At 68.2% G+C, this 57,671-nt stretch carries 37 protein-coding genes and 1 tRNA gene (2 of these 38 only partly in view); 30 read left to right on the forward strand and 8 right to left on the reverse strand.

Annotated features, from left to right (window positions below; genetic code table 11):
- A protein-coding gene (locus AC4D14_RS11280; protein WP_490902401.1) for a dolichyl-phosphate-mannose--protein mannosyltransferase crosses the window boundary here: on the reverse strand, positions 1–1,432 show its 5' portion. The gene continues 71 nt to the left of window position 1, outside the view; only the first 1,432 of its 1,503 coding nucleotides appear in the window; the start codon lies at positions 1,430–1,432; its stop codon lies beyond the left edge, outside the window.
- A 196-nt stretch (positions 1,433–1,628) separates the two neighbouring features.
- Positions 1,629–2,546 carry a cation diffusion facilitator family transporter gene (locus tag AC4D14_RS11285; protein ID WP_490902307.1) on the reverse strand — a complete coding sequence of 306 codons (918 nt, stop codon included), beginning with the start codon at positions 2,544–2,546 and terminating at the stop codon, positions 1,629–1,631.
- Between the two features lie 147 nt (positions 2,547–2,693).
- Here AC4D14_RS11285 and AC4D14_RS11290 point away from each other — a divergent pair, with 147 nt between their 5' ends.
- The 3 genes from AC4D14_RS11290 to AC4D14_RS11300 all read left to right on the forward strand — a co-directional run bounded on the left by AC4D14_RS11290 (position 2,694) and on the right by AC4D14_RS11300 (position 6,158).
- Entirely contained in the window at positions 2,694–3,497 is an 804-nt protein-coding gene (locus tag AC4D14_RS11290; RefSeq protein ID WP_490902308.1) for a pullulanase X25 domain-containing protein, read from the forward strand.
- 199 nt (positions 3,498–3,696) lie between these two features.
- Entirely contained in the window at positions 3,697–4,518 is an 822-nt protein-coding gene (gene rsmI / locus AC4D14_RS11295; protein ID WP_490902403.1) for a 16S rRNA (cytidine(1402)-2'-O)-methyltransferase, read from the forward strand.
- Between the two features lie 158 nt (positions 4,519–4,676).
- The gene (locus tag AC4D14_RS11300) at positions 4,677–6,158 is read left to right on the forward strand and encodes an NAD-dependent succinate-semialdehyde dehydrogenase (protein ID WP_490902309.1); all 1,482 of its coding nucleotides are present in this window, start codon (positions 4,677–4,679) and stop codon (positions 6,156–6,158) included.
- Between the two features lie 59 nt (positions 6,159–6,217).
- On the opposite strand, the gene AC4D14_RS11305 is transcribed toward AC4D14_RS11300, so the two are convergent.
- The 3 genes from AC4D14_RS11305 to AC4D14_RS11315 are packed head-to-tail and all read right to left on the reverse strand — an operon-like array spanning position 6,218 to position 11,170.
- The gene (locus AC4D14_RS11305; RefSeq protein ID WP_490902310.1) at positions 6,218–8,686 is read right to left on the reverse strand and encodes a transglutaminase TgpA family protein; all 2,469 of its coding nucleotides are present in this window, start codon (positions 8,684–8,686) and stop codon (positions 6,218–6,220) included.
- Entirely contained in the window at positions 8,683–10,137 is a 1,455-nt protein-coding gene (locus tag AC4D14_RS11310) for a DUF58 domain-containing protein (protein ID WP_490902311.1), read from the reverse strand. The genes AC4D14_RS11305 and AC4D14_RS11310 overlap by 4 nt, the downstream gene beginning before the upstream one ends.
- A 10-nt stretch (positions 10,138–10,147) precedes the next feature.
- Positions 10,148–11,170: an AAA family ATPase gene (locus tag AC4D14_RS11315; protein ID WP_490902404.1), complete on the reverse strand. Its 1,023-nt coding sequence runs from the start codon at positions 11,168–11,170 to the stop codon at positions 10,148–10,150.
- 189 nt (positions 11,171–11,359) lie between these two features.
- Here AC4D14_RS11315 and AC4D14_RS11320 point away from each other — a divergent pair, with 189 nt between their 5' ends.
- The 10 genes from AC4D14_RS11320 to AC4D14_RS11365 all read left to right on the forward strand — a co-directional run bounded on the left by AC4D14_RS11320 (position 11,360) and on the right by AC4D14_RS11365 (position 27,643).
- Positions 11,360–12,361, forward strand: a complete 1,002-nt coding sequence (locus AC4D14_RS11320; RefSeq protein WP_490902313.1) for a TatD family hydrolase — start codon at positions 11,360–11,362, stop codon at positions 12,359–12,361.
- 310 nt (positions 12,362–12,671) lie between these two features.
- On the forward strand, positions 12,672–13,850 hold the full coding sequence (locus tag AC4D14_RS11325) for a resuscitation-promoting factor (protein ID WP_490902315.1): 1,179 nt from the start codon (positions 12,672–12,674) through the stop codon (positions 13,848–13,850).
- 111 nt (positions 13,851–13,961) lie between these two features.
- Positions 13,962–14,852, forward strand: a complete 891-nt coding sequence (rsmA, locus tag AC4D14_RS11330) for a 16S rRNA (adenine(1518)-N(6)/adenine(1519)-N(6))-dimethyltransferase RsmA (protein ID WP_490902316.1) — start codon at positions 13,962–13,964, stop codon at positions 14,850–14,852.
- 124 nt (positions 14,853–14,976) lie between these two features.
- Positions 14,977–15,927: a 4-(cytidine 5'-diphospho)-2-C-methyl-D-erythritol kinase gene (locus tag AC4D14_RS11335; protein ID WP_490902318.1), complete on the forward strand. Its 951-nt coding sequence runs from the start codon at positions 14,977–14,979 to the stop codon at positions 15,925–15,927.
- Positions 15,928–15,966: 39 nt separating this feature from the next.
- On the forward strand, positions 15,967–17,790 hold the full coding sequence (locus tag AC4D14_RS11340; protein ID WP_490902319.1) for an ABC-F family ATP-binding cassette domain-containing protein: 1,824 nt from the start codon (positions 15,967–15,969) through the stop codon (positions 17,788–17,790).
- 114 nt (positions 17,791–17,904) lie between these two features.
- Positions 17,905–19,908 (forward strand): Hsp70 family protein, encoded by a 2,004-nt coding sequence (locus AC4D14_RS11345; RefSeq protein WP_490902320.1) that lies wholly within the window; start codon positions 17,905–17,907, stop codon positions 19,906–19,908.
- 8 nt (positions 19,909–19,916) lie between these two features.
- The gene (locus AC4D14_RS11350; protein ID WP_490902322.1) at positions 19,917–22,508 is read left to right on the forward strand and encodes a LuxR C-terminal-related transcriptional regulator; all 2,592 of its coding nucleotides are present in this window, start codon (positions 19,917–19,919) and stop codon (positions 22,506–22,508) included.
- Positions 22,509–22,946: 438 nt separating this feature from the next.
- Positions 22,947–24,152 (forward strand): IniB N-terminal domain-containing protein, encoded by a 1,206-nt coding sequence (locus AC4D14_RS11355; protein ID WP_490902323.1) that lies wholly within the window; start codon positions 22,947–22,949, stop codon positions 24,150–24,152.
- A 108-nt stretch (positions 24,153–24,260) separates the two neighbouring features.
- Positions 24,261–26,090 (forward strand): dynamin family protein, encoded by a 1,830-nt coding sequence (locus AC4D14_RS11360; protein WP_490902324.1) that lies wholly within the window; start codon positions 24,261–24,263, stop codon positions 26,088–26,090.
- 8 nt (positions 26,091–26,098) lie between these two features.
- Positions 26,099–27,643 carry a dynamin family protein gene (locus tag AC4D14_RS11365; RefSeq protein ID WP_490902405.1) on the forward strand — a complete coding sequence of 515 codons (1,545 nt, stop codon included), beginning with the start codon at positions 26,099–26,101 and terminating at the stop codon, positions 27,641–27,643.
- Here the strand turns inward: AC4D14_RS11365 and AC4D14_RS11370 are convergent.
- Positions 27,557–28,204 carry a hypothetical protein gene (locus tag AC4D14_RS11370; RefSeq protein ID WP_490902326.1) on the reverse strand — a complete coding sequence of 216 codons (648 nt, stop codon included), beginning with the start codon at positions 28,202–28,204 and terminating at the stop codon, positions 27,557–27,559. The genes AC4D14_RS11365 and AC4D14_RS11370 overlap by 87 nt on opposite strands.
- Positions 28,205–28,324: 120 nt before the next feature.
- Here AC4D14_RS11370 and AC4D14_RS11375 point away from each other — a divergent pair, with 120 nt between their 5' ends.
- From AC4D14_RS11375 to sufU, 17 genes are all read left to right on the forward strand, one after another.
- On the forward strand, positions 28,325–28,462 hold the full coding sequence (locus tag AC4D14_RS11375) for a hypothetical protein (RefSeq protein ID WP_490902327.1): 138 nt from the start codon (positions 28,325–28,327) through the stop codon (positions 28,460–28,462).
- Positions 28,463–29,038: 576 nt separating this feature from the next.
- Positions 29,039–29,110 (forward strand) — tRNA-Gln (locus AC4D14_RS11380).
- A 78-nt stretch (positions 29,111–29,188) separates the two neighbouring features.
- Positions 29,189–30,703, forward strand: a complete 1,515-nt coding sequence (gene glmU / locus AC4D14_RS11385; protein ID WP_490902329.1) for a bifunctional UDP-N-acetylglucosamine diphosphorylase/glucosamine-1-phosphate N-acetyltransferase GlmU — start codon at positions 29,189–29,191, stop codon at positions 30,701–30,703.
- A complete protein-coding gene (locus AC4D14_RS11390) occupies positions 30,700–31,680 on the forward strand; it encodes a ribose-phosphate diphosphokinase (protein ID WP_490902331.1) in 981 nt (326 codons plus the stop codon). The genes glmU and AC4D14_RS11390 overlap by 4 nt, the downstream gene beginning before the upstream one ends.
- A 353-nt stretch (positions 31,681–32,033) precedes the next feature.
- The gene (locus AC4D14_RS11395; protein WP_490902332.1) at positions 32,034–34,688 is read left to right on the forward strand and encodes a LuxR C-terminal-related transcriptional regulator; all 2,655 of its coding nucleotides are present in this window, start codon (positions 32,034–32,036) and stop codon (positions 34,686–34,688) included.
- Complete coding sequence (locus AC4D14_RS11400; protein WP_490902333.1) at positions 34,685–37,360, forward strand: helix-turn-helix transcriptional regulator; 2,676 nt, start codon at positions 34,685–34,687, stop codon at positions 37,358–37,360. Before AC4D14_RS11395 ends, AC4D14_RS11400 begins: the two co-directional genes overlap by 4 nt.
- Positions 37,361–37,875: 515 nt before the next feature.
- Positions 37,876–38,487 (forward strand): 50S ribosomal protein L25/general stress protein Ctc, encoded by a 612-nt coding sequence (locus AC4D14_RS11405; protein WP_490902334.1) that lies wholly within the window; start codon positions 37,876–37,878, stop codon positions 38,485–38,487.
- 14 nt (positions 38,488–38,501) lie between these two features.
- A complete protein-coding gene (gene pth / locus AC4D14_RS11410) occupies positions 38,502–39,089 on the forward strand; it encodes an aminoacyl-tRNA hydrolase (RefSeq protein WP_490902336.1) in 588 nt (195 codons plus the stop codon).
- Positions 39,090–39,335: 246 nt separating this feature from the next.
- Positions 39,336–41,969: a helix-turn-helix transcriptional regulator gene (locus tag AC4D14_RS11415; RefSeq protein WP_490902338.1), complete on the forward strand. Its 2,634-nt coding sequence runs from the start codon at positions 39,336–39,338 to the stop codon at positions 41,967–41,969.
- Between the two features lie 9 nt (positions 41,970–41,978).
- The gene (locus AC4D14_RS11420; RefSeq protein WP_490902340.1) at positions 41,979–44,663 is read left to right on the forward strand and encodes a helix-turn-helix transcriptional regulator; all 2,685 of its coding nucleotides are present in this window, start codon (positions 41,979–41,981) and stop codon (positions 44,661–44,663) included.
- 318 nt (positions 44,664–44,981) lie between these two features.
- On the forward strand, positions 44,982–47,501 hold the full coding sequence (locus tag AC4D14_RS11425; protein ID WP_490902342.1) for a galactose oxidase early set domain-containing protein: 2,520 nt from the start codon (positions 44,982–44,984) through the stop codon (positions 47,499–47,501).
- The gene (locus AC4D14_RS11430) at positions 47,489–48,196 is read left to right on the forward strand and encodes a hypothetical protein (protein ID WP_490902344.1); all 708 of its coding nucleotides are present in this window, start codon (positions 47,489–47,491) and stop codon (positions 48,194–48,196) included. The genes AC4D14_RS11425 and AC4D14_RS11430 overlap by 13 nt, the downstream gene beginning before the upstream one ends.
- A gap of 58 nt (positions 48,197–48,254) precedes the next feature.
- Positions 48,255–49,541 (forward strand): glycosyltransferase, encoded by a 1,287-nt coding sequence (locus tag AC4D14_RS11435; protein ID WP_490902346.1) that lies wholly within the window; start codon positions 48,255–48,257, stop codon positions 49,539–49,541.
- Between the two features lie 45 nt (positions 49,542–49,586).
- Positions 49,587–51,200: an ArnT family glycosyltransferase gene (locus tag AC4D14_RS11440; protein ID WP_490902348.1), complete on the forward strand. Its 1,614-nt coding sequence runs from the start codon at positions 49,587–49,589 to the stop codon at positions 51,198–51,200.
- Positions 51,201–51,209: 9 nt separating this feature from the next.
- Complete coding sequence (locus tag AC4D14_RS11445) at positions 51,210–52,403, forward strand: glycosyltransferase (RefSeq protein WP_490902350.1); 1,194 nt, start codon at positions 51,210–51,212, stop codon at positions 52,401–52,403.
- 691 nt (positions 52,404–53,094) lie between these two features.
- Complete coding sequence (locus AC4D14_RS11450) at positions 53,095–54,411, forward strand: aminotransferase class V-fold PLP-dependent enzyme (RefSeq protein ID WP_490902352.1); 1,317 nt, start codon at positions 53,095–53,097, stop codon at positions 54,409–54,411.
- Complete coding sequence (sufU, locus tag AC4D14_RS11455) at positions 54,411–54,863, forward strand: Fe-S cluster assembly sulfur transfer protein SufU (protein ID WP_490902354.1); 453 nt, start codon at positions 54,411–54,413, stop codon at positions 54,861–54,863. The genes AC4D14_RS11450 and sufU overlap by 1 nt, the downstream gene beginning before the upstream one ends.
- Positions 54,864–54,876: 13 nt before the next feature.
- On the opposite strand, the gene AC4D14_RS11460 is transcribed toward sufU, so the two are convergent.
- Together AC4D14_RS11460 and nhaA are read right to left on the reverse strand one after the other, a co-directional pair.
- Complete coding sequence (locus AC4D14_RS11460) at positions 54,877–56,595, reverse strand: sensor histidine kinase (RefSeq protein WP_490902356.1); 1,719 nt, start codon at positions 56,593–56,595, stop codon at positions 54,877–54,879.
- Positions 56,596–56,603: 8 nt separating this feature from the next.
- A protein-coding gene (nhaA, locus tag AC4D14_RS11465) for a Na+/H+ antiporter NhaA (protein WP_490902358.1) crosses the window boundary here: on the reverse strand, positions 56,604–57,671 show its 3' portion. Its footprint extends 276 nt past the window's final position; the window shows 1,068 of its 1,344 coding nt (coding positions 277–1,344); its start codon lies off the right edge, out of view — the gene reads right to left on this strand; it ends in the stop codon at positions 56,604–56,606.

The raw sequence follows: 57,671 nt of genomic DNA on the forward strand, positions 1-57,671 counted from the left end.
GGAGGAAATAGGCGGAGACCAGGACGACGACGGCAAGGAAAAGCCCCACGAGCACAATACCGCGGCGTCTGCGCCGGTGCGGGTCGTCGGGACGGCCGAGGATGAGCCCAAGGCCGTAGACGAGGCCGAGCACGAGGAACGGTTCGAAGGCGACGGCGTAGAAGTAGAACATTGTGCGTTCGGGGTAGAGGAACCACGGCAGGTAGCCAGCGGCGACGCCGGCGAGGACTGCGCCGGCCCGCCAGTCCCTGCGGCCCGCCCAGGCGAAAAGCAGCACGCCAAGGGCGAGGGCAGCACTCCACCAGATCACCGGGTTGCCGAGCACCGTGACCGCCTGCGAACACGAATCGACAAGGCAGCCCTCGCCGGTGCCCGGCTTTTCATAGAAGAAGGAGGTCGGCCGTCCAAGGAGCAGCCAGGACCAGGCACCCGATTCGTAGGGGTGGTCCGATCCGAGCCCCTTGTGGAATTCGTAGGCGCTGCGGTGGTACTCGGCAAGGGAACGCAGGGCCGGGGGAACCCAGCCCCACTGCTCCGAGGGGTTGTCCGCCGCCCATTGGCGGTCGTACGCGTCCTTGGAGAGCAGCCAGCCGGACCAGGTCCCCAGGTAGGTGAGCGCGGCCACGGGAACGATCGAGACGAAGGCCTGGAACCCGTCCTTCAGCACCCCACCCGTCGCCCAGCGGCGCACTCCGGCAATTCGCCGGGCGCTCAGGTCCCAGGCCACGGTGAGCAGCCCGAACGCCGCGAGGTAGGGCAGGGCGGACCACTTCGTGCCCACCGCGAGCCCGAGGCAGATCCCGGCGACGAGGCGCCAGGGCCGGATGCCCAGCCAGGGGCCGAAGCGCAGCAGATACTGTGCCGGTACGCCGTTTTCCGCCGCGGCCGCGTGCCGGCCGAGCAGGAGCGCGAGCCTCCGGCGCGCCGCGTCCCTGTCGAGCAGCAGCGCGGTGAACGCCGCAAGGATCCAGAAGGAGAGGAAGATGTCGAGGAGCGAGGTCCGGGAGTGGACGAGGTGGTGGCCGTCGACGGCGAGGATCAGCCCTGCCGCTCCGCCAAGGATCGGCGAGCCGAAGAGCCGCCCCGCCGCGACGGCGATCAGCAGGATGGACAGGGTCCCGATCAGGGCTGCCGAGAACCGCCATCCGAAGGGGTTGTCCGAACCGAAGACCGCCATGCCGGCGGCGATCATCCACTTCCCGACGGGCGGGTGGACCACGTAGTCGGCCGTTGGAAGGATCGCCGACGGATCGCCGGCGTTGAAGGAGTCGTTGGCGTTCTCCGGCCATTCGCGTTCGTAGCCCGACTGGAGCAGGGAGTACGCGTCCTTGACGTAGTAGGTCTCGTCGAAGATCAGCGACCCCGGTTCGGCAAGCCGAACGAAGCGGAGCACCCCGCCAAGTACCGCCATGGCGACCGGCAGAATCCACATCAGGGGCCCGTGCGGCGCGGCCCCGAGGAGCCGCTGGAGCAGCGCCTGCCGGGTGAAGGCGGACGAGGGGGAAGCGAGCCAGGTTGCCCGGGGGCGGCCCGGGGCTTTTCCGGGGTCCAGGAGGGCTGTGTGGCTCACCCTGCAATGCTACCGGGAGCGCCGCCCGGTTCCCGTCCGAACGAGGTTGACGCCGGCGTCAGTGGGCCAGGCGGTCCTCGTGGAGGCGGTGGCTGGCGGGTTCGATCTGGAAGGTGCTGTGCTCGATGCTGAGGTCGAAATGCCTGACCACGCATTCCTGGAGCTGGTCGAGCACGGCGTGGGCGTTGTTGCTCGAATAGCAGTCGTCCTCGACCACAACGTGCGCGGTCAGGACGGGCAGGCCTGTCGCGATCTGGGTGATGTGAAGGTCGTGGACATCGGTCACGTGGGGAAGCCTCGCAATGTGGGAGCGCACCGCATCCGGGTCGATTCCCGCCGGCGTCGATTCGAGGAGGACGTTGACCGTCGCATGCAGCAGACGCACGGTGCGGGGAATGATGAGCGCGCCGATCAGCAGCGCCACGATCGCGTCGGCGCGCATCCAGCCCGTCAGCGTGATGACCACCGCCGCGACGATCACCGCCACCGACCCGAGGGCGTCGTTCACCACCTCGAGGAATGCCGCCCGCAGGTTGAAGTTGGCCGTGCGGTGCCGGGCGAGGACGCCGAGTGCGGCCAGGTTGCCCGCCAGGCCGATCACCCCGAAGACGACCATTTCCGGTGCGGCAACGTCCACTGGGGTGATCAGCCGCTGGACTCCCTCGACAAGCACGTAAAGCCCGACGACGAGCAGCACACCCGCCTGGGCCATCGCCGCAACAACCTCGGCCCTGCGGAACCCCCAGGTGCGCCGGGCCGTTGCGGGTCGCATTGCCAGGGTCGCGGCGGTCAGCGCCATCGCCAGCCCTGCGGCGTCGGTGAAGACGTGCGCCGAATCGAAGAGGAGGGCGAGGCTGCCGGTCCACGCGGCACCGATGACCTGGAGTACGAAGACGGCGACCGTGAGGGCCAAAGCCCCGGCGAGCGGACCGCGGTGCGTGTGGTCGGTGCCGTGTCCGTGGTGATGGTTCCCCATAGGCCTAGACTACCGTGGCGCGCGGAGGCAAGGTCGCCCGTGCGTCGGTGGGCGGTATTGAGGACTCAACGGAAATAACCTAGCGTGAACGTGGGCGGTGCCGTGCACCGCCCTGCGCACCGAGAGAAGCCACGTGGAAGGTCAATTGTGAAAACGAAGCCGCAGGACAAGACGAATGTCCGGTTGAAGGCAGTCTTGGACATCCTGGCAGGGCAGGCGCAGGCGGGCGAGCCCCGCGGCGCCAGCAGCGCGGTGCTCTCGGAGGCCATCACGCGCGTGCCGCTCGATGAACGGGAGAGCGAGCTGCTCAGCGGCGGGGTGCCCCGCGGCTTCAAGGCGCTCACCACCGCGACCTCGAAACTTGTGAAGGCCGGATGGCTGGTCAAGGGCAGGAGCGGATGGGCCGTCACCGAGGAGGGACTGCGGGCAGCAGCCGCTTTTCCCGACGTCGAGTCATTCACCGCCGCAATGACCTCGGGGACGCCGATCCCCTCGGGAACACCGGTGCCGGCCGAGCCGCTCGTGCCGGCGGGTACGACGATGCCCTCCGGCACTCCGGTGCCGGCCGGAACGCCGGTTCCCAGCGACGCCGCTGAGGCGGGTTCCGCGTCCGGCTCCGGACCGGCAGCGCAGGAGGCCGCCCCAGGCGAAGGCCAGCCGGCCGCCGTTGCGATCGCCGGAAACTTCGCCTCCCACCTGGGGGCGTCGGAGAACTGGGCGCCGCACGTCGACGAGGCGCAGATGGTGTTCGACCCCGCCGAGCAGAAGTGGAAGATCACCGTCGACCTGCCGCCGGGCGCCTACGCATACAAGGTGGCCATCGACAGGTCCTGGGTAGAGAACTACGGCGCCTTCGGCGTTCCGGGCGGTCCCGACCACGAACTCCACCACCCCGGCGGGAAGGTCACTTTCGAGTACGACCATTCCACGAAGGACGTGACGACCGACTAAGCGCGCCCTGGCCGGCGCCCGGTGCGGGGCCGGCCGGGCTGCGAAGGGCTAGGCTTGTCGGGTGGATGAGCCAGCAGCAGAAAGCACCGAGCCCGGCGTCGGAACGGGCGAAACCGGGCGCGCTCCGGACGGGTCCGCCCCGGCACCCGGCTTCACCGCCTACCGGGGAACCGCGGGCGACGGCAGCTCCCGCGGCAGGGTGGTGCTCGCCGCGACGCCGATCGGGAACGTGGGGGACGCGACGGAGCGCCTGATCGGGCTCCTGCAGAGCGCCGACGTTGTGGCGGCTGAAGACACCCGCAGGCTGAACCGCCTCGTTTCCGCGCTGGGCGTGGCCGTCGGCGGCCGGATCGTCAGCTACCACGAACACAACGAGGCAATCCGGACCGCGGAGCTGCTCGAGCAGGTCCGCTCGGGTGCCACGGTCCTCATGGTGACCGATGCGGGAATGCCCTCAGTCTCCGATCCGGGATACCGGCTCGTCGAAGCCGCCGCCGCCGAAGGCATCGATGTCACCGCGGCGCCCGGCCCGTCGGCGGTCCTCACCGCGCTCGCGCTCTCGGGGCTGCCCACCGACCGGTTCTGCTTCGAGGGTTTCCTGCCGCGTAAGGCGGGGGAGCGTTCGACCCGGCTGACCGAACTTGCCGCGGAACGCCGCACCATGGTCTTTTTCGAGGCGCCCCACCGGCTCGAAGCGATGCTTCGATCGCTGCGGCAGGCCTTTGGATCCGAGCGACCTGCCGCTGTTGCCCGCGAGCTGACCAAGATGCACGAGCAGGTGCTGCGCGGGTCGCTTCTCGAACTGCTCGAGTGGGCGCAGGACGGCGAGGTGCGCGGAGAGATCGCCGTGGTCGTCGGCGGCGCACCGGAGGCACCCCCGAGCCGCCCCGAGGATCATGTGGCCGCGGTGCAGGAGCTGGTGAGCAACGGCGCCCGGCTCAAGGATGCCGTTGGCGCCGTTGCCGAAGACGCGAAGGTCAGCAAACGGGAACTCTACGCGGCGGTCATCGCCTCCCGGTGACCCGCGCTCCGGTTTTTGTGCAGGTGCCCAACGTTTCGCCGTGTCTGCGGTGCAGGAACGCCTAGACACTCCTGCGGCGGCGGGGTTAGCGTGAGCTGCGAGCTCCGTGGCACCGCTGTGCCACCGCGACCGTTCCCCTTCTTCTGTAGGAGTTGTAAATGACTGTAACTGTCGAGCGCGAACAGGACCTCCTGGCGCAGGTTCCCACGGGTCTGCTGATCAACGGTTCCTGGCGGGACTCCTCAACCGGCGCGGTTTTCCCGATCGAGGATCCGGCCACCGGCCGGACGCTGCTCTCGATCGCCGATGCGAGCCCCGAAGACGGGGCGGCCGCCCTCGATGCCGCCGTCGCCGCGCAGGAGGACTGGGCCAAGACCGCACCACGGGAGCGCGGGGAGATCCTCCGCCGGGCTTTCGAGCTGGTCACCGCGCGGGCCGACGATTTCGCGCTGCTGATGACCCTGGAGATGGGCAAGCCCCTCGCCGAGGCGCGCGGCGAGGTGGCGTACGGCGCTGAATTCCTCAGGTGGTTCTCCGAGGAGGCGGTGCGCACTTCAGGACGCTACACCGTGGCGCCCGACGGGAAGTCGCGGCTGCTCGTGACGAAGAAACCCGTCGGTCCCTGCCTGCTGATCACCCCGTGGAACTTCCCGCTTGCAATGGCGACGCGCAAGGTGGCCCCCGCGGTGGCCGCCGGCTGCACGATGGTGCTCAAGCCTGCGAACCTCACGCCGTTGACGTCGTCGCTGTTCGCCCAGGTGATGGAGGAGGCCGGGCTGCCCGCCGGGGTGCTCAACGTGATCCATACAAGGGATGCCCAGGGCGTGACCGGTCCGCTCGTCGAAGACCCGCGCCTGCGCAAGCTCTCCTTCACCGGGTCCACACCCGTTGGCCGCAGCCTCCTCGCGGCGGCTTCGAAGAACGTGCTGCGCACCTCGATGGAACTCGGCGGCAACGCACCGTTCCTTGTCTTCGAGGACGCGGACCTGGACGCCGCGGTCACCGGAGCGCTGGCGGCAAAGCTGCGCAACATGGGCGAGGCCTGCACGGCAGCAAACCGCTTCATCGTCCACGAATCCATCGCTGACGAGTTTGCGTCACGGCTTGGCAGCCGCATGGCGGACATGAAGACAGCGCGCGGCACCGAGGACGATTCCAAGCTCGGCCCGCTGATCGATTCCAAGAGCCGCGACAAGGTGCACGGCCTTGTCACGGACGCGCTCGCCGACGGCGCCCAGGCAGTGACCGGCGGCTCTCCGGTCGAGGGCCCCGGCTACTTCTACGCGCCAACGGTCCTCAAGGACGTTCGCCGCTCGTCGCGGATCCTGAAGGAGGAAATCTTCGGTCCGGTCGCGCCGATCGTAACGTTCTCAACGGAGGACCAGGCGGTTGAGCTGGCCAACGACACCGAATACGGGCTCGTAGCCTATGTCTTCACGCGCGACCTCAACCGCGGGCTGCGCATGGGGGAGCGTCTCGACACCGGGATGATGGGGCTGAACGCCGGCGTCATCTCCAACGCGGCGGCCCCGTTCGGCGGCGTCAAGCAGTCCGGGCTCGGCCGGGAGGGCGGCTCAGAGGGAATCGAGGAGTACCTCTACACGCAGTACATCGGCATCGCGGATCCCACCGCGTCCTAGCGGTCAGCGTCCCCGGGCCGTCTGCGGGCCCGGGGACGGGATGTTCCGTTCCTCCCCGGTCAGGACCGTCCCGGGCGCCGGGGCCCGCCACCGCGCAGGAGGCCGCCGGCCAGCGAGCGGGGCAGGAAACGGGCGATGAGCCGGCCTCTGGGAGTGCTGCCGCGCCGGAGGGAAGCGGTCACGGCCTCAACGTCGCTCCACGCGCCGGTCCCCGTGGTCCGGTCCGGGATTTGAGTCCGGGTTCGATGGTCGGGGGTTTGCTGATCTGGGGTTCGATCAGGCGCGAGCACCGTTGAACCTCCGCCAACCGGTGCCGCAGGCCGTGGGCGCGGGTTCGGGCGCGGTGAAGCGTACTCCTCACGCTCGTAGGCCCGCTGCAGCCGCTCCAGGGAACCGGCGGCAGCCCCGTCGAAACCGGCCTCGCTGGCGAGGCGCCCGGAGAAGGTCCGCGGCGTGTCGGTGGGCAGCATCGGATGCCCGTAGTCGCTGGCCACGTCCGCGGTCTGCGCCCAGGCCGCCGTCGCCGCTCCGGCTTCGGGCCCCTCGAGGACGCGACGGCGGCGGGAAGTGGTGCGCGCGGTGCGCAGCAGCAGCGGCAGCAGGGCGAGGGCCGCCGCCGCGAGGACGGCAACGCCGGCCGCCCCCGCCGATTCCTCGGCAGACCCAGCGCCTCCGCGTGAGCCCTGCGGAGACTCGGCGCCCGGACTTGCCGCGGCGCCAGGGACCCCCGGAACGCGTCCCGGGTTCAGGTTCTCATCGTCGATCGGGGCGCCGGCCGGAGAAACCGCCGCGCGGGCGTATTCGGGCACGACCCCGCGCGAAGGGGTCGGCTCGAACCGGACCCAGCCGATACCTCTGAAGTAGAGCTCCGGCCACGCGTGGGCGTTCCGGGAGTCGACCTCGAATTCGCGCAGCTCGGTGTCGTCGGGGCCGTCGTAGACCTCGCCGGTGGCGAGCCCCGGCGTGTAGCCTACCGCCACCCTGCTCGGTATGCCGGCGGCGCGGGCCATCACGGCCATCGTTCCGGCGTAGTGGACGCAGTACCCGGATTTCACGTCGAGGAACCGGGCCATCACGTCCATGCTGCTGCCGTCGTAGCCGCCTTCGACAGGGGCGTCGACCGAATAGGTGAAGTCCGGGCCGCGCAGGTAGTTCTGGATGGCGAGTGCCTTGTCGTACGGGTTCCTGAACCTCCCGGCGACCTCCTGGGTCCGCTCCCTCACAATCTCGGGAGTGTCTTCCGGGAGGTTCGTGAAGATCGGATCGACGACACCGCGGCGGGCCGGGCGGATGGTGCTGAGCCTGTCGCGGGTCACCTCGGGGCTGGTGCTGCGGACATCGTAGGTCTGCCGTGCGGTGGTGCCGCCGTCGTAGGAGAGGATGCTCAGGTTCTTCGGATCCCAGGTCCAGCGTCCGTTGAGGTTGGTGACGCTCGCCGGGGCGTAGGGGGCGAGCAGCCAGGGGCTCGTGTAGCTTTGCGTGTCGATGCGGGTAAGGCTGCTCTCGCCGAACTCGTTTGCCGCGCGGAAGGACTCCGAACCCATGTCCTGCAGTCCGCGCTCGCGCTCCGCCAGCCGCTGGTCGGGCTCCCAGCGCTGGCCGGAGAAGTCCTCTAGGGTTACCGCCCTGAGGTAGACGGGGTCGAGGGAGTCGGTGGCGTAGGTGATCTGCCCGAACCCCGTGGGGTTGCGCAGGTCGTTGCCCAGGGTGACGGCGGGGTTCAGGCCGGTTGAGGTGCCCCACATCTTCAGGCGCGATCCCTGCGGGAACGCGCCCGTGGTGAATCCGGGGATGGCCAGGGGAAGCAGCAGGACCACGGTGAGGGTTGCCGCGCCGATCGCCAGCCCCCGGCTGAGGTACCCGGAGGACCCGGAGCCCGCTTCCGAAAAGACCAGGCCCTCCCGCCACTGGGCGCAGCCCAGCAGGAGGAGATAGGCGGCGGCCGTGAGCAGGAACGGGCCGATGCCGACACCGGTGGGCTTGACGATCGCGGGTACCACCATGAGGCACAGCAGCGGGACCCCGGTGAGTGCCGGCATGCGCAGGGTGGTGGCGAGCAGGTCCACCGCGACGGCGATCAGCCCGATGGCCGCGCACGTCACGAGGAAAATCCCGGCCCCTGGCAGGACCGGGGCGACCTGCGAGGTGATTGTCTCCCCGGCACGGTTGAGCAGGATCCGCACCTGCACCGAACTGCCGGGCCCGGGGATCACCCCGAGGATGCTCCGGGCGCTGAGGAACTGCGCGGTGAGGGCACCGCCGAGCGCGAGGAGCCCGGCCAGGGCGGTCACCGCCTCCGGAAGGCGGACGGCCCGGCTCAGCGCCATGACGAGCAGGACGGGGATGACTGTCCGCAGGACCGGGAGGAACCAGGTCCAGGATTCGATGACGCCGTTCAGGCTGGTGGCCGACGCCATTACCGCAGTCCCCGCCGCGGCGGTTACGAGCCAGTGCGCCCGCTCCTGGGGCGCCGGCCTCTCCCTTTCCGGCCGGGCAGGGCTGAGCGGGCGCTCAAGTGTCGCCGTCATCGGTCGCCTCCCGCGCGTGCCGGCGACGGCGCGGCGGAACCGGACGGCAGGCCCAGCCCCGCCCACACCGCAGGAAGGTCGGCCCGGGGGGAGACGGCGGCCGCCTGCCACCCGGCCGCCCGGAGGATGTCCAACTGCACCTCCGCGTGGGCGGGCTGGTCGGCGATCAACAGCGCAAGGGCCGCCGAGCCGTACCCGGATGCGGTGCCGAGGTTCACCGCCTCCGCCCGCGTCAGCTGCCCCAGGACGGCGATCAGTGGCCCCCGGTGCCGGGTCGCGGCCAGCTTGTCGAGCAGCCCGTCACCGAATGGCCGGTGCGCGGCTTCGGCTTCGGCCTCCTCCCGCCGGGCCGCCGCCCGACGCAGCGGCGTGCGCCCGCTCCGCCCGGGCTTCACCGCGGTGCTGCCCTGGCGCCGCCCCGTATCGGGGACCAGACCCAGCGCGGCGAGTCCTTCGGTGAGCGCTGCGAGCGCACCCGGGCCCTGGAACTCCTCGTCGCGCGGAAACGGAGCCGACGGCGAGGACAACAGGGCGGGATCCCCGGAATGGTCAAGGAAACGCACGGCATATCCCCGCTCGAGGAGGTGGGCGCTGATCGAGGCCACGGCCGTCACCGCCCACTCAAAGGCCGGCGAGGTGCTCATGCCGCCCGGTCCGGCGTCGCTTCCCAGTGCGGCATGGAGCCCGTACCCGAAGCTTGAATGGCGCTGATCCATGAGCAGTGTCGCCTGGGGGGTGGTCACCGACTCCTCCTGCCGCACCATCAGTTCGTTGTGCCGGGCCGTGGCCGGCCAGTGCACACGGCGCATCGAGTCGCCGTTCCGGTACTCCCGGGTCATGACATCGTCGTCGCTGGGATTCGCTGCCCGCCGCGTGGCGGCCTGGCCGTCGTTGCCGCGGGAGCCCGACAGCGGGGAGTGGAGCAGCTCAAGGGCGGCCGGGGTCACAACAAGCGGCGAGGTGCTGCCAAGCACGTGGCGGGACTTGCCCATGCCGAAGGGGTCGGTGAAGTCCGCGGTGACCGGGCCGATCTCGTAGATCCCGCGTGCCGAGGAGCGCAGCCGGTACTGGTAGAGGCTCACACCTGCGCGGGTCGGATTCCGGGACGGGAAGGTGAACTGCGGTGCCGGACCGAACCGGGAGGGAACCTGCTCGGCCATCGACACCGGCGGGCCGGACAAGCTGTCGGCGCTCACCGCCAGCCCCACCGTGGTCGTCGATCCGGTTTCCATCGTCTGGGGAGTAAAGCTCCGCTCGACACTGAACCGCGGCTTGATCAGGCGCAGCAGCAGCACCGACAGCAGAGGGACGGTGATGAGGAAGACACCGACGTAAAGCAGGTCCCTGCGGCCGAGGCCCTGGGCGAGCAGCAGCGAGAAAACCCCGGTCAGCACGAATCCCCAGCCGCGCTGCGTCAGGGTCTTGGAGGGGAGCCTGTCAAGAAGTGCCATGGGGAGGAGCTCAGGTCCGCCTGGCGTCGGAGCCGCGCGGCACCGGCACCTTCGCCACGATGTGTTCGATGACCGACGACGACGTCTCACCGGCGCTCGTTGCCCGGCGGTCGAGCAGGAGCCGGTGGGAGAGGACCGCCTCGGCGATGCCGGCGATGTCGTCAGGAAGCACGAAGTCCCTGCCCTCGAGGGCGGCGCTCGCCTTGGCGGCGCGCAGCAGCTGAAGGAGCGCCCGCGGGCTTGCTCCAAGCCGCACCTGGGGGTGGGTCCTCGTCGCGGTGCCCAGCGCCACCGTGTACTCCTTGACCGCGCGGGAAACGTAAACCTCCTGAACCTGCTGCATCATTGCGGCGATACCGGCGGCGCTCGCCGCGGGGCGGATCCCGTTGAGCGGGGAGACCGACTGGTGGGCCTCAAGCATCTCGGCCTCGGAGCGCGCGTCCGGATATCCCATCGAGATGCGGGCCATGAAGCGGTCGCGCTGCGCTTCGGGCAGGGGATAGGTGCCTTCCATCTCGATCGGGTTCTGGGTGGCGATCACCATGAAGGGGGAACCGAGGGCGTGGGTGTGCCCGTCGACTGTCACCTGGTGTTCCTCCATGCACTCAAGAAGGGCCGACTGCGTCTTCGCCGACGCACGGTTGATTTCGTCCCCGATGACGATGTTCGCGAACACCGGTCCGGGACGGAACTCGAACCGGCGGGTGTCCTGGTTGAAGATCGAAACGCCGGTGACATCGGAGGGCAGCAGGTCCGGCGTGAACTGGATCCGGTTCACGCTGCAGTCGATGGTCCGGGCGAGCGTCTTGGCGAGCATCGTCTTACCGACGCCCGGGACGTCCTCAAGCAGCAGGTGGCCCTGCGCCAGCAGCACGGTAAGGGCGAGCCGCGCCGCAGCCGGTTTGCCGTCGATGACGGTGTTGATCGACTCAAGGATGCGGGAGCTGGCCGCGGCGAACGAATCCGGCGCCGGCGTGGAAGCGCCCGAGGGCAGCAGCTGGGGGGCCTCAACAGCGGTGTTCTGGATGTCCATGAATACCTTCCGCGCGGTGCCGCTGCGGTCCTCCGGCGGCGGGCTGCCGGAGATCGACGCGCAGGTGCCGACCCCGGCAATGTCCACAGGCAATGTCCACGGGGGTGTGCTTCGGCTGACTAGATTTACAGGGTACTAGCTCAACCTGTCCTGCGGGTGGAAAGTTCCGCGGCTGGATAGTCTTGGGGCATGTGCAACAGCTCCGATTACTCCCCGGGCCGTATTCCCCAGCCGTACCGCGCCGAGGACCCGGCCCCGGGAGCCGGCGGTGTGCACGGGCCGGCACCTGCCGCGCCGGGGGGTGCGGAGGACCTGCAGGCCGTGAAGGCGCGTGCTGCCGAGAGCGGCGGTCAGCGGCGCAAACTCGAATACCCGCCGCTGCCCGAACCGCTGCCGGTGCCCGTCATCGACAACCACACCCACCTCGACTTCCGTGACGGACTCGTGCAGGTGACCCTCCGCGAGGCCCTCGACGCCGCCGCCGCGGCCGGAGTGCGCGGAGCCGTGCAGGTCGGCTCCGATCTCGAATCCTCGCGTTTCACGGTGCAGGCCGTCGATGCCGATCCCCGGCTGCTTGGGGCCGTGGCACTGCACCCCAACGACGCCCCTGTCCTGGCCGAGAACGGCACCCTCGAGGCGGCCCTCGCCGAAATCGAGCAGCTGGCCGCACACCCGCGCATCCGCGCGATCGGGGAGACCGGCCTCGATTACTTCCGCACCCCACCGGGCGGCATCAAGAACCAGCGGTACTCCTTCGTGCGGCACCTCGACATCGCCAAGCGGCTGGGGCTCGCGCTGCAGATCCACGACCGCGACGCCCACGACGACGTCGTCGACACCCTCCGGACCGAGGGTGCCCCCGACCGGGTCGTCCTCCACTGCTTCTCTGGGGACGCGGCCCTCGCGCGGATCTGCAACGAAAACGGCTGGTACATGTCCTTCGCGGGGACGGTGACCTTCAAGAACGCGCAGAACCTCCGCGAGGCGCTGCTGCTCGCCGATCCGGCACTCGTCCTCACCGAGACCGACTCGCCGTTCCTCACCCCGCACCCGTTCCGGGGCCAGCCGAATGCCTCCTATGTGGTTCCCTATACGGTGCGTTTCATGGCCGAGGTGCTTGGTGCCGACCTCGAGGAACTGTGCTGCAGGCTCACCTCGAATACTGAAGCGGTCTACGGGTCCTGGGACTGATCCGGCGCCCCCCCCCCCCCCGGCGGTGGAAGCGTGCCGCGGTTTGCGGTTCAGGTCACATTTCGATTACGGTGACACTCATTAGCCGGGGTCGGGGAAGGCTTTCCGGACTAATACCGTTCACTGCAGGTCCAAATCGGGCAGCGCGTCTGTGCTGCCGCTCTTCGGCCTGCTCCTGATCTGCCTGCGCAGCGCCGGTGGCTATCGCCGTTCGGGGCGCGCCTGCCGTGCTGCCGTTTTGTGCAGTGCCGCGGGCCGCCGTGGTGCTGACGTTCCCCGTGCCCGGAGGCTCAGCGTATTGGGGGACTGGATGTCGAAGCACAAGGGTATGCGGCTGCTTAAAAAGGCCGGCCAGGGCGTTGTGATGGGAAGCCTCGTATTTGGGCTCGTTGCCTTCGTTGGCAACGGCAAGGAGGTTCGCCTCAGCGTCGACGGCAAGGCAACGGCAGTGCAGACCTACGGGGCGACAGTGCAGGAAGTCCTCGCCAAGGCGAATGTCTCCCTTACCGAGCACGACCGCGTCAGCCCCGCCCTCGCGACGGAGGTCCGGGACGGCACGACAATCCGGGTGCAGAAGGCCCGCCCTGTCCCGCTCGTCCTCGACGGCTCGGCCACGACCCTCCACACGGTCGGGGCAACTGTCACCGACGTTCTTTCCGAACTCGGGGTCCCCCGCGGTTCGAAGGTCTCGGAGACCGGAAGCACGCCGCTCACGGCCCTCGACGGCCCCCTGACAATCACCACGCCCAAAAACGTGACCGTCACCGTCGACGGCCGCACGAAGGCCGCAACCACCACCTCCGCCTGGCTCGGAGAGCTGCTCACCGAGCTGCGCATCACCCTCGGCCCCGAAGACAGGCTTTCAATTCCCTCCTCCTCGGCCGTCGTTGACGGGATGGGGCTGAAGATCACCCGGGTTGAGAGCGGCAAGAGAATCACCGTCACCAAAACCCTCCCGTTCGGCAGCACGGTCACCGAGGACCCCCGCCTCGCCAAGGGCGAAAAGGATGTCAAGGTCGCCGGCGTGCGCGGTGAGCGCACCCAGATCTTCTCCGTTGATCTTGTCGACGGCAAGGAAGTCTCCCGCATCCTCCTGAGCGACAAGGTGACCCGCAAACCCGTCGAGGAGCAGATCGCCCTCGGCTCGAAGGAGCCGGTGAAGAAGGCCGAGCGCGCCGAACCTGCCGCCGTTCCCGCCCGGCCCGCCCAGCCCGCACGGGCCCGCGGCGGCGCGCAGCCGGCCGGCGGCCCGTGGGCGGCCCTCGCCCAGTGCGAATCCGGCGGGAACTGGTCGATCAATTCCGGCAACGGCTACTACGGCGGGCTGCAGTTCAGCGAGTCGAGCTGGCTCGGCGCCGGTGGCGGGAAGTACGCCCCGCTGCCGCATCTCGCCTCGCCCAGTGAGCAGATCGCCACCGCGGAGGTGCTGAAGCAGAACGGCGGCTGGGGGCACTGGCCCTCCTGCTCCGCCAAGCTCGGCCTCGGCTGACGGTCAGGGGCGCGGCGCCAGGCTGTCCCGGCCAGCGAGGACAGGAGCCGCGGCGGGCCCGGGAGCACCGCTGCTGAAACGCGCCGGGCGCCCGGCGGCTACCATGACTAGGTGACTTCGCCCTCGACAACGCCGCCCCCTGCACCGCTCTTCGGAGCAGCCGACATCCGGCGGCTCGCGGCCGAACTGGACATCCGTCCGACCAAGACCCTTGGCCAGAACTTCGTGATCGACGGCAACACCATCCGCCGCATCGTCGCTGCCGCGCAGCTTGGACCCGCCGACATCGTCCTTGAGGTCGGTCCCGGCCTCGGTTCGCTCACCCTCGGCCTCCTCGACGCCGCCGAGCGCGTCGTCGCCGTTGAAATCGATCCGGTGCTCGCCGGCAAGCTCGACGCGACGGTGCGTCAGTGGCGGCCCGAGCGTGCCGGCGCACTCGACGTCGTCCTTGCCGACGCCCTGCGGGTGACTGAGCTTCCGCACGCGCCGACGGCGCTCGTCGCCAACCTCCCGTACAACGTCGCGGTGCCTGTTGTGCTCAACCTCCTCGAGCGCTTTCCCTCGCTGCGGTCGGGGCTTGTCATGGTGCAGGACGAAGTAGCCGACCGCCTCGCCGCCGGGCCTGGTTCGAAGGTATATGGAGTGCCGTCGGTGAAGGCAGCCTGGTATTCGCGGATGTCGAAAGCCGGAGTGGTCGGCAAGAACGTCTTCTGGCCGGCACCGAAGATCGCCTCGGGCCTCGTCCGGTTCACCCGGCACGAACCTCCGGCCACCAAGGCCTCCCGGGAGGAAGTCTTCGCCGTGATCGACGCGGCCTTCGCCCAGCGGCGGAAAACCCTCCGCGCTGCGCTGGCGCCCTGGGCGGGAAGCGCACCGCAGGCCGAGCAGGCCCTGCGGCAGGCCGGGGTGGACCCCACGGCGCGCGGGGAAGTCCTCGACATCGAGGCATTCGCCCGGATCGCCGAGGCCCGCGGCGCGCTCCCGCTGCCGGACGCGCAGTAGGGCAGGAGGGCCGTCCCCGGGGGTACTCCGGTGCCCCGGGAGGGCGCGTCCGGGGCGCTGCGATTTTCCGCAGATTCAGCGGTGATCTAAGTTTGACTCTATGGTGTCGGGCAGAGCAGGGGATATGCGGATTGGCCCGCGGACCGTCAGGGTCCGGGCGCCGGGCAAGATCAACGTCTCGCTTCGGGTGGGCCCGCCCCGTGAAGACGGGTATCACGGCATCGCCAGCGTCTTCCTCGCCGTCTCCCTGTATGAGGAGGTCACCGCGACAAGCACCGACGGCGACGACGTCACCGTCAGCGTCAACGGCCAGGGAAGCCTCAACCTTCCGCCGGAGGCGATCCCCCTCGACGCAACGAACCTTGCGGTGCGCGCCGCGCACCTGCTCGCCGCTGTCAGCGCCGGCTCGACCGGGGTGCACCTCGACATCACCAAGCGCGTACCGGTCTCCGGGGGCATGGGCGGTGGGTCTGCCGACGCCGCCGCCGCCCTGCTCGCCTGCGACGCCCTGTGGGGCTGCGGTTTCTCCCGGGACGAGCTGGCCAAGATCGCCGTTGGCCTTGGCGCCGACGTCCCGTTCGCGCTGCTTGGCGGAACCGCGGTCGGCCTCGGTGTCGGCGAGCGGCTGACCCCCGCCATCTCGAAGACACCGCTCCACTGGACCCTCGTGCCGGCCGACTACGGCCTGGCGACCCCCGTCGTGTACCGGCTGCTCGATGAAATCCGGCTGCGCAACGGCGAGGAACCCCCGCTGCAGCCGGAAATCGAGCCTGCAATCCTTGGCGCGATGCGCGCCGGCGACGCAGTTGCCCTTGCGCCGCTGCTCCACAACGACCTCCAGCGGCCCGCACTGGAACTGGCCCCCGGGCTTGGCGATATCCTAGAGGCAGGGCGTGCAGCGGGCGCGCTGGCGGGTATCGTCTCCGGCTCCGGTCCCACTGTGGCATTCCTGGCCCGAAGCGCCGGGCATGCGCTCGATCTTGAGACGCGGCTCGCCGCAGAGGGCCTTCCCGCAGCCGCGGTCCACGGGCCGGCGCACGGGGCGCGGATCGTTCCCGACACCATCACCGGCTGAACCTCCCGCCGGCAGCACCTTTACTGAAAGCAGTATTCCTTGGCACATCTTCTCGGCGCTGAAAACCTCAGCGTCGCCTTCGTCACCCGCACCATCCTCAACGGTGTGTCCCTCGGCCTCGAAGACGGCGACCGGATCGGCATAGTGGGACGCAACGGCGACGGCAAGTCGACGCTGATGCGCCTGCTCGCCCAGCGGCAGAGCCCCGACTCCGGCCGCGTGACCCGCCGCCGCGACGTCACGGTGGGCTACCTCGACCAGACGGACGTCCTCGACGGCGCGCTCGAGGTGGGGCAGGCGATCGTCGGCGACCAGGCCGACCACGAGTGGGCGTCGAACCCCAAGATCCGCGACGTCATGGGCGGGCTCGTGTCGGAGGTTGACTGGCATGCGAAGGTGTCCTCGCTGTCCGGCGGGCAGAAGCGGCGCGTTGCGCTCGCGAAACTGCTCATTGGGGACGACGACGTCATCATGCTCGATGAGCCCACCAACCACCTCGACGTCGAGGGGGTCGCCTGGCTCGCCCGCCACCTGAAGCAGAGGTGGCGGCCCTCGGAGGGCGGACTCCTCGTTGTCACCCACGACCGCTGGTTCCTCGACGAAATCTGCAACCACACCTGGGAAGTCCACGACGCCGTTGTCGATGACTTCGACGGCGGCTACGCGGCCTACGTGCTCGCCCGCGCCGAACGGGACCGCATGGCCACTGTCGTGGAGAGCAAGCGCGTTCAGCTGGTCAAGAAGGAACTGGCGTGGCTGCGGCGCGGCGCTCCGGCGCGGACGGCGAAACCGAAGTTCCGGATCGAGGCGGCGAACGAACTGATCGCCGACGTCCCCGAGCCGCGCGACTCCCTGGCCCTGAGCAAGATGGCGATGGCCCGCCTCGGCAAGGATGTCCTTGACCTTGAGAACGTCAGCCTCGCCATTGATGACGGCGAGGAGCACGAGCGCCCCCTGTTCCGGGACATCACGCTGCGGCTGGCGCCGGGTCAGCGCCTGGGCCTGGTCGGGGTGAACGGTTCGGGTAAGACAACGCTCCTGCGCCTGCTCAACGGTGAGATGAAACCGACTTCCGGCCGGCTCAAGAGGGGCAAGACGGTGAAGACGGCCGTCCTTTCCCAGGAGGTGCGCGAGCTCGACGAGCTCGGCGACAGCAGGGTGATCGAGGTCATCGAGTCGGAGAAGCGTGTCTTCAGCGTCGGCGGCAAGGAAGTTTCGGCGAGCCAGCTCGTTGAGCAGCTGGGCTTCACCAACGAAAAGCAGTGGACCCGGGTGAGCGAGCTCTCCGGGGGCGAGCGCCGCCGCCTTCAGCTGCTCCGCCTGCTCGTCGGCGAGCCGAACGTGCTCATGCTCGACGAGCCCACGAACGACCTCGACACCGACACGCTCTCGGCGATCGAGGACGTGCTCGACGGGTGGCCGGGCACCCTGGTTGTTGTCTCCCACGACCGGTACCTGCTCGAGCGGGTCACCGACACGCAGATGGCACTGCTGGGCGACGGGCGGCTGCGCGACCTGCCCGGCGGTGTTGACCAGTACCTCGAACTGCGCGCCGCCGCCGGCCCGATGACGGCGACCGGCGCGGCCGCGTCTCCCGCGGTCAGCGGGGGCGGCGCGGGCGGATCCTCCTCGGAGGCGGACCTGCGGCAGGCACGCAAGGATCTGGCGCGGATCGAGCGGCAGATCACCAAGCTCGACGCCCAGAAGGGCAAGCTGAACCAGCAGATGGGCGAGGCAGGCGCAAGGGCGGACGCCGACTTTGAGTACCTGGCGGGACTGAACGCGAAGCTCTCCGCACTGCAGCAGGAGACCGAGGAACTCGAGGCCCAGTGGCTGCTCGCGGCGGAGGTGCTGGGCGAGTAGTAAGCGCTTAAAAACGAGTATCGGAAGGGCGAAATTACGATGGGTTTCGCCTGAACCGCGGTGTTAGCTAGAGGCTGACCCACGCGAACGAAGATGCTTTATTAGGACTGCTATATGCCTTACGTGCTTGGCGTTGACATCGGAACGAGCTTCACTGCCGCTGCCATAACGCGGCTGGGCAGGGACGCCGTTCCTCCGCCCCAAGTGCTCGGGCTGGGTCTGCGCGGGGGAGCAGTGCCTACGGTGATCTTCCTCAGCGAGGACGGTTCGACCCTGGTCGGCGAAGCCGCCGAGCGGCGCGGACTCGACTGCCCCGAACGGGTGGTGCGCGAGTTCAAGCGGCGCATCGGAGATTCGGTGCCGATTGTTGTGGGAGACGTCAGCGTCGCCCCCGAGGACCTCTTCGCCACAATGGCCCGCTGGGTGGTTGACCGTGCCGAGGAGCGCGAAGGCGAGGCGCCCGGGGCGGTCACGCTCACCCACCCGGCCGCCTGGGGCGAGTACAAGAAAACCCTCGTCCGGCAGGCACTGGCCGGCGTGGGCCTCGCCGACGTGGTGCTGCTCAGCGAACCGGAGGCTGCAGCACTGCACTATGCCTCCCAGGAGCGCGTGGAAACCGGAAGCGCCATCGCGGTCTACGACCTCGGCGGCGGCACCTTCGACGCCGCAGTCCTGCGCAAGAACGAATCCCAGTCCTTCACCGTCCTTGGACGCCCCGGCGGAATCGAGCGGCTGGGAGGCGCCGATTTCGACCACGCCGTCTTCGCCCACGTTGCCGCCAGCGCGGGGGAAGCCTTCTCCCGGATAGACCCCTCCGATCCCGAAACGCTTTCGGCATTGTCGAGGCTGCGCAGGGAATGCACCGAGGCCAAGGAGGCGCTCTCCGCAGACTCCGAGGCGACAATCCGCCTGCTGCTTCCTGGTGTTTCCTCGTCGGTGCGCCTCGTGCGGTCCGAATTCGAAGCGATGATCGATGGTCCGGTGCAGGAGACCCTCGCCCTGCTCGGCGAGGTGATGCAGGCAGCTGAGGTCGAAGCGGCCGACCTCTCCGCCGTGCTGCTGATCGGCGGATCCTCACGCATTCCGCTCGTCGCCGAACTGCTGTCCGACGAACTGAACCGCCCGATCGCCATCGACGCCGACCCCAAGGCGTCGATTTCCCTCGGCGCCGCCTTCGCCGCGGCGTCCCTTGTCGAGTCGGACGACGACGATGCCGTTGCCGCCCTTCCGGCGGTTGGGGCCGGAGCCGCCGGAGCTGCCGGATTCGTGGCAGCTGCCCCGGTGCGTCCGGCCTTCGCCGAGGGGCACGCACCGATCCTCCCGGCGGGCGCCCACGGACAGGTGGCCCGGTCCCGCAGGCGGGTCCGGATGGTCGCCGTCGTTGCCTCCGCCGCCCTCGTCACCGGCCTGACCGCCACTGCGGCGCAGAGCCCCACCTTTTTCGGCGCCGCGAGTGCCCTCGCCGAGTCGAACGGCACCGTCGAAACGCAGGCCCCGGCCGAGACCGGTGCGCCGGCCGGCCCTGACACCGGCGAGGCGCAGGAGCCGGCCGAGAGCTGGTTCGCACAGGCGACCGAGGAGGCAGGGCTCGGCGCAGCCCAGGCGCAGGACGGGGAAACCGACGAACCGCAAAAGGGCGCCAAGCCTTCGTCCACCCGTTCCTCCGGCGACAAATCCCCAACGGCGAAGCCGAACTCAACCGCCACTCCGTCGCAGGGTCCCAAGACATCCGACGCTGCCGAGCCGGGGGACACGCCGAAACCGTCGCCGACGACGCCCGCGCCGTCACCCACGACCGGCGCGCCGACGCCCGGCTCGACCCCGGGCGACACCCCCTCGCCGGCCCCGGACCCGGACCCGACCACGCCGGCCCCGAATCCTGTGCCAACCACCCAGGAGCCGGTACCCACATCTCCGGCGCCCGCGCCGGATCCCGATCCTGCTCCGGCTCCTGATCCCGATCCGGCTCCTGCTCCGGACCCCGCTCCTGCTCCAGACCCGGATCCCGCTCCGGACCCGGCTCCGGAACCCGAGCAGACATTCACACCCACCTCGGCTCCAGAACCGGAGCCGATTCCCACCGACAGCGGCGAACCGCCTGCAGCGCCTGAGGGATGATCAACGGCATGGGGGCCGGGTTTATGGGGGTGGCAGTGCGGGGAGCGGTACCTGGAGCGGCGGCTGCCTCGTTCCTCAGCGAGATTGAAAAAGGTGCCGCCACGCCGGGGCTGCGGATTGTTGCGGGGATCGCCGGCGCCGGCGGCTCGGGCAAGACGGCGCTGCTCGATGCCGTCGAGGAGCACTACCGCGCCGCAGGGGCCGAGGTCCTGCGCGGGGCGGCGGCCTTCGACCTCCCGCCGGGCAGCGGGTACACCGCAGTGCTTGTTGACGACGCCCACCTGCTCACCGGTTCGGACATCGAGCGGATCTCGACCCTCGTCGAGGACCGCGCCGGGACGGTGATCGTCGCATACCGGCCCCATCCCCGGCCGCCCGCGCTCCGGCCGCTCCTGGCGGTCCTTGAGCAGCACCACCCGACGGTGGTCCTCGGGCCGCTGACGCGGAAAGAGATTTCCGCCAATGCCGGCGCTGCCCTTGGCACGCCCGTGCCCCCGGGCCTGGTCGAACTGGTCACCGAGCTGACCGGCGGAATGACCTGGCTCGTCCAGCGGCTCCTCACGGGCCTGCAGCAGGAGGGCTGGCACCCCGGATCGCCCCCGGCCGTTCCCCGCAGCGTGTTGGACAATCTTGCGTACGACCTCGACGAAGTGGATCCCGCGCTGCGCGGTCTGCTGCTTGCCCTCTCCGTGGGCTTCGGACCCCGTCAGGTTCCGCCGATGGCCGAACACGGCGACGAAGCGGTCGATGCCATCCTCGCCCGGGGACGGGCAGCGGGGTTCCTGCTGCCCGACGGCAGGATCGCGCCGCTCGTCCGCCGCGCGGTCCTGCTGACCACCCCGAGATACCACGTGCGCGGGCTGCAGCAGGCACTTGTCGACACCCTTGCCGCCGAAGGGCTCCCGCTGACCGAAGTCGCCCGGGACCTGGCGCGCGACGGATTCATCGACCCCCGGGTGGCGGCGGCACTCGAGCAAGCGGGGGACGCCGCCCTCGCCGAGCAGCCCGACCTTGCCGCGGCCCTGTACGAGGAGGCGGCGACGGCGGGTGGGAACGGACTTCCCACCGCCGCCCGGCGTGCCCAGGCAGCGGCGGCAACCGGAGACCTCGACGGGGCCTGCCGCATCCTCGACCAGCTCCTTGCCCAGGATTCGATCCCCGACCTGACCCGCGCCGTCGACGTTTCCGCATCGGTGTGGGCCCAGCGGGGCATGCTTTCGCGCGCCGCGGAGGTCTACCGGTGGCTCGGGGAGACGCGGGCCGGCGGCTCGGCAGCCCTCGCCGCTGTCGCAATGATGGGCAGCGGTGACCGGGACCGCGCGGAATCGATGCTTCAGAGCGCCGCTTCATCCGGCTCCCCAACCCTGCTCGCGGTGTCCGTTGCGTTGATGGGGCAGGGAATCGCCGACTCGCTCGGCCCGACGCCCACCCAGGCCCTCCCCGTGCTGATCCGGGCCTCGGACATGATGACCGCCTCGGGCCAGGCCGTGCCCCTGCCCGATTCCCCTGCCGCCCTTGCCGCACTCGTTGCATTGAACAGCGGGGAACTTGAGGTTGCCGAGTCCGTCCTTGACGCCGCCCTCAACGGTCGGCAGGGGGGAGCCGCGGCCCGCCCCCGGCTCCTGCTCCTGCGGGCCTGGACGGCCCTGCAGCAGGACCAGCCCGGAAGGGCCAGCACACTCGCCGCCGAAGCGGCGTCCGCGCCGGGCGGCCTGCCCCCGCGCGACGAGTTCTTCCACACCGCACTCCTTGTGGGCCTTGCGCGGCGCACCGGTGACGTTCCAACGCTTGTCACTGCATGGCAGCGGGCGAGGGAAGGAATCCTGCGGATCTCGATCGACCTTTACTGCCTGCTTCCGCTCGGTGAGCTGCTTGTCGCCGCGGCACGGCTGCGCGATTCCGCGCGGCTCGACTTCCAACTCAACGAGGCGTGGGCGCTGCTGGCCCGGCTCGGCAAGCCCGCCCTGTGGTCGGTTCCCCTGCACTGGTCCGCCGTGCAGGCGGCGCTGCTTTCCGAGCGGCCCGGGGATCTTGCCCCGCATGCCGCCGCACTCGTGCGGGCGGCCGGCAGCTACCATCTGGCCTCGGTCCTCGCTGCGGCCGGACGGGCCTGGATTTCGGTGCTCGCGGGCACCTTCGCTGTCGATACAGTCGAGACCGCCGCGCGCGAACTCGCTGTCACCGGGTTCCGGTGGGACGGCTCACGCCTTGCCGGACATGCCGCAGCGCGTGCCGATGACCGCAGGGACATGGCACGCCTCATGGCGTGCGCACGCGACCTCCACCCCACGCGGCCCGCCAGTGCGCCTGCGCCTGCGCAAAGCGCCCCGGCCGGAGCCGGAGCCAGGCGCCGTCCGGCACCCCGTCCGAGAGACGCCGCAGGCGACGGTTCAGGGCTCAGCGCCCGGGAGCGCGAAGTGGCACGCCTTGTGCTCGAGGGCCGGACCTACCGGGAAATCGGTGAGGCGATCTTTATCTCGCCGCGCACCGCCGAGCACCACATCGCACGGATCCGCCGGCGGCTCGGCGTCACGAACCGGGCCGACCTGCTTATCCAGCTCCGCCTGGCCCTCGGACGCACCGACGACACCGCCGGCTGACCGGCCTCCCCGCATCTTCGGAACACCGGAACACCGGAACACCGCAACACCCCTACACAGAACACCGCCGCCGCAGGCCGGCCCGTCCTTCGCCCCGTCCTTCGCCCCGGCCCGCCGTGCGCCCCGGCCCGCCGTGCGCCCCGGCCCGCCGTGCGCCCCGGCCCGCCGTGCGCCCCGGCCCGCCGGAAGCCCCGGCCCGCCGGAAGCCACGGCGTCCGGGCGCTCAGCGCGGCCTCCGATCCCGGGAGAGGGCAAAACCCCTAACTCAAAAACCCCTAACCCCCTGTACTGGCATTCCCCCAAACCCCTAACCGGCGCCCCTTAAGGAGGGGGGACAGCCCCGATGGCGGGGTCCGCAGCCGGTTCTAGGTTTGATTCAAGCCAGCAGCCAGCTCGGCGGTTACTGAGAAAACACTCTTCAGATTGAGGGAGCATCCAATGCCTACACTCGCCACAACCCTTCTCGAATTCCTGATGAACCTGTTCAAGGACCCCGAGGCCGCTGCCGCATTCCAGGAGGACCCCGAGGGCGCACTCGCCGAAGCAGGGCTCGGCGGAGTCTGCATGGAAGACGTCGACGCGGTCATGCCCGTCATCGTTGACTACGCCCCCGTTACCGTCGACTCCTCGTTCGACCGCAACTACAACACCGGCGGCAACACCTCCACCGTCGACGGCGGCAACGGCAACGGCGGAGTCAGCGTCGGCCCGATCGGCGTTCCGAGCACGGGCGGCCACTCACACGGTCCCGGCCAGGGCCACGACCACAACGACCACGCCCACGCGGTGCAGCAGCTGACGCACGTCGTCAACAACTACTCCTACACCTCGAGCATCGATGACCGCGACACGATCACCGACCAGTCGGTGAACCAGAACATCTGGGCCAACGGCGACGTCACCCAGATGTTCGACAACGATGCCATCATCGCCTCGGGCGATGGTGCAATCGCCGCCGGCGGCGACGTTGCAGTGGACAACTCGACGGACAACGCCGCCGATGAGACCACCAACAACACCACCAACAACACGGTCACTGCGGGAGACAACGCGGACATCGAGATCGGCAACACCGACATCGACGTCGACATCGACGCCGAGAACTCCTTCAACGACAACTCCACCGAGAACTCCAACAACACGGAGAACTCGAACAACGAGACCCACGAGAACTCGCACAACGAGACCCACGAGAACTCGCACAATGAGGACAACTCGCACCACGAGGACAACTCGAAGGACGAGACCCACAACGAGACGCACAACTACACCGACAACTCCGAGACCCACGTCGACATCGACGACTCGTTCAACGAGGTCGAAATCGAGGATTCCTTCAACGAGGACTCCTACAACGAAACGACCGACAACTCGACCGACAACTCGACCAACGTCAAGGTGGAGGACTCGTTCAACGAGACGACCACCGAGACCGTCACCGTCGACGACTCGTTCAACGAGACCGACAACTCGACCAACGTCGAGGTCGAGATCGACGACTCCTTCAACGAGACGGACAACTCGACCAACGTTGAGACCGGTGACATCGACGCCGAATTCACCTCGATCGAGGACTCGGTTGTCCTGGTCGACAACGAGATCGCCATCGAAGAAGCCGACGTCGACGTAGACACGGCCCTCTAGGGAACAAAGACTGTCTCAAGAAGCGCAGATCGGCCCGTCAGGAAGCGTGCTTCCAGGCGGGCCGATCTGTAGTGTCGTCTGAAGCAATCCTTCCGGATAGGGGCATCTGTGGTCGAGTTGGTTCAACTGGTGGAGCACGGCATCAAACTGGTGAGTGCGGGGGACCGGGCGGACCTCCGCCGGCGCCTCGAGCAGACCCGGAAACGCCTGCTCGATCCAAGCGTCCGCGTGATCGTTGTCGGTGAGTTCAAGCAAGGCAAGAGCCAGTTGATCAACGCCCTCGTCAATGCGCCGGTATGCCCGGTCGACGACGACATCGCCACCTCCGTTCCAACCGTCGTCCGCCACGGCGACGCTGCATCCGCCGTCATTGTGGTCCCCAAGGACGGCGGTGAGGATTCCGACTCCGAGCCCACCCTTGAGCGCCGCCCCGTGCCGCTTGCCGACATCGCCACCTACGTCTCCGAAAAGGGAAATCCCGGCAATTCCCGCCGGATCGTCGCAGCGGAGGTGTCCCTTCCGCGCAAGATCCTCACGGGCGGGCTTTCGATCATCGACTCGCCCGGAGTCGGCGGCCTCGATTCGGCCCATTCGCTGACAACGCTGACCGCGCTGCCCACCGCAGACGCAATGCTGCTGGTCTCCGATGCCTCCCAGGAGTACACCGAGCCGGAAATCCGGTTCCTGCGCCACGCTATGCGGATTTCGCCCAACGTCGGATGCGTGCTCTCCAAGACCGACCTCTACCCTCAGTGGCGCAGGGTCGAGGAACTGGACCGCGCGCACCTTGACCGCGTGGGCGCCGACATCCCCCTGATCCCCGTGTCGTCGGACCTGCGCCTCCACGCTGCCCGGCTGAAGGACAACGACCTGAACACCGAGTCGGGGTTCCCCGCCCTCGTGAGCTATCTGCGCAGGGACGTCCTTGGAAAGGCCGAACGGCTCCAACGGCGTTCGGTCGCCCAGGACCTCCTGTCCATCACCGAGCACCTGCGCCTGTCGCTGCAGTCCGAGCTCAGCGCCCTCGAGGATCCCGAGGGAACGCCCTTGATGATCGCCGAGCTCGAGGCCTCCAAACAGCGCGCCGACGAACAGCGCCGCCGCTCGGCCCGCTGGCAGATCACCCTTAATGACGGGGTGAGCGACCTCATCGCGGACATGGAATACGACCTCCGCGACCGCCTGCGGAAAATCCAGCGCGACGCCGAGCAGGCGATCGACGAGGGCGACCCGGGGCCAACCTGGGACCAGTTCGCCGAGTGGCTCGAACAGCGCGTGGCCTCGGCGGTTTCAGACACATTTGTCTGGACCAACGAACGCGCCCAGTGGCTCTCCGAACAGGTTGCCGAACACTTCGTCGAGGACGAGGTGCCGCTGCCCGTGCTCCAGGTATCGGACACCGAAGACGTGCTCAGCCCGGTGGACCAGGTTGCCCAACTCGACCCGGGCCGGATCGGGCCGATGCAGAAAATCCTCATCGGCATGCGCGGATCCTACGGCGGCGTCCTGATGTTCGGACTGCTCACCGGCATCATCGGGATGTCCCTGATCAACCCCTTCTCGGTCGGCGCGGGGCTCCTGCTGGGCCGCAAAGCCTACCGCGAGGACAAGGAAGCCCGTCTGAAGCGCCGCCAGGGCGAAGCGAAGGCGCTGGTGCGCCGCCAGATCGATGACGTCATCTTCCAGGTGGGCAAGCAGCTCAAGGATCGGCTGCGGCTCGTCCAGCGCGCCACGCGCGACCACTTCACCGAAATCGCCGAGGAGCACCACCGCTCACTGGCCGATTCGGTGATGGCGGCCCAGAAGGCCGCAGCGAGCTACAAGCTTGAGCGCGAGCAGCGCATCCGCGAGATCCGGGCTGAACTGCAGCGGGTTGACGCGCTGCACGGGCAGGCAGGCAGGCTCGCCGCCGAACCGGCACCTGCGGCAGGGGCGTGAGCGGTGAGATGAGCGCCGACGTCGCGGCGCTCCTTGATGAGGCCCAACAGGTCTACGGCGACGACCCGGCGGCCCGCGCCGCGCTTGAGGGGTATGCGCGGCGGCTCGGGGAGCCGCTGCGCGTTGCCGTGGCCGGGATGGTCAAGGCGGGAAAATCCACACTCCTCAATGCCATCATCGGTGAGGAGATCGCCCCAACCGATACCGGCGAGTGCACGAAGGTGGTCACCTGGTACCGCCACAGCGACACACCTCGGGTGATGATGTATCCCATCGCGGGGGAGCCGCGCCTGCTTCCCGTGCGCCGGCCGAAGGGCCGGCTCCAGTTCGATATGGGAGCCACGACCGCGGAAGAGGTCGACCGGATCGTTGTCGGCTGGCCCGCGAAGAGCCTCAGGGACATCACCCTGATTGACACCCCCGGCATTGCCTCGCTCTCCGAAGACGTCTCGGCGCGGTCGACCGCGTTCCTCACCCCCGAAGATGCGCCCTCGGAGGCGGACGCCGTCGTCTACCTGATGCGCCACCTTCACGCGAGCGACCTGAACTTCCTCGAGTCGTTCCGGGACACCGCGGCAGGGCAGTCGGGCACAATCAACGCCCTCGCCGTCCTGTCCCGGGCCGACGAGGTGGGGGCGGGCCGCATCGACGCGCTCCTATCGGCCCAGAAGGTGGCCGAGCGCTACCGGAGCGATCCCGACCTGCGCGCCCTGGCGATGGGCGTCATCCCGGTCGCCGGCCTGCTGGCGCAGAGCGCAAGGACCCTGCGCCAGAGCGAGTTCGCGGCCCTGGCCCAGCTCTCCCGCCTCGAACGCGCCGACCGCGAACTGATGCTGCTCTCAGCCGACCGCTTCCTGCGGTCCCAGCCCGGGGTGGAGATCACCGCCGAGGACCGCGCGGCGCTTCTCGACCGGTTCGGACTGTTCGGCATCCGCCTTGCTTCGGCGCTGCTCCGCGGCGGGATCTCCGACCCGACTGTACTCGCCCACGAGCTTGCGCGGCGCAGCGGGCTCGACCAGCTGCTGCGGCTCATCTCGCGGCAGTTCCAGGAACGGGCGACGCACCTGAAGGCCCGAACCGCACTGTCCGCCGTCGAGGCACTGCTGCGCGAGCGGCCCCGGACCGGCGCGGACCGGCTTTCCGCCTCGCTTGAGCGGATTCAGGCAAGTGCTCACGAGTTCCGGGAACTGCGGCTCCTGGCGACCCTTCACACCGAGGGGCTTGCCCTTGCCACCGACCTCGCGGCCGACGTCGAACGGCTGGTCGGCGGGTATGGCATCGCCCCTGCGCAGCGGCTGGGGCTGGCGGACGAGGCGTCCGTCGAGGAGCTTCGGAACGGGGCCATGGCGCAGCTGCGCCGCTGGCGCACGCTGGCTGAGAACCCCCTGACCGACCGTACCGCCGCAGAGGTCTGTTCGATCGCGGTGCGCAGCTGCGAGGCCCTGCTGGGGGGGCTCACGGAAGGCTCAGGTGCGCCTGGACCCGACGGCGCCATCCCTGAACCAGGCGCCGGCCCGGGGGAGCAGGCTGAACACGAGCGCCACACCGGCTAGCACCGCCTGGGCAGCGAGGAGAAGGACGAAGTACATTCCCTCGGCGCCCGGAGCCGCCAGGAAGGCGGCAGCCACAAGCATCACGCCGAACTGGACGATCAACATCACCAACAGCGCCCACCGGGCCCACCCGCGCCGCCGCAGGAGCACCGAGAGCAGGGCAGCCTCTATGACGATGACGAGAACCACTGCCCCCAGGCTGCCCCAGAATGCGATTGAAGCAACCGTGTCAAGGGTCTCGGCGTCCTGTTCCGCGTCGACTGCTGCAACGCTCTGCCGCAGCCGTTCAAGCTGAGCGTCACGGTTGAAGAAGCTGAGCACGGCCGCGCCAAGCCCGACGAGGAAACTCATCAACCACAGCACGCGGGATACCTTGACGGGCCCGTTCGGCGGCACCTGAACATCGATCGGGGCAGGGGCCGTGGCAGCCATGGCCGGGCGGGGCGGCTGGGTGTTCCGTTTGCCCTCGGGCCCCGTGGATCCTAGGGTGCCCACCGGCTCCCGGACCTGATCGGGGGCGCTTACCGGACGGCCGTCGTGGGATTCCTGTTCCTGAGACATGGACGTAATCTAGCACCGCAGGCACGGATGGGTACCGGGAATTTGGTAAGTAGTCCACCCTCGAGAACGAGTAGTTTCTACTCTGTTCCGCCTGAGGCGGGCGCGCCTAGCGTGAATGCCATGACTACAAACAATGACACAAAAGTTCACGGCCGGCGCCGGAAGCAGGTAGCCCCTCCCGCAGGCAGGCTCAAGGCAGGATGGGCGATTGCAGCCGCTGCGGCCGTGATCCTGGTCGTCGTCATCCTTTCGCTCTAGATCTCCCGCCCGAGGCTTCCGGGTTGCGAGCCGTCCTTGTCCGATCGGAAGGGGCCCGGCCACCAGTGCCGGCGCCAACCCGCAACACCGGGGCAAATCGCCACTGCCATCTCCCCGTAAGCACCCGCCCGTAAGCACCCAGTCCTCAGCACCAACCCGCATGCGCGCACCTGCCGCCGGACCCTGAAACGGTTACCCACCGTCGTTCCGGCGGCAGTCCGCGTTAAGCCTCCTCCGGGCCACCGTGGAACGCGGTGCCCTCCCTGTGCCCAAGATCTCCCTCCCGCCGAAGCGCCCGGGATTGCGCTCCCGTCGAAGCGCACTGCCGGCAGTGTCGAAATGCCCCGCCGCGGTCTGCTCCCGAACCATTGGGGCCCGCCTCAACGCGCCGGCGGCCGCACCCACCCGTCGGGCGGGCCGGCGAACCGGGTTCCGAATCGGCGGGCTCCGGCCGCAGGCCGTTGCAAGGTGATGCCCGGCGATCCCGGACAGCGGCCCGGCTCGCTGTAGCTAAATGAACATGGCAGACTAGATACCCGTGTGCACATGCCTGCGGCAAGCAGGCCATGCGCATGGTCCGCCCTGGTGTAACGGCAGCACCCCAGCCTTTGGAGCTGTGGAGTATAGGTTCGAATCCTATGGGCGGAACGGCGGACACTGCCGGGTAACATGGCCGGGTGGGCCGCCCGCCAGGCCGACACACCCAACAGGTAGGAGCGCTTCTTCGTGAGCCACCAGAACGCAGCCACTGCGACGGCACCAGCTCAGCAATCCCCGCCACCGGCCGCAGTGATCGTTCTCGCTGCCGGGGCAGGCACGCGAATGAAGTCCCGAACCCCCAAGATCCTTCACCCGCTGGGTGGGCTCTCGATGGTGGGCCACGCCCTCGCGGCAGCGCGCGGGCTTTCCCCGGAGGCGCTCGCCGTGGTGGTCCGCCACGAACGCGACCGCGTCGCCGCAGCCGTGGCCGAGCTCGACGACCAGGCACTGCTGGTCGACCAGGACGAGGTTCCGGGCACCGGCCGCGCCGTGCAGGTTGCCCTCGAAGCCCTCGACGCCGCCGGATCCTTGATCACCGGAACCGTCGTCGTCACCTACGGGGACGTTCCCCTCCTGACTGCCGAGACCCTTTACACCCTCGTGGCCGAGCACACCGCCGGTGGGAACGCCGTCACGGTGCTGACCGCGGTGCTCGATGACGCGACCGGCTACGGCCGCATCCTGCGCGCGGCCGACGGCACCGTCACGGCAATCGTCGAGCATAAGGATGCCACCGGGGCCGAGCGCCAGATCCGCGAGATCAACTCCGGCATTTATGCCTTCGACGCCGCGCAGCTGAGGGACGCCCTGCGGTCGGTCACCACCGAGAATGCCCAGGGCGAGATGTACCTCACCGACGTGCTCGGCATCGCCAGAAGCCAGGGCGGCCGGGTCGCCGCACTCGTTTCGGAAGACCGCTGGCAGGTAGAGGGCGCCAACGACCGCGTCCAACTCGCCGCCCTCGGTGCGGAACTCAACCGGCGCATCCTGGACCGGTGGATGAGAGCCGGAGTGACGATCGTCGATCCGGGCACAACCTGGATCGATGCCACAGTGGTCCTCGACGAAGACGTCACGATCCTTCCCGGAACGCAGCTTCACGGCTCGACTTCCGTGCACCGGGATGCGGTCATCGGCCCCGACACAACCCTCACCGACGTCGTCGTTGGCGAAAACGCCAACGTGGTGCGCACCCACGGCAGCGGAGCCCGCATCGGCGCTGGAGCATCGGTCGGTCCCTTCACCTACCTGCGGCCGGGCACCGTTCTCGGCGAGGAAGGCAAGATCGGCGCCTTCTACGAAACCAAGAACGTCACGATTGGCCGGGGCTCGAAGCTCTCCCATCTCGGCTACGCCGGCGACGCCGAAATCGGCGAGTACACAAATATCGGCTGTGGCAACATCACCGCCAACTACGACGGCGTTCACAAACACCGCACCGTGATCGGTTCACACGTGCGCACCAGCTCGAACACGGTCTTCGTTGCGCCCGTCACCGTGGGCGACGGCGCCTACACCGGCGCCGGGGCCGTTGTCCGGAAGGACGTTCCCGCCGGGGCCCTCGCCCTCAGCATCGCGCCGCAGCGCAACGCCGAGGGCTGGGTTGCCAGCAAGCGCCAGGGCAGTGCGGCCGCCGAAGCCGCTGCCAAAGCGAACGAGACAACGGCGGCGACAACCACGGAAGAGAGCACCACGGCATGAGCGAAATTACGGCGCACGGAGAAAAGAAGCTGGTTCTCGCCTCAGGCCGGGCGCACCCGGAACTTGCCGAGGAGATTGCCAGCTGGCTCGGCACCGAGCTCCTGCCGGTTTCCGCTTACGACTTCGCCAACGGCGAGATCTACGTCCGCTCCGGAGAGAGCGTCCGCGGCACGGATGTCTTCGTCATCCAGGCCCATCCTGCTCCCCTTAACAACTGGCTCATGGAGCAGTTGATCATGGTCGACTCCCTCAAGCGGGCTTCCGCCAAGCGCATCACCGTCGTTTCACCGTTCTACCCCTACGCCCGCCAGGACAAGAAGGGCCGCGGGCGGGAACCCATCTCCGCTCGTCTCGTCGCCGACCTGTACAAGACGGCCGGCGCCAACCGCCTGATGTCGGTCGACCTCCACACCTCGCAGATCCAGGGCTTCTTCGACGGGCCCGTCGATCATCTGATGGCCATTCCGCTGCTTGCTGACTACATCCGCTCCCGGGTCGACGCCGACAACGTCACCGTTGTTTCCCCCGACACCGGTCGCGTGCGCGTAGCAGAGCAGTGGGCCGAGCGCCTCGGCGGGGCACCGCTGGCGTTTGTCCACAAGAGCCGGGACCTGACCGTGCCCAACCAGGCGGTCTCCAAACAGGTAGTGGGACAAGTGGCCGGCCGCACCTGCGTGCTGATCGACGACATGATCGACACCGGGGGAACGATCTCCGGTGCCGTGCAGGTCCTGAAGAATGCGGGAGCCAAGGACGTCATCATCGCCGCCACGCACGCCGTTTTCTCGGACCCCGCGGCGCGGCGGCTCGCCGAATCGGGTGCCCGCGAGGTTGTTGTCACGAACACCCTGCCCATCCCCACGGAGAAGCGCTTCCCCCAGCTCACCGTCCTCTCGATCGCGCCGCTCATCGCCCGTGCGATCCGCGAAGTCTTCGACGACGGGTCCGTGACGAGCCTTTTCGACGGCATCGCCTGACCCTGTCCGACCCGGCGCCGGCACCGCATTGCCGGCGCCGCCGCCTTTTGACGTGCTCGTTCGCCCTTCGGACCCTCTGGAGGCATCCCAAGTACTTGAAGGGGCATATTTGGGCTCCTCGAGTAGTGAGTAGCGCGAAACTGAGTAGTCCGCTGAGCAGGGTTACGGGCAATCTAGGTAACGGTCTGGATTTACCCGTAGCCTCCACTCGTGCCACCACCTGACCACCTTCCTAGGCTGTGAATTAGCAAGACACACAGTCCGGGGTAGAGAAGGTCTCAAATGTGGTCTCAAAATGGCTTTTGTCGTCGTGGAGTGCTCAGGTGTAGAAACACAGCGGCCGGGAGGCGGCCATGACCGCGCTCCTGCCTGGAACCTTTTTCATCGGCCGCGAGGAGCTCAAGGCGGGAATCGCGCAGGCACTTCGCCATCCGCGTTCCGTCGGCGCCCTCCTTGTCGGGGGGCCGGGGGTCGGAAAGACAGCACTCCTCCAGCACTGCCTCCGCGGAGAAGCCGGGTTCCACATCGTTCACGTCCGTGGCTCCGCCTCGTCCCAGGACCTTCCCTACCGGGCCTTGAGCTTCCTGCTCTCCGAGCTCGAACCGGAGACGCTGGCACACCCGGTCATGGTGCTCCAGGCACTGACCGGCGTGCTCCACCAGCACGCCGAGGGCAAGCCGCTGATCATCGCGGTCGACAATGCGGAACACCTTGACCCCTTCTCCTCGGCCCTGATCAGCCAGCTCGTCCTTTCGGACACCGTGCGTGTGGTGCTCGCCGTCAAGGATTTCGCCCGGGCAGACAGCGCCTTCATGGCGATGTGGTGCGACGGTTCCCTGCGCCGGTTCGATGTTCCTCCGCTGGGCTTCGATGAGTCGGTCCGGTTCATCGAGGCCGAGCTCGGCGCTCCGGCGTCCCGGGAAGCCGCGGAAGCGCTGTGGAGCCTGAGCGGGGGAAACCCCCGCTCCCTGAGGGCCGCGGTCCACGGCCTGGTGCGCCGGCACCTCCTGGTCCGGAACAACAGCTTCTGGGTGCTTCTTCCCGGGCGGCTCGTCCTGGGCCGGGAGCTCACGGAGGCGGCCTCCCCCCTGCTCACCGCGAGCAGGCCGCGGCGGCGCATCGTTCAGCTTATTGCGCTTGCCGGGTACCTGCCATGGGCGATGCTGCTTGAGCACTTCGACGCCGAAGACCTCGACGCCCTGCAGGAGTGCTCGCTGATCGAAGTCGACCACGGGCCGTCCCCCGTGGCGCGCTGCTCCAGCACGGCGATGGCCGATGCCATCGCCGAGACCGTGCCGGCAGAAGAGGCCTGCGCCCTGTACCGCCAGTTCTGCGGCTTCGAAGGGGCCCGAGCCGTCCTCGACGACGAGCCGGCGCGCCACGCGTTCTGGCTGCTGCGTTCGGGGATGCCGCTGCCCGACGGGGTCGCTGTCGCCGGTGCGCGGGCTTCGAACCACCGGGGCCGGTACGCCTGCGCCGCGCTGATCGCCGCCCAGGGGCTGGAGCAGTCCTTCACTCCGGCTCTCGCGCTCGAGGCGGTTGCCGCCGCCACGGGCCAGGGAGACTACGAGACGGCCGACGCCGCCGCCGCGTCCCTGCTTGCCAAAGCCGGTTCCGCACTCGGCGGGGCTGAGCTCATCCGCCTCCATCTTGCCTCGGCCGCGCTTTCCCGGAGGCTGGGCCGTGATGGTGCCCCGCTCCGGCTCGACGAAGCCGAAGCGGCACTCGGGGGCCTCGCAACCACCCTCGATGAGGGAACGCTCGCAACGCTGCGCGGGGAGTTGCTCCTCGCCCGGGCAGAACAGGCATCCTTCGACGGGAACTACAGGGTCAACGCAGACACGCTGGCGCCAATCGTCGCAGCCGACGACGACGGCAGCAACCCCGAGTTCCGGGTCCGGATCCAGACGCTGCTGTGCGAGGCATGGGCGATGACCGAATGCCAGCTCGAGGCGATGGACCTCGCTTCCTCCCTGGCGCGGAACCTCGGCGGAAGCGGCATCAGCTCGTCGGCCACAACGGCGGCCGCCCGCACCATCCGGGAGGTATACCGCCTGGTCGGCGCAGGGTCCGAAGGCGAACGCGTCCTCGAGGCCGCCGGTGTCTATGCCGATGGCGTCAGGGCGCACCGCGGCACGCCCGGGATCATCGAGACCGGGATGGCCGAAGCAGCGCAGGGCAGGGCCGACGCGGCGCTTGCGGCCCTCCTTCCGGCGTTCAACCAGCTGCAGGTAAGGGATCCGGAAGGGCAGCTGCCCGTGGCCGCTGCCGTCATCGCATACTGCTACGCGCTCGGGCGCGACCTCGAACAGGCAATCGCGTTCCTGCCGCTGAGCGAGGCCGGGCGGGGAAGCCCCTGGAAGGTGCGCCGCGCCGCACGCCATTTCCAGCTGCTCACCTCCTCGGTGCTCGAGGTGAAGGCCGACGCCGCGCGGGACCTCACCAGGCTCAGCGTCGAGGACCAGGAACGCGGCGCCAGCACGTGGGCACTGATTTCGCTGTGCCGGGCCGTACGGCTCGGTGAACGCGCCGCGCTTGACCGGCTGGGGACCGTTGCAGCGAAAACCCAGGGTCCCCTTGCGCGCACCTGCGAGCTCTACGCGAAGGGCCTTGGTAGCAACGATGCCGAGTTGCTGGTGCAGGCCGCCGAACTTGCCGCAGCCTCCAGTGACGCCGGTTTCGCCGCCGATGCAGCCCAGGCGGCGCTGCGCAGCGCCATGGGAACGCGGGACAAGAACGCCCTCCGGCAGCTCCAGCGGAGGGTTCGGGACATCCTTCCCGAGGCCGCAGCCTGGAGCAGCGCAGGGTCCGGCCTCGACCGGCTCACCGCGAGGGAACGCGAGGTCGCCCAGTTGGCGGCGAGCGGCGCAAGCAACAAGGCAATCGCGCAGCGGATGTTCGTCTCCGTCCGCACAGTCGAGGGCCATCTCTACCAGGTCTACTCCAAGCTGAATGTCTGCACGCGGAATGAGCTTACCGAGCTCGTACCGGCCGAAACGCAGCCATGAGGGATCCAGCCCTGGCCGGGGACACCCTCCTGGTGGGCCGCGGGCCGCTGCTCGATGCCCTCCAGGACGCGGTCACCCGCCCCGACCTGCACGGCGCTTTCGTCTTTGGGGACACGGGAACCGGCAAGACGGCCCTCGCGCGCCACCTCATTGACCGGGTACGGGCCTCGGCCGTCCCTTTCCTGCTGCATCCGGGGCCCGCGCCGGGAAACGTGCCGTACGCCGCCCTCGCGCCGTTTCTCGGTTCGGCGACGGTGCGCGACATGCAGTCGTCCCTGTCGGTGCTGCGGATCCTCATCTCCTTTTTCCGGGAGGAAGCCCAGGGCCGGCCGGTGCTGTTGGTTGTCGACGACGCCCATGAGGTCGACGACGAAAGCAGCCGCCTGCTCTCGCAGCTCGTGACCTCGCGTACCGTCAAGCTCGTCGCGTTCGCCAGGGCGCTGCCGCCCCGCTCGGAGGAGCTGGTGGCGCTCTCGCACGAAGGGCTGCTTGCCCGTTTCGAGGTTGGGCCGCTCGAGCCGTCGGAGGTCGACGAGGTGTGCCGCCAGGTGCTCGGCGGCGACCTTGTCCGCGGCGTCAGCGACAGGCTGCGCGAGGACTCGGGCGGGGTGCCGCTGTTTCTCCGGGCGCTCCTCGACCAACTGCTCGAGAACGGCGGGCTCACGGAGAACGACGGTGTGTGGTCGCTCTCGGATGAACTCCAGGAACTCCCGCCGTCCCTCGTCGACCTCGTCCACGGCATCATGCTGCGGCTTCCGCCCGAGGAGCGGAAGGCGTTCGAAATCCTCGCGCTCGCCGAGCCGGTGCCGTTCGCGGAGTTGACCCGCATGAGCGACGAGAACGCCGTCGCGAACCTGCTCGAGGCAGGTCTGATCGAGGGGCTGCCGACCTCCCCGGCGTTCGCCGTCAACGCGCACGCGCTGTACGGCAGGGCGATGCGCGAACTGATACCGGCCGGAAGGAGCGCCAGCCTGCACGAGGAAATGATGGGCGGCGCCGTCCCAGTGCCAACGGTGGGCAGGGGTGCGCTCCGGCGCCTTCACTGGGACCTCGACTGCGGGCAGGTGCCCCCGGACGGCGCGCTGCTTGACGCCGCCCGCAGTGCCCACCGCATTTTCGATGTGCAGTCGGTGCTGCGGTTCGCCGGGGCTATGCGCGACGGTGAGCACGACGCGGAGGCCCGGCTGGCCCTGGCACGTGCACACCTGGCCCTCGCCCACCTCCACGAGGCGGGGGAGCTGCTGCGTGGAGTGGCCCAGGAGGCCCACTCGCTCGATGTGGCGGCCGACGCCGTTGTCTTGAGCGCTGAGCTGGCATTGCGCCAGGGCCAGCCTCCGGCCCGCCTCCAGGCTCTGGCGGATCAGTGGACCACCCTGGCCGAGCAGCGCAGCACCGCTGCCGGTGCCGATCCGGGCACCGGCGCATCAGCGGGGCGCATCCTCCTGCTCCGGTGCCTCGGCCTGAACCTCGAGGGCAGGTTCGCCGCGTCAGAATCCCAACTGCGGTCCCTCATCGCTGCGGCGGACGACCCGCGGACCCTCGCCCAGGCGCGGGCACTGCTCGGGGAGGCCCTCGGCTGGCTGGGAAGAAGCTCCGAGGGCAGGGCGCACACCGCGGCGGCGCTGGCAATGGCGCAGGCCGAGCCGGCCCTTTCCGACATCACCGGATTCGTCTTCTCCCGTCATCTACTCCTGCTGCTCCATGCCGGTGAGTTCACCGAGGCGGAGACCGCGCTTGCGGCATCCGCCCGCTGGCCCGAGAAGGACTACTCGTTCATCGGCGGGACGCTTGCCGCCCTTGACGGAGCCTTGGAAGTGCGCCGGGGCCGGTTCAGCGCCGGACTCGTGAAACTCCGTCCCGCGCTTGAGGCACTGCGCCGCTCCGACCGCGACCTCGTCCTGCCGTACACGCTCGCGGTTGCGGCCCTGGCTGCCGGCGCGCTTGAGGACCGGGAATCGGCCCGGTCGTGGGCGGCGGAGTTCCGCAAGCTCGCAAGGCGTGGAAGCCGGGCACTGTCGCTTGTCGGATCCGCCTTTGTTGCGGCCGCCGAGCTACCTCCGCAGAGCCTGAACGGGCAGCTCGACGGACTCCGGGCTCTTGCCGTCGACGCCCGGAACGCGTCAATGCCGACCTGCGAGAAGGAACTCCTCGAGATCCTTGTCACGCTCGGCGACCGGCGGGCTGCACCCCGGCTTGTCGAGCTTTCCGAGGGGCTGGAGGGCAGGGAGGCCGTTCTCCTGAGGAGCTATGCGGCGGCGGTCGTCGCCCAGGACCCGGAGCAGCTGCTGGCAGCCGGTGACCGCGCGGAGATCGGCCAGAAACACGTACTCGCTGCGGACGCCTGTCTGAGGGCCATGCACCTGTTCACCCAGAGGGGTGACCGCAAGGCCCAGCGCTCGGTGCTGCAGGTGGCGCGGCGCCGGCGCCGGAAACTTGAGGGATGTGCCTCGACGATGCTTGGTGAGCTCGAACCGTCAACCCAGCTGACGGAGCGGGAACGGGAGATCGCGGGCCTCGCACTTGAGGGCGCGTCGAACCGGGCCATCGCCTCCGCCCTGACCGTTTCCCCACGGACGGTCGAAGGTCATCTTTACCGCATCTATGCGAAACTGGGGATCACCCGCCGGGAGGAACTGAACGCCGAGTACGAGGCGATTATCCGCGGAGAATGAGTTCTGTCGAGACCCTCTTCCTCCGGCCCAGTATGAACCCGTACGCGTGGAGTAGCGGGAAGCCAAGGAACAGGTAATTCGCGCGGAAGGACGGGTTACCACTACTCGTGTTCCGCGCCCGGGGACTTCCTAGAGTTGTAGACGCCGGACAAGGCATCAGCGCAACGACGCACTGATGCTGCCGGTCCCCGGAACCGGGTCGGCGGCGTCGAAGTCTTCTTGAGACCAGGACTTCATCCCCAGCCGCCGCCGACCCCTCCGTTCCGCCCTCCCCGATGCTCCTCCGCCTCCGCGCGGGCCAGGTCTCCGCCATGCGTGCTGTAGGATTGAACGCGATGCCTAGGCGAGGGAGCGGCTCGAGTAATCGGGCCATCTCCGTTATCGACGGTGGCTAGCGACTTTCGACTGGAACCTTATCCAGCAACGAGCGGTTTCTAGACACGCTCCTCTCCGTCCCGGCAACGTCCAGAAGCTGGCCCACCGGCCTGCTGCCAAGCGTTCCACCAGGAGACACAATGTCAGAGCAGAAGCTCCCCGCAGAAGTACGCACCGAGTTCGGCAAGGGTGCTGCCCGGCAGGCCCGCCGCGCCAACAAGATTCCCGCCGTCATCTACGGCCACGGTGGAGACCCCCTCCACGTACTGCTTCCCTCGAAGGCAACCACCCTCGCGGTACGCACCCCCAACGCCCTGCTCACCCTCGAGGTGGACGGCGAGGACCACCTCGCCCTGGCCAAGGACATCCAGCGCAACCCGCTGAAGCAGATCATCGAGCACATCGACCTCCTGACGGTGCGCCGCGGCGAGAAGGTCGAAGTTGACGTCACCATCCACATCGAGGGCGAAGCCGCTCCCGACGTCGTGGTCAACCTCGAAAGCAACACCGTCCTTGTGGAGGCGGAAGCCACCCACCTGCCCGAGAGCCTCACCGTCAATATCGAGGGACGCCAGGTCGGCGAGCACATCCACGCCTCCGATATCCAGCTCCCCGCGGGTACGCGCCTCCTCGTCGACGCCGACACGCTCATCGTCAACCTTGCCGCTCCCACCGTCCAGGACCTGGGTGAGACCGAGGCTCCCGCCGCAGACGCCGGAGCCGAAGCCGAGCCCGCTGCCGACAACAGCTGATCCTGCCGGTCTCCGTGCCACATGAAACATGGCTTGCAGCCGGGCTCGGCAACCCCGGGCCCGGCTACAGCGGCAACAGACACAATGTCGGCCAGATGGTGCTCGACGTCCTCGCCTCACGCCTCAACGGCCGTTTCAAGAGTTCGAAGACCCAGGCGCTGGCCCTCGAGGGCAGGATGGGGCCCGGCGGGCCGCGGCTGGTCCTGATGAAGCCGCTCACCTACATGAATCTTTCCGGGGGCCCCGTTGCGGCCCTTGCCCGGTTTCACAATGTTCCGCCGGCGCAGGTAATCGCCGTCCACGACGAGATCGACATCCCGTTCAATACAGTCCGCCTCAAGCTCGGCGGCGGCGAAGGCGGCCACAACGGCCTGCGGGACATCAGCAAGGCCCTCGGGACCAAGGACTACTACCGCGTGAGGGTCGGCGTGGGGCGCCCGCCCGGACGCCAGGATCCTGCGGACTTCGTGCTTCGGGATTTCGGGACCGCCGAAAAGAAAGAGCTTGACTTTTTGCTCGAGGATGCGGCCGACGCTGTCGAGCTGCTGATCCGCGACGGCCTGGTGCAGGCGCAGCAGAAATTCCACGCGCGCGCGATGTGAAACCGGCTGCCCAGCTGCTGAAAACCGCTGCGGACGGCGAGCCGCGCACACCGGCCCGGCGTGGCGTCTGGCGTCTAGCCAAGCCTTCACCCTATTTCCGCTGGTCTTTACTCGTTTTCGCGGTAACCTAGTCCTCCAAGACAGTCGTTGTGGGGCGGACTCAATGGTGACTTGCGCGATCTACCCTGGCGTCGAGCCGGTGGTGCCGGTAATTCGACCCGGTGAAAGCGTGCTCGAGCGTGACCTATGACGGTCACTACCAATGCGTGGCCGCTGGTCGGCAGGGACGAAGAACTTGAATTTGTTTGCAGCACGCTGCTCGAGGACCGCACTGGGGGAGTGCTTGTCGTCGGTGAAGCCGGCATCGGCAAGACCCTGATCGCCCGCCATGCCGTCGCCGCGCTCGCCGACCGTTTCGAACACATCTACGTCCGCGGATCAGCCGCCACCTCGGCCACGCCCTACGGTGCACTCAGCGTTGTGCTCGCCCAGCTCGACGCCGCGACGGCGACGAACCCGCTGCTGCTGCTCAGCGCCCTGCAGGACCTCTTCGAGCTGCGCAGGGGCGGAAAGCGCACCCTGATGCTCGTCGACAATGTCGAAGCCCTCGACGCGGGTTCGGCGATGGTCATTGCCCACCTTGCGCGGGTCGGAGCAGTCCGGCTGCTGGTGATCTGCGAGGACATGCAGCGCACCCCGGTCGAGCTCTTCGACCTGTGGAAGGACGACGTGCTGCGCCGGCTCGATGTGGAACCCCTCGACCTCGGAAAAACCGCGGCCCTGCTCAAGGCCGGCCTCGGCGCAACAGTCTCACGCTCCGCGGCACTCGAACTGTGGGTCGCAAGCGGGGGGAATCCCCGGTATGTCCAGGCCCTCGCCGAGACAGACTCCCGCTCCGGCCACCTTTTCATCCGCGACGGGGTGTGGGTGAGCGACGGCCGCCCCCGGGAGCGGTCGGGCAAACAGATCACCGAATGGGTCGCCGGCCAGCTCAACCGGTTCTCGCCGGAACAGCGCGCGGTGGCCGAGGCGGTGGCTGTCGCCGGAGCGGTGCCCGTCGAGCTGCTGCTCGGCACCGCCGCGTCGGAGGTCATCGACGAACTGCAGACGCAGGGAATCCTCCGCACCGACCACGGCACACCCCCGTTGCTCCACCCGGTCCACGAAGCCTTTGGGGAAGTCGTGCGTTCCCAGCTTGTCTCACCCCGCGGCAGGGAACTTCTCCTGAAGCTCGTCGAAGCACCCCACACCAGCCCGCTGCCGGGAACCAGCCGGATGGCGCTGGCGCACTGGTGCCTCGACAACGGCATCGAGCAACAGCCCCCTGCGCTGGTCGATGCCGCCCGGCTCGCGAACGATACCCACCAGCCCGATGCGGCCCTGACCTTCATCGGCGCGCTCAAGGACGGCGGGCGCGACCCGCACGCCGTGCTTGAAATGGCGCGGGCGCTGGCCATCACCGGTGAGGTTGACGCAGCACTCCAGGTGCTTGACCCCTTGCTTGGTTCGCCCGCTGCAGCCGCAACCGAAACAGGTCTGTGGGTGGGGCTGATGCTCACGCAGGCGAGGCTGGTGCTGCGAAGCCATGACCGGCACGCCGAAGCGGACAGCCTGCTCGCCGAGGTCCAGGCGCGGATCGAAAAGTCAACCTCCCCCGAGGAACCACTCCGCGAGTTGATCGAAGCGGCCGAAGACTTCGCCGCGGAGCGGGACCTCTTCGAAGGCCGTTGCGCCGTCGTCGTCGAATCGGCATCGGCGCTTGTCCAACAGCGCCTCGACCGCCACCGCCCCTCGGACCACCTTGCCGGACTGCTCACCTCGGCCCTTGCCCTAACCGGCAGGCAGCAGGCGGCCGTCGATACGGGCAGGGCGCTTCTCGCGCGGGTCTCCGGCGCCGACCGGGGGCCACTGGACATGGAGCGGGCAGGCGCACACCTGTTTGAGGCGCTGCTCCTTGCCGGCTACTGGGAGGAGACAATGGCGATGGCAGCCGAGGCGAACGCCACGGCCGGCCCGAGCCTCTATGAGGGCTCGTCAGCCGAATTCACCGAGGGCCTGCTTCATACTTTTGCCGGGCGGAGCGACTCGGCGCTGGCCAAGCTTGGCCCGGCCATCAGCCAACTCCGGATTCGGGACCGGCAGGGGCTGCTGCCCATCGCCGAAGCTGCCTGCGCATACTGCCACAGCCTCAACGGCGACGCCGAGGCAGCCCTCTCCCACCTTCAAGGCATCGACCTCGAACCGCAGCGCTATTCCTGGCAGGTCCGGTCGACGGTGGCCTTCTTCCGGGTATTGGCGCAGGGCTCCCTGGGAGACCGCGCCGAGGCCGCAGCGGAACTGGCGCGGATGGCCGACATCGAGGCCGAGGCCGGCAACCGCGGCCAGGAACTCCTCTTCCTCAGCCAGGCGGTGCAGCTCGGGGCTGACCAGCTCGCCGACCGGCTTGGCGCGCTTGCCGCGGACTCCGAGGGACCGCTTGCGGAATCCTGTGCCCTCTTCGGTAGAGGGATCGCAGCGGCCCACCCCGAGATGCTCCTCGACGCCGCGTCCTCCGCCCTCCACATGGGCAACTTCGGTCTTGCCACCGACGCGGCGGTGCGGGCCATCGACGCCCTCCAGGAGGACAGCGACGCGATGATCGGCGTGTATGCCGAGCAGATTGCGCGCCGGGCCGCTGCACCCGGACGCCGGTCCACCCAGCGGAAGATCCTCAGTGAGCGGGAGCGGAGCATCGCGCGGCTCGCGGCCCGCGGGGCCTCGAACAGGACAATCGCCGAAGCCGAGCACGTCTCGGTCCGGACGGTCGAAGGCCACGTGCACCAGGTGCTCACCAAACTTGGACTTTCAAGCCGAAAACAGCTCTCACAGGTCTTCAGGTAGCCTCCGGCGATGGGCGGACTACAGCAGGGCGGGGGATTGGTGGGGCGGGACGAGCTGCTTCGCGAAATTCTCGACGCCCTCTATTCGCCGGCAGGGTTCGGGGCACTGGTTGTCGGTGAAGCAGGGGTGGGCAAGACCGCCCTGGCACGGGCCGTCGCCGCTGAATTCAACGGGTCCTCTCAGCTGTTCCTCATCACCGGGGGATCCTCGCTCCGCGAGATACCCTTCGGAGCGCTTTCGCCCTACCTTCACGATCTTTCGGTCAACGACGTCGCCTCGCCGGTGGCAATCCTGCGCAGCCTCCTGAAGAACTTTCCGCCCGCGAAGGAAAACGCACCGCCACCGCTCTTCGTGGTTGACGATGCCCACGACCTCGATGACAGCAGCTGCGCTCTGCTGTCCCAGCTCGCCAGCGCCCGGCGCGTGAAGCTGCTCGTGCTGACCCGTCCTTCGCCGGCGACTCCGGCTGAGTTCCTCGCCCTCAGCGACGACGGGCTGCTTTTCCGCTTCGACGTCGAACCCCTCGACCCGCGCGCCGTTGAAATGCTGTGCCGGCAGGAACTGGGAGGCCCGGTCCTCACCGGCACCGCCAGGATGCTGGCGCAGACCACCGGCGGCAACCCGCTGTTCCTGCTGACCCTGCTGAAGCAGGGTGCCGGTCAGGGGCACCTCGTTGAGAAGAACGGCGTATGGCGGATGGTTGGCGGGCACCCTGAAGTGGACCTTCGGCTCGTCGACCTGATCCTCAACCAGCTCCGCCAGCGCGCCGCCTCCGACATGGCGGCGCTGGAGATGGTTGCCCTCGCCGAGCCCGTCTCGTTCAAGACGATCTCCCGCTGCGTCAATCCCGACGCCCTGCAGCGGCTCCAGGACGACCACCTGGTGACGGTTGGTGCACCTCCGAACCTTCCGGTCTCGCTCAGCCACCCCCTGTACGGCGAAGTCATCCGCAGCCAGGTCCCCACGGCCCGCAGTATTGCCCTCCGGCGGGCCATGCTGAGCCTGGGAAGCCCGCAGACCGAATCGCTTGAGGGTTTCCTCAGGAGCGTCTCCTGGGGGTTGGACTGCGGTGTGCCGCCCGATGACCGGGACCTGCTGCAGGCCGCCGTCGTCGCGAACCGCCTCTATGACCACGGCTTTGCGCTGCGGGCGGCGCGGGCCGTGTCCGCCCCGGGGTTGAGGGGGAGGGCCCTTGTCGAAATCGCCCGGGCGCAGATCGCCCGCGGCAACCTCGGTTATGCTGCAGAACTCATCGATGAAGCACTCGATGGCTGCACCGACTTCGACGTCGCCAAGGAAGCGAGCCTTCTCTCCGTTGACGTCCGCGTCCGCGGCGGAGAGCCGCCAGCCAACCTGCGCCGGGACGCGGACCGGTGGAGTTCGCTCATCGACAGGATCGAGGCGGCACAGGTACGGGAAGGCCAGACCAGCCCGGCGGCCGTACTCGACGCTGCCGCGACGTCCCGCCTGGGCTGCAGGCTGCTCCAGTGTTACATACTCATTCTTGAAGGCCGGATACTCCACGTCGAACAGGAACTCCGGGCGGCGCTTGGCGCCGAGCACGGAACACCAGAGACGGAAGTGGGGGCCCTCGCCCTGCTTGGCGAACTGCTCGGCTCCACCGGACGCGCCGTGCAGGGGGCCGCAGCAACCGGAAGGGCCCTCGCCCTGATCGACGCCACGGGCCACCGGCTGCTTGCCTACCGCGAGTTCGTCATGGCCCGGCATCTTCTCTCATTGGTCCACGCCGGCGCCTGGGCCGAGGCGGAGGCGGCATTCGACGAATACGCCCGGCTGCACCCGCGGAACGTCGTGTATTTCTCCGGCTGGTATGACCTTTTCCAAGGAGCGGCCGCCCTGCGGGGAGGCAGGACCACCACGGCCCGGAACCGGCTGCTGCTCGCCGTCGAAGGCATCCGCGAATCCGATCCGGCCCAGGTGCTCACCATGGTGCTCGGGCTTGCGGCCTACGCCAGCGCGGTCTCCGGGGAAAAAGACAGGGCCGAGGTGCTCATCGATGAAGGAGAACTGACCGCAGCGCGGGGGAGCCGTGAAATGCGGCTGACCGGGAGGATCTACCGCCTTGCCGCCGGGTCGATAATCGGCCAGGAGCCCGAAGCGGCCGCAGCCCTGAGGAAGATCGCGGACAGCGCGGCGGCCGACGGACTGCTTGAGGTCGCCGCCACGGCACTCGAGCAGGCGGCCCGGCTTGGCGATACTGCCGCCTATGCGCCCCTTGCCGCCCTGACCGAAACCTTCGAGGGGTCCGAAGGAGCCGTCGTCCACGCGTTTGCCGCCGCACGGCGCACCCACACGCCCGCCGGGCTCACCGCCGCCGCAGACCTCGCCATAGGCCACGGATACCTGCCCATCGCCGTGGCCAGCCTCAAGGCGGCAGCGGAACTCTGGACCTCCCGCGGAGCGCATGTGAAGGCACGGAACGTCCAGGCCAAGCTCGCCTCAGTGCTCGCGAAGACCGAAGAACCGGTGCAGGCGCGCGCCGAGTCAAGCGGCAAACTCACGCGGCGTGAACGGGACATCGTCTCGCTCGTGGCACAGGGCTATACGAACCGGGAGGTCGCCGACAAACAGTCGGTGTCCGTGCGGACGGTCGAAGGGCACCTGTACCGGATCTTCGCCAAGCTCGGAATCACGAGGCGAGAAGACCTCAAGGAAATCGACCGGAATCTCTAGAATTCCTCAAGATTCGATTTTTTGTATTTCTGCCGCAAGTAATGCTGAGTACGCGGCTGTCAATCCCAAGTAGTAATGCGCTAAACCGCGAGTAGATGGTCCTCTCCTCCCTCCGTGAAGTGGAGTAACCGCTACTCGGTTATTGCAAACCCCCAAATCCTAGACTTTTAACACTGCACCGTCCCGTGTCTCCTGCGTGGTTTGGGGTTATCCAATGTACCGAAAATTCCTAATGCATTCGCCCTGCGTCGATAAAGGGAATTCCCTTTTCGTTGAAAGCGCGATGAGTTTCGCCTGCGCCGTGGGGGGAGATTTCCTGTGAGATTCTCCACAAGACTTCCCGCCTTCCTCGCGGCGGTGCTGACCCTCCTCCTCGCCGCGATGTACTTCGTCGCGAATCCGACCGCGCAGGCAGCACCTGCGGTGAACCTCGTGCAGAACCCCTCCCTTGAGCTCGGGGCCGGAACGCCCACCTGCTTCACGCGGTCGGGGTGGGGCACCGCGGGTACGTGGACCTTTGAGGCAGGCAGGGAGGGCGGCCGATCCGCCGCTGTTGCCATCCAGGGTTACACTCAGGGCGACCGCAAGCTCCTTCAGACCGAGACCGACGCATGCGCGCCGGCCGTCCAGGCCGGAAAGACCTACGACATGCAGGTCTGGTACAAGTCAACGGCGAAGGTTTCGCTGACGATGTTCCGCCACACCGCGCAGGGGTGGAGCTACTGGGGTGACGTGAAGCAGCTTCCGGCAGTAGCCGGCTGGACCCTGGCAAAGGCACCGACGCCGGTTATTCCGGCCGGGACCGACAGGGTGATATTCGGCCTTTCCCTTGCGGCGAATGGAAAAGTCGTGACCGACGATTACTCGCTGACCGAGGTCGCGGTCGCCCCGCCGGTTGACGCCGCCGAATTGGTCGTCAATGGCAATCTGGCCCGTGGTGCGGCCTTTCCTGAATGCTTCCAAACTGCGGGATGGGGACAAAAAACCCTGGCCTCCCGTCTTACGACGGATGTGCCCGCCAATTCTCCTGCAGGTACCCGGTCTTTCGAATTCAATGTCAGCGCCTATGTGTCCGGCGACTCCAAGCTAATCCAGTCGGAAGCCGCAGGCTGCGCCCCGGCGGTGACCCCCGGCGTCCAATACGACCTTGCGGTGGACTATAAGACAACGGCCACCGGGCTGACGGGTTTCAGCGTCTTCACGCACAGCGCGACAGGGTGGAAGTACTGGACCGACCTTAAGGCACTGCCCGCGGCGGCGAACTGGACGACGGCAACGGCGCGCACACCGGCCATCCCGGCCGGCGTCGACAGGATTTCGTTCGGCCTTTCGATCACAGGCAACGGATCGCTCAAGACCACCAAGTATTCGATGAAGAAGTACGCTCCGGCTCCGCCGCCTCCGGCCGGTGCGGGCGAGCTCGTCGGCTCGTGGGAGGTTCTCGCGACCAAGCTGCCGATCCGGGCGATTCACACAACCCTGCTTCACGACGGCCGCCTGCTGCTGATCGCCGGCTCAGGCAATGACGAGAACGCCTTCAGGGCCGGTTCGTTCAGGGCCGTCGTCTGGACCCCTGCGACCAACACCTTCAAGGAAGTCCCTGTCCCGTACGACATGTTCTGCGCGGGGCACGTCACCCTCCCCGACGGCAAGGTACTGCTGGCAGGAGGGACCGAGGCATTCCCGACGGTCGACCAGGGACCCACAACCTTCAAGGGGGCCGATCGGAGCTACTACTTCGACACGGTCGACGACAAGTTCCACCCGCTCGCGGACATGGCCGGAGCGCACTGGTACCCGTCGCTGACCAAGCTGGGCAACGGTGACGTGTGGTCTGCCGGCGGGCTTGACGAGAAGGCCCAGGGCACTGTGCTCACCGAGATCTTCGACACGTCGGCCATGGCATGGCTGCCGCAGAACCAGGTGCCGCAGACCTGGAGCTACTGGGGCACGTACCCCCACATGTTCCTGCTCGATGACGGAAAGATGTTCTACACCGGCGCCCACACCTTCGGCAACGGGCTTCCCGGCACCGGGGCTTCGGTCTACGACTGGGCCACGGCCAAGATCTGGGACGTGCCGGGTCTGAGGCAGAAGGACATGCGCGACCAGGCCGGCTCTGTCTTCATTGGACCGGCCCAGGACCAGAAGCTGATGATCGTCGGCGGCGGCAACACCGACGGCAACGCCCCCGGGATCAACCTGGTCGACATCATCGACTTCAACAAGGCGGTGCCGCAGTACGTGCCGGGGCCTGATCTTCCCGGCCCGGGAAAGACCTACGTCAACCTGGTCAACCTGCCGGACCGCACGGTGCTCGCCGCCAACGGCGCCCAGTACAACCGCGCCGGTGACGTCCGCACGGCGGCCCTGTACAACCCCAAGGCGAACACCTGGCAGTCAATCGATCCGGATCCGATCTCACGCAACTACCACTCGACGTCGATCCTGATGCCCGACGGCAAGGTGGCGATCATGGGGTCCAATCCGGGCGACAACTCCTTCGAGTTCCGCATCTCCCTGTACAGCCCGCCGTACCTGTTCAAGGGCCCTCGTCCGACAATCACCGCAGCCCCCGCCAGGGCGACCTACGGGCAGAACATCCAGCTCGGCATTACCGGTGATGTGACGGCGGCCTCACTGATCGCGCCGATGTCGGCAACCCACCAGACGGACACCAATGCCCGTCTCGTGGACCTGCCGCTCGCCGGGACGGGGACGGCACGGACCGCACAGGTCCCCGCTAACCCGAACCTCCTCCCTCCGGGGCCGTACATGCTCTCAGTCCTCAATGCCAATGGAGTTCCCAGTATCGCTAGGTGGGTGTGGATTTCGTGAAAAACAACAAGTCGAACGAAACGATCAACAAGCGGTGGCTGCCTGTGCTTTCCGCCGCAGGCGCCGCAGCGTCGGTCGCCCTGGTGTGGGGCGGGCTGTCGGCCATCGAGGCGGTCAACACCCCCGATACCGGTGCAACCCTCAATGCGGCACGGGTCGGCGAGGAGCAGCCGGCGGTGAAGGAAGCCCCGGCCCCCGCCGGCCACGATCCGAAGGCGCCGGGGCACGCCCCGGCGGCGCCCGGGGGAACTCCGCCGGGGCAGGCAATGGCAGCGGAGAAGACACCTCCCACTGTGGGCGGCAAGTCCGAGGTGTCCCTGGCCAAGGCCGGAGAAGCCCAGGCGGGCCTTGCTGCGGGGCCGAAGTCCGGGGCCAAGGACCGCTCGGCCGGGCTCAAGCAGCGCGGCGCTGTCTCACCGGCCGACGTCCTGCGCGGCAAGGAGATATCGCTGGGCGGGTGTCTTCCCCAGTACGGGGCCGACGGCCAGTGCCTTCCCGCGATCCCGCCGAGCCTGGGCGCGCACGTGAAGCAGATGAAGGATGCCGGCGCGGATCCCGCCGCAATGCCGCATTCCTGGACGTGCGCCGAGGTCCGCGAATACTTCGCGGACGGGCTGCCCGTGCGGAAGGCCAAAGCGGACCCGCAGAAACTCGACGTGAACAAGGACGGCACAGCGTGCGGGCCCGGGGACTGAGTCCGGCCGCCCGCCCGGGCCTGAAGCCAACCCGCACCCACTTCACCGGAGCTCCGTCATGACCGCACTGTTCCTGGCCAGCGTGCTGGTCGTCCTCATCGCCCTGGTTCTGTTCGCCATCGCCTCGTCGACGCTCTACCTGAACACCTACGCCTGGTGGGATCCGAAGACCCAGGTCCGCACCTCGTATTCGGGGCTTCAGGAGACCGAGAGCTTCTCCTTCTCCCTGATCATGCCGTGCCGCAACGAGCGGGAAAACGTCATGCGGGCGACGGTGAATGCGCTGCTCAACCAGACCCACGCACAGAAGGAAATCATCATCTCCGTGGGGCACGATGATCCGAACACCGTGGCTTCGGCCTACAAGCTGGCGAACGAGTACCCCGACCACATCCGGGTCAGTGTCGACATGAGTCAGGTCAAGAACAAGCCGCGCCAGCTCAACAACGCGCTGGCAATGTGCCGCAACGAGATCGTCGGAGTGTTCGACGCCGAGTCGATCGCCGCGCGGGAACTGCTCTGCCACATCGACAGCGTTTTCGCGACCAAGAACGCCGACGTGGTGCAGGGCGCTGTCCAGCTGATCAACTACCGCGACACCTGGTACTCGCTGCGCAACTGCCTCGAATACTTCACCTGGTTCCGCTCACGGCTCCACGCCCATTCCAGCAAGGGCTTCATCCCGCTCGGGGGCAACACCGTCTTCATCCGGCGTGAACTGCTCAACGCGGTCGGGGGATGGGACGGCTCGTGCCTCGCCGAGGACTGCGACCTCGGTGTACGCCTTTCCACACTGGGCCGCAGGATCGTCGTCGCCTACTCACCCGAACTGGTGACCCGGGAGGAAACCCCCGATTCGCTGGCGAACCTCATCCGCCAGCGCACCCGGTGGTCCCTCGGGTTCATGCAGGTGTTCGCCAAGGGCGACTGGAAGGCGCTTCCCACCCGCCGGATGCGCGCCATTGCCTGGTGGACGCTCATGCAGCAGCACTTCATGGCGTTCGCCGGCGTATGCATCCCGATCGCGATCGCCGCGGCCGTGTGGGGCGGATTCCCCCTGATCGTGACGCTCCTTTCCTTCCTGCCGCTGGTGCCGACGTTCGCGACAATCGCCTTCGACATCTGCATGCTCCGCGAGTTCGGGCGCGACCACCGGTTCAAGCTCTCGCCCTACGACTACTTCCGGCTGGTCGTGGGAACTCCCTTCTACCAGATGCTCCTGGCGGTCTCGGCACTCCGGGCGCTGGTGAAATTCCTCCGCCGCGATTTCAAGTGGGAGAAGACCGACCACTCGGGGGCCCATCTCGCCTACATCGACTACGAGCCCGCCCCTATCCGTTCTTGACCATGAAGCCCCGTCTCGGCGGTGGCACCACCAGGAGGTAATTCAATGGCGATACTCGACTTGGAGCTGGGGCCAGCCGGGGATCGGATGCAGAGGGCCAAGCGCCCTCCGCAGCCGCCGCGCACAGCACAGCCCTTCACACTTACTTCGCTCTCCCGCTGGGACAAGGCAACAATGGCGGTCCTGCTGGCCGCCGCGTCGGTGCTCAGCCTGTGGAACCTCAACGGCTCACCGAGCTACCAGGACGACGAGGGGACCTATACGTCCCAGGCTTTCGCCGTCCACTCGGGATCCCTGGCGCCCTACACGTACTGGTACGACCACCCGCCGCTGGGCTGGATCCAGATTGCTGCGCTGAACTGGCTTCCAGCCCTGCTCGGGCTTGGTGACGGGACGGCGATCGGCGCCACGCGGTACGTGATCTCCCTCTTCTTCGTTGCCAGCGCGCTGCTGCTGTATATGCTGGCACGGCGGATGACCGTCCGCATACCCTTCGCCGCACTGAGCACCGTCATTTTCATCCTGTCGCCGCTCTCGCTTGTCCTCGGCCGGCAGGTCTACCTCGACAACATCGGCGTGCCGTGGCTGCTGCTGGCTTTCTACCTTGCGCTGTCGACCCGCGACGCGCTCTGGCATCACGTTGCAGCGGGGGCGTGCTTCGCCATCGCCGTGCTGTCCAAGGAGACGCTCGCCATCTTCGGCCCGGCCCTGCTGCTGGCCCTGATGTACCGTCCGCGGTGGAGCAACCGGGTCTTCTCCGTCGTCGGCTTCCTCGCCGTCGGCGGCCTGCTGCTCGCGTTCTATCCACTTGCCGCACTGCTCAGGAACGAGCTTGTCGCCGGGCCCGACCATGTCTCACTCCAGGAGGCGCTTGAATACCAGTTCTTCGAGCGCTCCGGCTCGGGAACGATCTTCGATGCTGGATCGAGCCGGTCCGAGCTGTGGACCGGCTGGCTGTACTACGACAAGTACATCATCGCGGCCGGGCTCATCGCATCGGCTGTCTGCCTGCTTCGCCGGCGGGCCCGGTGCATCCCCGTGGCCGTCGCCTGTTTCGCTGTTCCGATCGTGCTGGGCGAGGGCTACCTGCCGGCCATGTACATCATCGCCGTGATCCCCTTCCTTGCGCTCGCCCTCGGCTCGGGGGTGGACATCGTATGGTCCGGAGCCGAACGCATCGGCCGGCGTTTCCGGCTGCTCCAGCTGCCCCTGCGCACCGGCTTCGTCACACTGCTGACGGCGTCGCTCGTGCTGATGTCGGTGCCCCAGTGGTTCGAGCAGGACCGCGAGCTGCTGACCGCCGACAACAACGGCAACTGGCGCGAGACGATGCTCTGGGTCCAGGAGAACGTCTCCCGGGACGATGTCGTCCTCGCGCCCTACTCGATGTGGTACGACCTCAACTCGAGCGGATGGAACGACCCGTGGACGATGATCGCCACGGAAAAGCCGGACCTCGACGAACAGTTCGAAACCCACCACCCCAACGGATGGCGGGATGTCGACTGGGTCATCGTCGGGCCCATCGTGACCGCGAACGTGGAAAGCCTCGGGCTGACCCGCACCGGGGAGGTCGTCAAGAATTCAGTGCCCGTACAGACGTTCGGTGAGTGGAGCGTGCGCCGGGTCATCAAGCCAACTCAGGATCCAGGGCGCTAGGGGGCCGCTATGAAACTGTCAGTCATCGTTCCAACGTTCAATGAAGCACCGAACATCGAAGAGCTGGTGCGCGGCATCACCGCGGTCTGCCGCAGCCTCGACGCCGAGATCCTCTTCGTTGACGACTCCACCGACGACACACCGCAGGTCATTGAACGTGCAGCGCTCCAGACGCCAATGCCGGTGCGGCTGATCCATCGTGCGGCGGCCGTTGGAGGGCTCAGCGGCGCTGTGATTGAAGGCATGAAGGCCAGCGCCGCAACCTATGCCCTGGTGATGGACGGCGACCTGCAGCACCCGCCGGAAATGATCCCGGTACTGCTGGCACGGCTCGAGCAGCCGGGAACCGACGTCGTCGTCGCCTCCCGCTACTGCGGGCAGGGAGGAAGCTCGGCGGGCCTTGCCGGCGGGTACCGCCGGTTCGTGTCGGTCGGCGCCACGCTCCTGACCCGTACCCTGTTCCCCGTCCGCCTGCGCAGCTGCTCCGATCCGATGACCGGCTTCTTCGCGGTCCGCCGCGCCGCGGTCAACCTCAGCGTGCTGCAGCCGAGCGGTTTCAAGATCCTCCTTGAAATCCTTGCCCGGCAGCCGTTGGCCGTCGCCGAGGTGCCGTTCATCTTCGCGAAGCGCTTCGCCGGGGAATCAAAGGCGGGAATGAGCGAGGGATTTCGTTTCCTCCGGCAGGTCGGGGAGCTGCGCGTGGGCAGGGTGGGCCTGTTCGCGGCGGTCGGTGCCGCCGGCACGGTGCTCAACCTGCTGATCATGGCGACCCTGCTGGGCCTTGGCACCCATTACGTCTTCGCCGCGGTGGTGGCCGCGGAACTGACAATCGTCTCGAACTTCCTGCTCCAGGAGCGCCTGGTCTTCAGCGGGGTCCGCAGCAGCGCCTCGCGGGTGCGGACCCGATTCCTTCAATCCTTCAGCTTCAACAACCTCGAAGCGGCGCTGCGGCTGCCGCTGCTGATCCTCCTCGTCGAGGTGCTCGCCTTCCACAGCGTGCTCGCACAGGCGGGAACCATCGCGGCGGCGTTCACGCTGCGCTACCTGTACCACTCGAAGGTCGTCTACCTGCCACGTACCCTGCCCACCGGCGCGCTCCTGCCGTCGGCGGCGATCCTGCCGACCCTGTCCACTCCGGCGGTCCTGCCTCAGCTGCCCGATGCGGGGACCACAAGGCTCGAACCCGAAGCAGGCCAGGTGTGATGCCGGCACGGCGGAATTCCGGGCTCCGGTGCCCGGATTCCGGGGCGCCCGGACGCCCCGGCCTGTGGACAAGTGTTCTTGGTGTATGCCCGCCTGCCATGGGTGTATGCCCGCCGAATTACAGGAGTAGTGGCACCGGTAACTCGGGTAGGACCTACTCGTGAGCGGCCCATCCAGCCGCCGTAGGCTACAGAACAGAAGGAGCGGGCGGCCCGCAACGGCCCCCGGTTCTTCCCTGATTTCTATATTTCCAGCTCCGCCAGCAGGACCGACACCGGTGGATACCCACCGCGCCGGTTCAGTTTGCAATGCGGTGCTTGCCCGCCGGCGGTCCCGCCGCTCCGGGGAAGCGCCGGCGTTGCCCCAGAGCGGAGCCGGCGACGTCAGAGCCTTCCGAGACCAAGGCTCGTCCCCAGCCGTCGTCGGCTCCTTACATTGACCGCGCTCCCTGTGGTGTCCTGAACCAGGGCACCACAGGGAGCCCGGCACACCAGCACCGCAGGCCCACCAAGGCTTCCCGACAGACCGGGCAGCGGCCGGAAGCGGACTCCCCGGCGCCGTGAGAGAATTAGCCTACGGTTGCGTGTCGTAATGCCACTGCTTGTGGCCCCTGAATCCCGGTAAAGACGGTGATGCACGGTGTTAACCGACGCGCGTGTCCATGCCGCCGAGCTGACCGAGGAGTCCTGCGTTGAATTCAGTGTCCCTGCCCGCCTCCCTGCTCCGTCCCGCTGCGCCCCTGGACAATGCCGAGGTCCTGCGCATCCGCAACGACTTCCCGATCCTTGGCACCACAGTCAACGGCAAGCCGCTGGTGTACCTGGATTCGGGCGCCACCTCGCAGAACCCCATTTCGGTTCTTGAAGCCGAGCAGGAGTTCTACGAGCAGCGCAACGCGGCCGTCCACCGGGGAGCACACTCCCTGGCCGTCGACGCAACAGACGCCTATGAAGGGGCACGCGCGGTTGTCGCGGCCTTCATCAATGCCCGCCCCAACGAAGTGGTGTGGACCTCCAACGCCACAGAGGCCATCAATCTCGTCGCCTATGCCATGTCGAACGCCGCCGCAGGGCGTGGAGGCAAGGCAGCCGAGCGTTTCGCTGTCGGGCCGGGCGACCGGATCGTCGTGACCGAGATGGAGCACCACGCAAACCTCATTCCCTGGCAGGAGCTGGCGGCACGTACCGGGGCGGAACTGCGGTTCATCCCGGTTGATGACGACGGGGCCCTCCGCATGGAGGAGGCCGAGGCGCTGCTCACCCCAGCCACGAAGATCCTCGCGTTCACCCACGCCTCGAACGTCCTGGGAACCATCAACCCCGTGGCGGAACTCGTGCGGCTCGCCCGGAACGCCGGCGCGCTGACCCTCCTTGATGCGTGCCAGTCGGTGCCGCACCTCGAGGTTGACGTGGTGGCCCTCGACGTCGATTTCCTTGTCTTCTCCGGGCACAAGATGCTTGGGCCGACGGGCATTGGAGCCCTCTACGGGCGGGCCGAGCTCCTCAACGCGCTGCCCCCGTTCCTCACCGGCGGTTCAATGATCACGAGGGTCACAATGGAAACCGCCGAGTACCTTCCGGCGCCGAACCGTTTCGAGGCGGGAACCCAGCGCATCTCCCAGGCGATCGCGCTGGGAACGGCGGTGAACTACCTCGCCGAAACCGGAATGCAGCGCATCGAGGCGTGGGAAAGCGAACTTGGCGCGCGCCTGGTCGACGGCCTTTCACGGCTGGACGGGATCCGTGTCCTTGGTCCGCGGCCCGGGGCGGCCCGGATCGGCCTTGCCGCGTTCGATGTAGAGGGCGTCCACGCCCACGACGTCGGGCAGTTCCTCGACGACAAGGGCATCGCGGTGCGGGTTGGCCACCACTGCGCGCAGCCGCTGCACCGCCGGCTCGGGCTCACCGCGTCGACTCGGGCGAGCACCTACCTATACAACACCACCGACGAGGTTGACCTTTTCCTCGACGCCCTCGCCGGGGTCCGTCCTTTCTTTGGAGCACACTGATGAACACCGACCTTGAGCAGCTATACCAGCAGATCATCCTCGACCATGCGAAGGAGCGCCACGGTTCGGGGCTTGCCCCTCACCACGGGCCGGGCGAGATGGGGGAATCCCACCAGCTGAACCCCGTCTGCGGCGATGAGATCACCCTTCGGGCCGTGGTCGACGCCGGCGCGGTGACCTCTGTCAGCTGGGAGGGCGCCGGGTGCGCAATTTCGATGGCTTCTGCCTCGGTGCTCACCGACCTCACCCAGGGCCTGCCGCGCGATGAGGTGGTCTCGCTCGTTGACATCTTCCGGGAGGTGATGCGCTCGCGGGGAACCGTTGCCGCCGACGAAGAGGTGCTCGGCGACGCCGCGGCCCTCGCCGGCGTATCGCGCTACCCGGCGCGCGTGAAGTGCGCCATGCTGGCCTGGGTGGCACTCGAGGAGTCTCTGCTCGCGGCCAACAGCTGAAATCCGCGGCCCTTCAGTGCGGGGCCCGGGAAAGCCGCGCCCCGTCGTCACCGCCGTCGTGGTTTCCTGCACCAGGGGAGGCTCCCTGCGGGAGGCTGACGGTGAAGGTGCTCCCGCGGCCCGGGTCGCTCGCCACCGAGATCGTACCGCCGTGCTCGGAGACGATGCTCTTGGTGATCAACAGCCCAAGTCCCACTCCCTGGACGGTTGAGATGCGGACGGCGGGGGACCGAAAGAACCGGTCGAACACCCGGCTCAGTTCATCGGCTTCGATGCCGATGCCGGTGTCCTGAACCTCAATGACAAGGACGTCGTCCCGGAGGCCGGCGCTGACGGTGACGGTGCCGCCCGGGCGGTTGTACTTGATGGCGTTCGACAGCAGGTTATCCAGCGCCTGGCCCAGCCGCCGGGGATCGGCCACCGCCTCGAGTGTTTCCGGCGCCCGGCCGGCCAGATGCACTCCGGCGTTCGCTGCGCGCGGCTGCGCGGAGGCGACGCAGAGGGAGATGAGCTCCCCGACATCGGTCGGGGAGGGCGAGACGCTGAACGTGCCTGCGCTGATGGAGAGCAGGTCATCGACGAGGCCTTCGAGCTGCACGGCGTTCCGCCGCGCGATGCCGACGTAGCGCACCACCTCCGCGGGCAGTGCTTCCCGGCCCTCCAGGATCAGCTCGAGGAAGCCGAGGACGGCGGTCAGGGGAGTGCGGAACTCGTGGGATACGTTGGAGAGGAAGTCGTCCTTGGCCGCGAGGGCTTCGAGCAGCGATGTCACATCGGTGAAGGAGACAACCGTCCCGGCGAATCCGCCGTCGTCGTCGCGCATCGACCGCGCCGAGACCGAAAGGGCCCGCTGGTCCCTGCCGCTTCCGGCCCACAACTGCACTCCGGCGAAACTCTCACCACGGACCGCACGCCGTACGGGGCGCTCGTGCTCGGCCAGCGGGGTTTCGCGGTCCGCTCCGAAGAGCAGGAGCTGCGACTCGTTGGGGTCGTTGTGCGTGGGCGGCGTGGCGAGGACGTGGGCCGCCCGCTGGCGCGCATTCATGAGCACGTCGTGGCCGTCGCGGTCGACGGCGAGCACGCCCACATCAACGGTTTCGAGAATGGCGTCGAGGAGCCGTTCACGGTGCTCCTGCGCCTCGGCCGACTCCTGCAGGGCGGACTGGGACGCCCGCAGCATCTCCTCCTGGGCCCGGCGTTCGGTGGTGAGCACCGAGACGAACGCGGCGAGCCCGGCAAGGACGACCGGCAGGAGCAGCGGCTTCAGGTAGTCGCTGAACTCTCCACCACCGGCCACCAGGGGCGCCCACACAATGCCCAGAGCGCCCGCCAGCGCAAGGGCGACTGCGGTGCCGGTCCGCACCCTGGCGGCTGCGATCCATGCCACGGGAAACACCGCCAGCAGCCCCACCCCGGCCAGGAATTCCCCGGCCCCGGCCCGCAGCAGGCCCAGGGTGATGAAATCGGCAAGGGGTATGGCAAGGACGCTCCCGGCGGGCAGGGCATGCCAGGGCACGAGCAGGACCAGCAGCAGCAGGGCACAGTGAACGGCGATTCCACCGAGCAGGAGGTCGTTGAAGAACGTACCGTCGGGGGTCTGGATCCAGCCGAGGAGGACGACCAGGACGATGGAGCAGGTCAGCGCCAGCTGGCTGAGGGCGACCTTGCGCTTCCGGTCATCGGACCGGCCGGGGGCTCCGCCGGGATACCGGAGGTTCCGTTGAGGCGTCACCCGTGCCGCTAGCTCTCTCGGTCTTCGAACACATCGGGGATTCCGTCGTTGTCGGAGTCCGCCTTTTCCTCTTCCTCGATGCGGCGGTAGCGCCGATTGCGCGACCGCAGCACAACAGCCGCAAGCAGTGCCGACGCCAGCGACGCCGACAGGATGGCGACCTTGGCGTGGTCGTTGTGTTCGGTCCCTGCCCCGAAGCTGAGGTCGTTGACCAGCAGCGAGACGGTGAACCCGACCCCGGCCAACAGCCCGACACCGAGGACGTCCCACCAGCTCAGCCCCGGGTCGAGATCCGCCTTCGTCGTCTTGGTCACCGCCCAGGTGGTGAGCAGGATCCCCACGGGCTTACCGAGGACCAGGGCGAGCAGAATACCGATCGTCACCGGATCATCGAGTGCCGAAACAAAGCCCTCCACACCTCCAATTGCCACCCCCGCCGAGAAGAACGCGAACAGAGGGATTGCCACGCCCGTAGACAGGGGCCGGAACCGATGCTCGAAGATTTCGGCGAGGCCCGGCTTTTCGGGCGTTGGCAGCTTTGCCACGCCGCCCTTGCCCCTGCGCATCACCGGAACCAGGAAGCCGAGCAGGACCCCCGCCACTGTGGCATGGACCCCCGAGGCATGCATCAGCGCCCAGGCCACGACGCCGAGCGGCAGCAGGATGAACCAGGCGGCAGGTGTGCGCCGGCCGAAGTAGCGGGGGTTCTTCTGTGCGAGGAAGCCAAAAAGCCCAAGGGGCAGGAGCATCCACAGCAGGTACGACATATGGACGTCGGTTGAGTAGAAGAACGCGATGATCGCAATGGCAATCAGGTCATCGACGACGGCGAGCGTGAGCAGGAAGATCCGCAGCGCCCCGGGAAGGTGCGAACTGATCACTGCCAGCACGGCAAGGGCGAAGGCAATATCGGTGGCGGTGGGGATGGCCCAGCCACGCAGGGTGTCGGGGGAGGAGAGGTTCACCGCCGTGTACACGAGCGCCGGCACGAGGACTCCGCCGGCCGCGGCGGCCACCGGAACGATGGCTCGGCTGAAACGGCGCAGGTCCCCGGCAACGAACTCGCGCTTCAGCTC

Source organism: Arthrobacter sp. TJ-254 (assembly GCF_058269175.1).

Bases quoted from the DNA above. Each gene is read 5' to 3' on its own strand.
- AC4D14_RS11395 (WP_490902332.1), top strand. From the start codon at position 32,034: ATGACCGCGCTCCTGCCTGGAACCTTTTTCATCGGCCGCGAGGAGCTC.
- AC4D14_RS11440 (WP_490902348.1), top strand. From the start codon at position 49,587: ATGGCGATACTCGACTTGGAGCTGGGGCCAGCCGGGGATCGGATGCAG.
- AC4D14_RS11435 (WP_490902346.1), top strand. From the start codon at position 48,255: ATGACCGCACTGTTCCTGGCCAGCGTGCTGGTCGTCCTCATCGCCCTG.
- AC4D14_RS11305 (WP_490902310.1), bottom strand. From the start codon at position 8,686: ATGACGGCGACACTTGAGCGCCCGCTCAGCCCTGCCCGGCCGGAAAGG.
- AC4D14_RS11315 (WP_490902404.1), bottom strand. From the start codon at position 11,170: ATGGACATCCAGAACACCGCTGTTGAGGCCCCCCAGCTGCTGCCCTCG.
- AC4D14_RS11405 (WP_490902334.1), top strand. From the start codon at position 37,876: ATGTCAGAGCAGAAGCTCCCCGCAGAAGTACGCACCGAGTTCGGCAAG.
- AC4D14_RS11445 (WP_490902350.1), top strand. From the start codon at position 51,210: ATGAAACTGTCAGTCATCGTTCCAACGTTCAATGAAGCACCGAACATC.
- AC4D14_RS11285 (WP_490902307.1), bottom strand. From the start codon at position 2,546: ATGGGGAACCATCACCACGGACACGGCACCGACCACACGCACCGCGGT.
- AC4D14_RS11355 (WP_490902323.1), top strand. From the start codon at position 22,947: ATGCCTACACTCGCCACAACCCTTCTCGAATTCCTGATGAACCTGTTC.
- sufU (WP_490902354.1), top strand. From the start codon at position 54,411: ATGAACACCGACCTTGAGCAGCTATACCAGCAGATCATCCTCGACCAT.
- AC4D14_RS11300 (WP_490902309.1), top strand. From the start codon at position 4,677: ATGACTGTAACTGTCGAGCGCGAACAGGACCTCCTGGCGCAGGTTCCC.
- AC4D14_RS11320 (WP_490902313.1), top strand. From the start codon at position 11,360: ATGTGCAACAGCTCCGATTACTCCCCGGGCCGTATTCCCCAGCCGTAC.
- AC4D14_RS11415 (WP_490902338.1), top strand. From the start codon at position 39,336: ATGACGGTCACTACCAATGCGTGGCCGCTGGTCGGCAGGGACGAAGAA.
- AC4D14_RS11350 (WP_490902322.1), top strand. From the start codon at position 19,917: ATGGGGGCCGGGTTTATGGGGGTGGCAGTGCGGGGAGCGGTACCTGGA.
- AC4D14_RS11365 (WP_490902405.1), top strand. From the start codon at position 26,099: ATGAGCGCCGACGTCGCGGCGCTCCTTGATGAGGCCCAACAGGTCTAC.
- AC4D14_RS11400 (WP_490902333.1), top strand. From the start codon at position 34,685: ATGAGGGATCCAGCCCTGGCCGGGGACACCCTCCTGGTGGGCCGCGGG.
- AC4D14_RS11325 (WP_490902315.1), top strand. From the start codon at position 12,672: ATGTCGAAGCACAAGGGTATGCGGCTGCTTAAAAAGGCCGGCCAGGGC.
- AC4D14_RS11375 (WP_490902327.1), top strand. From the start codon at position 28,325: ATGACTACAAACAATGACACAAAAGTTCACGGCCGGCGCCGGAAGCAG.
- AC4D14_RS11390 (WP_490902331.1), top strand. From the start codon at position 30,700: ATGAGCGAAATTACGGCGCACGGAGAAAAGAAGCTGGTTCTCGCCTCA.
- AC4D14_RS11310 (WP_490902311.1), bottom strand. From the start codon at position 10,137: ATGGCACTTCTTGACAGGCTCCCCTCCAAGACCCTGACGCAGCGCGGC.
- AC4D14_RS11335 (WP_490902318.1), top strand. From the start codon at position 14,977: ATGCGGATTGGCCCGCGGACCGTCAGGGTCCGGGCGCCGGGCAAGATC.
- AC4D14_RS11370 (WP_490902326.1), bottom strand. From the start codon at position 28,204: ATGTCTCAGGAACAGGAATCCCACGACGGCCGTCCGGTAAGCGCCCCC.
- AC4D14_RS11345 (WP_490902320.1), top strand. From the start codon at position 17,905: ATGCCTTACGTGCTTGGCGTTGACATCGGAACGAGCTTCACTGCCGCT.
- AC4D14_RS11420 (WP_490902340.1), top strand. From the start codon at position 41,979: ATGGGCGGACTACAGCAGGGCGGGGGATTGGTGGGGCGGGACGAGCTG.